58 protein-coding genes and 1 riboswitch are annotated in these 57,400 nt (G+C 48.5%); of the genes, 50 read left to right on the plus strand and 8 right to left on the minus strand.

Going from position 1 to position 57,400, the window contains the following annotated elements:
• Positions 1-212: 212 nt before the first annotated feature.
• The 5 genes from J7I83_RS09570 to J7I83_RS09590 form a co-directional block, all read right to left on the minus strand.
• Positions 213-1,565 carry a YjiH family protein gene (locus J7I83_RS09570; RefSeq protein WP_215100483.1) on the minus strand — a complete coding sequence of 451 codons (1,353 nt, stop codon included), beginning with the start codon at positions 1,563-1,565 and terminating at the stop codon, positions 213-215.
• A 156-nt stretch (positions 1,566-1,721) separates the two neighbouring features.
• Positions 1,722-2,411 carry a bacillithiol biosynthesis deacetylase BshB2 gene (gene bshB2 / locus J7I83_RS09575; protein ID WP_215100484.1) on the minus strand — a complete coding sequence of 230 codons (690 nt, stop codon included), beginning with the start codon at positions 2,409-2,411 and terminating at the stop codon, positions 1,722-1,724.
• Positions 2,412-2,425: 14 nt separating this feature from the next.
• On the minus strand, positions 2,426-2,776 hold the full coding sequence (locus J7I83_RS09580) for a YojF family protein (protein ID WP_142827081.1): 351 nt from the start codon (positions 2,774-2,776) through the stop codon (positions 2,426-2,428).
• A 165-nt stretch (positions 2,777-2,941) separates the two neighbouring features.
• Complete coding sequence (gene pdxK, locus J7I83_RS09585) at positions 2,942-3,775, minus strand: pyridoxine/pyridoxal/pyridoxamine kinase (RefSeq protein WP_215100485.1); 834 nt, start codon at positions 3,773-3,775, stop codon at positions 2,942-2,944.
• A 60-nt stretch (positions 3,776-3,835) separates the two neighbouring features.
• The gene (locus tag J7I83_RS09590) at positions 3,836-4,090 is read right to left on the minus strand and encodes a hypothetical protein (protein WP_215100486.1); all 255 of its coding nucleotides are present in this window, start codon (positions 4,088-4,090) and stop codon (positions 3,836-3,838) included.
• 70 nt (positions 4,091-4,160) lie between these two features.
• Here J7I83_RS09590 and J7I83_RS09595 point away from each other — a divergent pair, with 70 nt between their 5' ends.
• Genes J7I83_RS09595 through J7I83_RS09610 form a run of 4 tightly spaced genes read left to right on the plus strand, consistent with a single transcriptional unit; the run spans position 4,161 to position 6,284 of the window.
• Positions 4,161-4,880, plus strand: a complete 720-nt coding sequence (locus J7I83_RS09595) for a DUF4230 domain-containing protein (RefSeq protein ID WP_215100578.1) — start codon at positions 4,161-4,163, stop codon at positions 4,878-4,880.
• A 4-nt stretch (positions 4,881-4,884) separates the two neighbouring features.
• The gene (locus tag J7I83_RS09600) at positions 4,885-5,559 is read left to right on the plus strand and encodes a uracil-DNA glycosylase (RefSeq protein ID WP_215100487.1); all 675 of its coding nucleotides are present in this window, start codon (positions 4,885-4,887) and stop codon (positions 5,557-5,559) included.
• A 59-nt stretch (positions 5,560-5,618) separates the two neighbouring features.
• Complete coding sequence (locus J7I83_RS09605; protein WP_215100488.1) at positions 5,619-5,885, plus strand: YwdI family protein; 267 nt, start codon at positions 5,619-5,621, stop codon at positions 5,883-5,885.
• 21 nt (positions 5,886-5,906) lie between these two features.
• Positions 5,907-6,284 (plus strand): DUF423 domain-containing protein, encoded by a 378-nt coding sequence (locus tag J7I83_RS09610; RefSeq protein WP_215100489.1) that lies wholly within the window; start codon positions 5,907-5,909, stop codon positions 6,282-6,284.
• A 285-nt stretch (positions 6,285-6,569) separates the two neighbouring features.
• Here the strand turns inward: J7I83_RS09610 and hemQ are convergent, their stop codons facing one another.
• Complete coding sequence (gene hemQ / locus J7I83_RS09615) at positions 6,570-7,319, minus strand: hydrogen peroxide-dependent heme synthase (protein ID WP_215100490.1); 750 nt, start codon at positions 7,317-7,319, stop codon at positions 6,570-6,572.
• Between the two features lie 175 nt (positions 7,320-7,494).
• Here hemQ and lipL point away from each other — a divergent pair, with 175 nt between their 5' ends.
• Genes lipL through J7I83_RS09630 form a run of 3 tightly spaced genes read left to right on the plus strand, consistent with a single transcriptional unit; the run spans position 7,495 to position 10,170 of the window.
• Positions 7,495-8,316: an octanoyl-[GcvH]:protein N-octanoyltransferase gene (lipL, locus tag J7I83_RS09620; RefSeq protein ID WP_215100491.1), complete on the plus strand. Its 822-nt coding sequence runs from the start codon at positions 7,495-7,497 to the stop codon at positions 8,314-8,316.
• Between the two features lie 54 nt (positions 8,317-8,370).
• The gene (locus tag J7I83_RS09625) at positions 8,371-9,675 is read left to right on the plus strand and encodes an HD domain-containing protein (protein WP_215100492.1); all 1,305 of its coding nucleotides are present in this window, start codon (positions 8,371-8,373) and stop codon (positions 9,673-9,675) included.
• On the plus strand, positions 9,676-10,170 hold the full coding sequence (locus J7I83_RS09630; RefSeq protein WP_215100493.1) for a YwgA family protein: 495 nt from the start codon (positions 9,676-9,678) through the stop codon (positions 10,168-10,170).
• Between the two features lie 244 nt (positions 10,171-10,414).
• On the opposite strand, the gene J7I83_RS09635 is transcribed toward J7I83_RS09630, so the two are convergent.
• Positions 10,415-10,600, minus strand: coding sequence for a 2-hydroxymuconate tautomerase (locus J7I83_RS09635; RefSeq protein WP_038704761.1), 186 nt, complete (start codon positions 10,598-10,600; stop codon positions 10,415-10,417).
• Between the two features lie 61 nt (positions 10,601-10,661).
• Between J7I83_RS09635 and J7I83_RS09640 the strand changes: the two genes are divergently transcribed.
• From J7I83_RS09640 to J7I83_RS09775, 28 genes are all read left to right on the plus strand, one after another.
• Entirely contained in the window at positions 10,662-11,180 is a 519-nt protein-coding gene (locus tag J7I83_RS09640) for a YwhD family protein (RefSeq protein ID WP_215100494.1), read from the plus strand.
• Positions 11,181-11,732: 552 nt separating this feature from the next.
• On the plus strand, positions 11,733-12,566 hold the full coding sequence (gene speE / locus J7I83_RS09645) for a spermidine synthase (protein WP_215100495.1): 834 nt from the start codon (positions 11,733-11,735) through the stop codon (positions 12,564-12,566).
• A 3-nt stretch (positions 12,567-12,569) separates the two neighbouring features.
• Positions 12,570-13,442, plus strand: coding sequence for an agmatinase (gene speB / locus J7I83_RS09650; protein ID WP_215100496.1), 873 nt, complete (start codon positions 12,570-12,572; stop codon positions 13,440-13,442).
• Between the two features lie 544 nt (positions 13,443-13,986).
• On the plus strand, positions 13,987-14,484 hold the full coding sequence (locus tag J7I83_RS09655) for an antibiotic biosynthesis monooxygenase family protein (protein ID WP_215100579.1): 498 nt from the start codon (positions 13,987-13,989) through the stop codon (positions 14,482-14,484).
• A 168-nt stretch (positions 14,485-14,652) separates the two neighbouring features.
• Entirely contained in the window at positions 14,653-15,060 is a 408-nt protein-coding gene (locus J7I83_RS09660; protein WP_215100497.1) for a YwiB family protein, read from the plus strand.
• Positions 15,060-16,721 carry an arginine--tRNA ligase gene (argS, locus tag J7I83_RS09665; protein ID WP_215100498.1) on the plus strand — a complete coding sequence of 554 codons (1,662 nt, stop codon included), beginning with the start codon at positions 15,060-15,062 and terminating at the stop codon, positions 16,719-16,721. The genes J7I83_RS09660 and argS overlap by 1 nt, the downstream gene beginning before the upstream one ends.
• 46 nt (positions 16,722-16,767) lie before the next feature.
• Positions 16,768-16,954: riboswitch (cobalamin riboswitch) on the plus strand.
• A gap of 339 nt (positions 16,955-17,293) precedes the next feature.
• Entirely contained in the window at positions 17,294-18,271 is a 978-nt protein-coding gene (locus J7I83_RS09670; protein ID WP_215100499.1) for an ABC transporter substrate-binding protein, read from the plus strand.
• Positions 18,264-19,256 carry a FecCD family ABC transporter permease gene (locus tag J7I83_RS09675; protein WP_215100500.1) on the plus strand — a complete coding sequence of 331 codons (993 nt, stop codon included), beginning with the start codon at positions 18,264-18,266 and terminating at the stop codon, positions 19,254-19,256. The genes J7I83_RS09670 and J7I83_RS09675 overlap by 8 nt, the downstream gene beginning before the upstream one ends.
• A gap of 2 nt (positions 19,257-19,258) precedes the next feature.
• Positions 19,259-20,725 (plus strand): adenosylcobinamide amidohydrolase, encoded by a 1,467-nt coding sequence (locus J7I83_RS09680; protein WP_215100501.1) that lies wholly within the window; start codon positions 19,259-19,261, stop codon positions 20,723-20,725.
• Positions 20,722-21,675: an adenosylcobinamide-phosphate synthase CbiB gene (gene cbiB / locus J7I83_RS09685; protein WP_215100502.1), complete on the plus strand. Its 954-nt coding sequence runs from the start codon at positions 20,722-20,724 to the stop codon at positions 21,673-21,675. Before J7I83_RS09680 ends, cbiB begins: the two co-directional genes overlap by 4 nt.
• The gene (cobD, locus tag J7I83_RS09690; RefSeq protein WP_215100503.1) at positions 21,662-22,741 is read left to right on the plus strand and encodes a threonine-phosphate decarboxylase CobD; all 1,080 of its coding nucleotides are present in this window, start codon (positions 21,662-21,664) and stop codon (positions 22,739-22,741) included. Before cbiB ends, cobD begins: the two co-directional genes overlap by 14 nt.
• Complete coding sequence (locus J7I83_RS09695) at positions 22,723-23,271, plus strand: bifunctional adenosylcobinamide kinase/adenosylcobinamide-phosphate guanylyltransferase (protein WP_215100504.1); 549 nt, start codon at positions 22,723-22,725, stop codon at positions 23,269-23,271. The genes cobD and J7I83_RS09695 overlap by 19 nt, the downstream gene beginning before the upstream one ends.
• Positions 23,272-23,275: 4 nt before the next feature.
• Positions 23,276-24,733 carry a cobyric acid synthase gene (locus tag J7I83_RS09700; RefSeq protein WP_215100505.1) on the plus strand — a complete coding sequence of 486 codons (1,458 nt, stop codon included), beginning with the start codon at positions 23,276-23,278 and terminating at the stop codon, positions 24,731-24,733.
• Positions 24,730-25,500 (plus strand): adenosylcobinamide-GDP ribazoletransferase, encoded by a 771-nt coding sequence (gene cobS / locus J7I83_RS09705; RefSeq protein WP_215100506.1) that lies wholly within the window; start codon positions 24,730-24,732, stop codon positions 25,498-25,500. The genes J7I83_RS09700 and cobS overlap by 4 nt, the downstream gene beginning before the upstream one ends.
• Positions 25,473-26,057: a histidine phosphatase family protein gene (locus J7I83_RS09710; protein WP_215100507.1), complete on the plus strand. Its 585-nt coding sequence runs from the start codon at positions 25,473-25,475 to the stop codon at positions 26,055-26,057. The genes cobS and J7I83_RS09710 overlap by 28 nt, the downstream gene beginning before the upstream one ends.
• Positions 26,009-26,401 (plus strand): bifunctional adenosylcobinamide kinase/adenosylcobinamide-phosphate guanylyltransferase, encoded by a 393-nt coding sequence (locus tag J7I83_RS09715; RefSeq protein ID WP_215100508.1) that lies wholly within the window; start codon positions 26,009-26,011, stop codon positions 26,399-26,401. Before J7I83_RS09710 ends, J7I83_RS09715 begins: the two co-directional genes overlap by 49 nt.
• Before the next feature lie 292 nt (positions 26,402-26,693).
• Positions 26,694-27,284 (plus strand): cob(I)yrinic acid a,c-diamide adenosyltransferase, encoded by a 591-nt coding sequence (locus J7I83_RS09720; RefSeq protein ID WP_215100509.1) that lies wholly within the window; start codon positions 26,694-26,696, stop codon positions 27,282-27,284.
• Position 27,285: 1 nt separating this feature from the next.
• Positions 27,286-27,768, plus strand: a complete 483-nt coding sequence (locus J7I83_RS09725) for an ECF transporter S component (protein WP_215100510.1) — start codon at positions 27,286-27,288, stop codon at positions 27,766-27,768.
• Entirely contained in the window at positions 27,758-28,438 is a 681-nt protein-coding gene (locus tag J7I83_RS09730; protein WP_215100511.1) for an alpha-ribazole-5-phosphate synthase, read from the plus strand. The genes J7I83_RS09725 and J7I83_RS09730 overlap by 11 nt, the downstream gene beginning before the upstream one ends.
• A gap of 682 nt (positions 28,439-29,120) precedes the next feature.
• Entirely contained in the window at positions 29,121-31,256 is a 2,136-nt protein-coding gene (locus J7I83_RS09735) for a (Fe-S)-binding protein (RefSeq protein WP_215100512.1), read from the plus strand.
• Positions 31,257-31,503: 247 nt separating this feature from the next.
• Entirely contained in the window at positions 31,504-32,697 is a 1,194-nt protein-coding gene (locus tag J7I83_RS09740) for an acetyl-CoA C-acetyltransferase (protein WP_215100513.1), read from the plus strand.
• A 2-nt stretch (positions 32,698-32,699) separates the two neighbouring features.
• A complete protein-coding gene (locus J7I83_RS09745) occupies positions 32,700-33,551 on the plus strand; it encodes a 3-hydroxybutyryl-CoA dehydrogenase (RefSeq protein WP_215100514.1) in 852 nt (283 codons plus the stop codon).
• A gap of 18 nt (positions 33,552-33,569) precedes the next feature.
• The gene (locus tag J7I83_RS09750; RefSeq protein ID WP_215100515.1) at positions 33,570-34,706 is read left to right on the plus strand and encodes an acyl-CoA dehydrogenase; all 1,137 of its coding nucleotides are present in this window, start codon (positions 33,570-33,572) and stop codon (positions 34,704-34,706) included.
• Between the two features lie 15 nt (positions 34,707-34,721).
• On the plus strand, positions 34,722-35,861 hold the full coding sequence (locus tag J7I83_RS09755) for an acyl-CoA dehydrogenase (protein WP_215100516.1): 1,140 nt from the start codon (positions 34,722-34,724) through the stop codon (positions 35,859-35,861).
• 15 nt (positions 35,862-35,876) lie between these two features.
• Positions 35,877-36,518, plus strand: a complete 642-nt coding sequence (locus tag J7I83_RS09760; protein ID WP_215100517.1) for a TetR/AcrR family transcriptional regulator — start codon at positions 35,877-35,879, stop codon at positions 36,516-36,518.
• Between the two features lie 5 nt (positions 36,519-36,523).
• Positions 36,524-39,775: a fused isobutyryl-CoA mutase/GTPase IcmF gene (gene icmF / locus J7I83_RS09765; RefSeq protein WP_215100518.1), complete on the plus strand. Its 3,252-nt coding sequence runs from the start codon at positions 36,524-36,526 to the stop codon at positions 39,773-39,775.
• Positions 39,776-40,710: 935 nt separating this feature from the next.
• Complete coding sequence (gene rpoE / locus J7I83_RS09770; RefSeq protein WP_215100519.1) at positions 40,711-41,277, plus strand: DNA-directed RNA polymerase subunit delta; 567 nt, start codon at positions 40,711-40,713, stop codon at positions 41,275-41,277.
• Positions 41,278-41,435: 158 nt separating this feature from the next.
• Entirely contained in the window at positions 41,436-43,034 is a 1,599-nt protein-coding gene (locus tag J7I83_RS09775) for a CTP synthase (RefSeq protein WP_215100520.1), read from the plus strand.
• 56 nt (positions 43,035-43,090) lie between these two features.
• Here J7I83_RS09775 and J7I83_RS09780 read toward each other — a convergent pair whose 3' ends face one another.
• Positions 43,091-43,576 (minus strand): DUF2529 family protein, encoded by a 486-nt coding sequence (locus tag J7I83_RS09780; protein ID WP_215100521.1) that lies wholly within the window; start codon positions 43,574-43,576, stop codon positions 43,091-43,093.
• Positions 43,577-43,624: 48 nt separating this feature from the next.
• Here J7I83_RS09780 and J7I83_RS09785 point away from each other — a divergent pair, with 48 nt between their 5' ends.
• The 15 genes from J7I83_RS09785 to glyA all read left to right on the plus strand — a co-directional run bounded on the left by J7I83_RS09785 (position 43,625) and on the right by glyA (position 57,207).
• The gene (locus J7I83_RS09785) at positions 43,625-43,984 is read left to right on the plus strand and encodes a response regulator (protein ID WP_215100522.1); all 360 of its coding nucleotides are present in this window, start codon (positions 43,625-43,627) and stop codon (positions 43,982-43,984) included.
• An 84-nt stretch (positions 43,985-44,068) separates the two neighbouring features.
• Positions 44,069-44,929, plus strand: coding sequence for a class II fructose-bisphosphate aldolase (locus tag J7I83_RS09790; RefSeq protein WP_215100523.1), 861 nt, complete (start codon positions 44,069-44,071; stop codon positions 44,927-44,929).
• Between the two features lie 75 nt (positions 44,930-45,004).
• On the plus strand, positions 45,005-45,667 hold the full coding sequence (fsa, locus tag J7I83_RS09795; RefSeq protein WP_215100524.1) for a fructose-6-phosphate aldolase: 663 nt from the start codon (positions 45,005-45,007) through the stop codon (positions 45,665-45,667).
• A 160-nt stretch (positions 45,668-45,827) separates the two neighbouring features.
• Positions 45,828-47,126, plus strand: coding sequence for a UDP-N-acetylglucosamine 1-carboxyvinyltransferase (locus J7I83_RS09800; RefSeq protein ID WP_215100525.1), 1,299 nt, complete (start codon positions 45,828-45,830; stop codon positions 47,124-47,126).
• Positions 47,127-47,201: 75 nt separating this feature from the next.
• A complete protein-coding gene (glpX, locus tag J7I83_RS09805) occupies positions 47,202-48,167 on the plus strand; it encodes a class II fructose-bisphosphatase (protein ID WP_215100526.1) in 966 nt (321 codons plus the stop codon).
• A gap of 131 nt (positions 48,168-48,298) precedes the next feature.
• Positions 48,299-49,582, plus strand: a complete 1,284-nt coding sequence (gene rho, locus J7I83_RS09810) for a transcription termination factor Rho (RefSeq protein WP_215100527.1) — start codon at positions 48,299-48,301, stop codon at positions 49,580-49,582.
• A 149-nt stretch (positions 49,583-49,731) separates the two neighbouring features.
• Positions 49,732-49,947, plus strand: a complete 216-nt coding sequence (gene rpmE / locus J7I83_RS09815; protein ID WP_215100528.1) for a 50S ribosomal protein L31 — start codon at positions 49,732-49,734, stop codon at positions 49,945-49,947.
• A gap of 327 nt (positions 49,948-50,274) precedes the next feature.
• Positions 50,275-50,865: a thymidine kinase gene (locus tag J7I83_RS09820; RefSeq protein WP_215100529.1), complete on the plus strand. Its 591-nt coding sequence runs from the start codon at positions 50,275-50,277 to the stop codon at positions 50,863-50,865.
• A 475-nt stretch (positions 50,866-51,340) separates the two neighbouring features.
• The gene (gene prfA / locus J7I83_RS09825) at positions 51,341-52,420 is read left to right on the plus strand and encodes a peptide chain release factor 1 (protein ID WP_215100530.1); all 1,080 of its coding nucleotides are present in this window, start codon (positions 51,341-51,343) and stop codon (positions 52,418-52,420) included.
• Positions 52,407-53,264, plus strand: coding sequence for a peptide chain release factor N(5)-glutamine methyltransferase (gene prmC / locus J7I83_RS09830; protein WP_215100531.1), 858 nt, complete (start codon positions 52,407-52,409; stop codon positions 53,262-53,264). Before prfA ends, prmC begins: the two co-directional genes overlap by 14 nt.
• Before the next feature lie 89 nt (positions 53,265-53,353).
• Entirely contained in the window at positions 53,354-54,346 is a 993-nt protein-coding gene (locus J7I83_RS09835) for an L-threonylcarbamoyladenylate synthase (protein ID WP_215100532.1), read from the plus strand.
• A 23-nt stretch (positions 54,347-54,369) separates the two neighbouring features.
• On the plus strand, positions 54,370-54,798 hold the full coding sequence (locus J7I83_RS09840) for a low molecular weight protein arginine phosphatase (RefSeq protein ID WP_215100533.1): 429 nt from the start codon (positions 54,370-54,372) through the stop codon (positions 54,796-54,798).
• Positions 54,799-54,950: 152 nt separating this feature from the next.
• Entirely contained in the window at positions 54,951-55,388 is a 438-nt protein-coding gene (gene rpiB / locus J7I83_RS09845) for a ribose 5-phosphate isomerase B (protein ID WP_065537361.1), read from the plus strand.
• Between the two features lie 12 nt (positions 55,389-55,400).
• Entirely contained in the window at positions 55,401-55,985 is a 585-nt protein-coding gene (locus J7I83_RS09850; protein WP_215100534.1) for a TIGR01440 family protein, read from the plus strand.
• Positions 55,972-57,207 (plus strand): serine hydroxymethyltransferase, encoded by a 1,236-nt coding sequence (gene glyA, locus J7I83_RS09855; RefSeq protein ID WP_215100535.1) that lies wholly within the window; start codon positions 55,972-55,974, stop codon positions 57,205-57,207. The genes J7I83_RS09850 and glyA overlap by 14 nt, the downstream gene beginning before the upstream one ends.
• Positions 57,208-57,400: the final 193 nt, after the last annotated feature.

The following is a 57,400-nucleotide window of genomic DNA, read 5'->3' on the forward strand; positions in this document are numbered from 1 at the left end:
CTTGCAAGGTGCCATGGCGATTTTCACTGTGAACCTGAAACGAATTCTTCGATTACTGGATGAGCGCAGGCAAGCTGCGGAACAATAAAGGTGATAAAAAAGAGTCAGAAGGCAGGGAAATCCTGCCTTCTGACTCTTTTTTTAGTCTCCGCTGATTTAAAGGGAGGGTTTTTCAGTGGCCTCGCAAATGCGGATGGCGTTTTTTGATTTGATTAAAATAAAAGATGTGCGACACCGACAACAATCGGCAAAGCGATGATAGTACGAAGCAGGAAAATAATGATCAGGTCAAAAATGTTAACAGGGATCTTAGACCCGAGCAATAGTCCACCGACTTCGGACATATAGATCAATTGTGTTACGGACATGGTAGCGACGACAAAGCGTGTCATCTCAGACTCGATTCCTGCGCCAAGGATAGCCGGCAGGAACATGTCAGCGAAACCAACGACCATTAATTGGGCAGCTTCAGCTGCTTCTGGAACGCCAAGCAATCTTAAGTACGGTTCAAATGGCAAGCCGAGTATGGTGAACACAGAAGTGTACTCAGCCAAAATCAAGGCAACAGTACCAAACGCCATAACTACCGGTGCTACACCGATCCACATATCCAGTACGTTTTTGAAGCCGTCTTTGAAGAATTTACTGACAGAGCGATTATCTTCGGCCTTAGTTAACGCGTTTTCAATGCCGTGGGTAGCGACATTATAGCCTTTTGGAACATCCTCTGTCTGAGATTCCTGAGGTGAACCATCCATGAAAGTGGTTGGTTTTTTCGATAGCGGATAAATGCGCGGCATGATGAGTGCAAGGATAATGCCGGCAAAGATTACAGTAGCATAGTAGGGCAGGAAGTAGTTGCCAAGACCGATTTCCTGAATGACAACAATAGCGAAAGTGATGGAAACCACTGAAAAGGTGGTTCCGATAATAGCTGCTTCACGCTGCGTGTATTTATTCGCCTCGTATTGTTTGCTTGTCAATAAGACCCCGATGGTGCCGTCTCCAACCCATGAGGCCAAAGCGTCAATGGATGAACGGCCAGGCAAACGAAACAACGGACGCATGATTTTCACCATCATGGTTCCGAAAAATTCCAATAAGCCAAAATTCATCAAGAGTGGAAGGAAAAGTCCAGCAAACAAGAAGATTGTGAAAAGGAAAGACAGTAAACCGTCTCCAGCGAGGAGCAGTCCACCGGTATTTTCATTCCAGATCGGCTCAGGGCCGACTTGGAACAAGACCATGATTGCGAAAACTGCGCCAAGAATCCGGACGATGGTCCAGAAGAGATTGACATTGAAGAGCTTGTCGATAAATGAAACATATTCTGTTTCGTTGACTTTTTTCGTGATGAAAAGCAATGAACCCAAAGCGGCCACAATTAAAATGCCCATCATAATCCACGGTACGATAGATTCAATGGATCCGGCCAAGAGGTTGGCAAGAACTGCAATGGTTACCATCCAGCCATCTTCAGTTGGAATTGGCACTAGGAACAGCAGGATTCCCAATAAAGAAGGAATCAAGAACAATAACCAAGTTGAAGCAGAAAACTTTTTCATAAATAATTCCCCCTTTTCTTCGTGTATGAATACACATGATACTAACTGATTATACAGCGGTTTTCCCCTATGAAAACGCTTTATAGCCAATGTTTATATTATCTGAAAACGTCCATAAAAAATACCCCCAACTTAGAAAAAAGTTGAGGGAGAGTTTTAAAAGGATTTTTCGAAATCTTCGTTCCAACGGTAATTGTAGAAACGTTCTTTTGTCAGCCAGTTTTCCGTTTCTGTATCGCCCTGCTGCAGCTTGTGTTCCATTTCTTCAAGCATCCAGGCAGTTTGAGAGATATGGGCTTTCATGGAATTCATTTTTTGGTCGCGGACCTCCCTAATATCGTAAACGACATCAGGCTGTCCGAGCATCTCCAAGGTGTTGTTCGCAAAAGCGACGCAATGAAGTGTCGGACGATCTTTCATCCGGCGGACAGCGCGGACTACTGCACGGGCAGTCGCTTCATGGTCTGGATGGACAGCGAAATCCGGATAGAAGGTGACGATCTTCGAAGGATTCAGCTCTTCGATCAAATCGGTCATCAGTCCGACCATCTTCTCGTCGTCTTCAAATTCGATGGTTTTGTCACGCAGCCCCATCATCCGAAGGTCGGTCAGCCCCATTGCATCAGCAGAAGCCTGAAGTTCCTTTTTGCGGATCACCGGCAGTGATTCTCTTGTGGCAAATGGCGGGTTGCCCAGATTACGGCCCATTTCGCCAAGTGTCAGACAAGCATATGTAACTGGGTTGCCTTGCTTGATATGTGTGGTGATCGTTCCAGAAACCCCAAACGCTTCATCGTCGGGGTGAGGGAAGACGACCAGCACATGGCGTTCTTGTGGAATTGTCATAGTGAGTCCCTCCCTTAATAACTGAACGGTGTTTCGCTGATCTGCAGCGCCACCGCCAATTTTCCAGTGCCGTCGTGTCCTGCAAGCAGCAGCCGGCCCTGATCGTCCAATTCGTAATGGGTGATGCCTTGTGCATAAACCCAGCCGTGCGGCAGCTTCAGTCCGACACGATGTGGGCTGTCGCCAACCACTTTTCCAAGTTCATAATTGATGACAACGTTACGGATAAAAGCGCCGGCGTTGAAAAAGCCTTCGTTAAAATGTGTCGCATACGAGCCGTTTGTCGTTTCCAAATGAAGGTAGACATCTCTGCCTGCGAATGCGTCCAGCTCAACCTGCAGTTTTTTTACTTCAACTAGTTCCATGATGTTCCTCCTATAGAATCGGTATTCTAACAGTATAGGGAATTATGCGAGAGAATGCGATTAGGTTGCTTTGGGAGGGAGGTGATCTCTTACCAATTGACACAAAAAAGGCCGCCGCAGAAAGCCATTTTCATGACTTTTCGCGACAGCTTCTTTGGATGCATTTTACAATTCAGTTACTTCAACTTCTGATTTGGTGAATTTCGATGCGGCACCGTGCATAACCGGTCCAACATACTCATTCAGCTTCCAGCCGTGCTGGATCGCTGTTGCCACAAAAATCTTGGCGTTGAGTACAGCGTCTTTGACCGATTGGCCGTTTGCCAGGTTGGCCGTAATCGCAGCTGCGAATGTGCAGCCTGCGCCATGATTGTAAGTGGTATCGGTTTTCTCGGATGTCAGCAAATAATGCGTTTTGCCGTCGTACAGCAAGTCGGCTGCTTTTTCGTGCTTGAGCTGCTTGCCGCCTTTGACAACAACAAATTCAGCGCCGTGTGCATGGATTTTTTCAGCAGCCCGCTGCATGTCTTCAACCGTCTGCAAAGTGCCTTGTCCTGATAATTGGCCCGCTTCCACAAGGTTTGGTGTCACGACTTTAGCGTTCGGCAATAAATACTTGATCATGGCATCGACGTTTTCAGGGAACAAGACTTCGTTTTCGCCTTTGCACGCCATTACCGGATCGATGACCACGTCTTTGATTCCGGACTCGGCAATTGCTTTGCCAGCCATTTCAATGATGTCGACAGTCGGCAGCATGCCAGTTTTCAAAGCATCAATGCCAGTGGAGAACGCTGTCGTTAATTGTGCATCGAGCGTATCCAGCGCGATGGGGTGAATGCCGTGGCTCCAGCCATTTTCAGGATCCATGGTTACGATGACCGTCAATGCGTTCATGCCGTAAGTGCCATGCTCCTGGAAAGTTTTTAGGTCTGCCTGTATGCCTGCTCCGCCGGAAGTGTCTGATCCAGCGATTGTTAAGGTTTTTTTAAGTGTCATTGATGTATCTCCTTTGGGTGGATTATGTCATTGTTCCCATTTTAACAAAAACTCGAACATTTACAACGGATTGTGCTTATTCGGCGCAATCAGCAGAACGGTCGTCGCGACGCAGATAAGCAGAAATATGGTGGTGAAAATCCCCATTAACAGAAAGCCGCTTTTGAAAAGACCAATCGCAATAAGTAATGTTAGAATAGAAACAACAGCTACAATTAGGCCAAGACAGCCCAATCCAGCGCGCTTTGCGCTTTCTGGAGCGCTTGTGCCTTTAGTTTTTGAAACACTGGTGATTTTTTCGCGCCAATCGGCCATCCTGATCGCTCCTTTAGGCAATCGTACCATGAAGCCAGGATGAATAGAATATATGAAAGTAGGGATTTCCTTGGCAAAAGATCCAAAATTGACGGAGATCGAACGTTTACTGGAGGAAATGAAAGAGCAGGGGAATACGAAAGAATCCGGCTTTTGGAGGAGCACCAAGTTGATGATGAGCGTCTGGCGCAATACTTTTCTGGTGCTGATTGCGGTTTTGTTGCTGTTGCTTGTGGCTTTGCCATTGGGCGCTTTTTGGATGATCCAAGGCAATACATTCACGGAAAGCAAAGGCGCTTTTTTAGAAAGGGTTCAGGATTTGAACGAACTGTCCACAGCGGAAGCTTTTTCGAAAGTCATCATCGAACGCGAAGACAATGCGGTATTTGGCCAGGAAATCGGCCTTGATCTGCCCGGCACAAAACGGCAATTGCTGGTCGTCATTCCAGGATCGGTCCGTGCTGGCATCGATTTCTCCAAAGTATCTGAGGACGACATCGTCCTCGATGAAGAAGCCAGAACGGCAACGCTGACCTTGCCGCCGGCAGAATTTCTCGGAGGGCCGGAATTGTTCATGGACCAAGTGGAGGTTTATTCGTATGAAGGGCTGTTCCGCAGCGGGGCTGATATTTCTGAAGCCTATGAACTGGCGGAAGAGGCCAAAAAATTGATGCTTGAGGAAACGGCAGGCCAAGGAGTGCTGCAGACGGCAGAAACTAATGCGGCACGTTCGGTTCAGGAGATGTTCGGCCTGGTCGATTATGATGTCACAGTGGAGTTCGAGGAGTGATGATATGAAGAAACAGATTTTCCACAACGATTGGCAGGATGTTATAGGCGAAGAGTTCGACAAGCCGTATTATGTAGAGCTGCGCGAGTTTCTAAAAGAAGAATACGCGGCGAAAACCATCTATCCCGCAATGGAAAACATCTGGTCGGCTTTTGAGCATACCGCCTATCAGGATGTTAAAGTCGTGATTCTGGGGCAGGACCCGTATCACGGACCAAACCAGGCGCATGGGTTAAGCTTCTCCGTTCAGCCGGGAGTGCCGCATCCGCCAAGCCTGCGCAATATGTTCAAAGAATTGAAGGAAGACATTGGTTGTGATAAACCGGCAGATGGCACGTTGACGAAATGGGCCGGCCAGGGCGTGCTGATGATGAACACCGTCTTGACGGTAAGAGCGGGTGAAGCACATTCACATCGCAATAGGGGATGGGAGACGTTTACCGATAAAGTAATCCAGAAACTGTCCGAGCGCGAGGAGCCGATCATTTTTATTTTATGGGGCAAGCCCGCCCAAACGAAAAAAAGGCTCATCGACCTCGACAAGCATGACGTGCTTGAAGCTCCTCATCCGAGCCCGCTCAGTGCGGGCCGCGGATTTTTCGGCAGCCGGCCGTATTCAAAAGTGAACAGTCTGTTACAAAGCCGAGGGCAGAAGCCCATCGATTTCTGTTTGGACTGACCGGCGATAGATTGCCGTGGTAAACTGGAATTAATTCAAAACGGAGAGGGGGCTGTTACATGGCCATCGATACCATGCGTATTTTAACCGAAATCGACAAGCACACGACGCGTGCGAGGAGTGGCGACCCTGCCAAGGTGCGTGACTCTGTCGCGGCAATCCGCGCCTTATGCGATTTGCTGCTTGAGGATGACCAACCGGCAATCGACAAGCAAGCACCGCGTGCTATGCCGCTTGCTTCCCCTCAGCCGCAGACGCAGCCAGTAACTGCTGTTAACAAGCTGAAAGAAGAAGATGCAAATGGCGATTCGCTGTTTGAATTTTAAAAGGAAAGAGGAAGCCGAATTATGAAGTTTTTCTTAATTGCCGGAGCGGTTAACGCTCTCCTGTCTGTCGCATTTGGGGCGTTCGGGGCACATCTATTGGAAGGCCGCGTTGCGGACAAGTATTTGGAGACATGGCAAACCGCCGTTCAATATCAGATGTTCCATGCAGTCGGCTTGATGGTCATCGCCATTCTGATGAGTTCGTCTCTTCTTGGAAATCTGGGATCGTTGAACTGGGCAGGTTATTTGATGCTTGCCGGGATCGTCATTTTCTCGGGAAGCTTATACGTCCTGAGTTTAACAGGCATCAGCGTTCTCGGTGCCATCACGCCAATCGGCGGCGTTGCATTTATCGCCGCCTGGGTAATGGTCATCATAGCTGCAGTGAAAGCATTATAATAATAGGAGAGAGGGCAGTCCGTTTTACGCGGATTGCCCTCTTTTTTTGGTTGCGGAAAGTAAATTGGGCGATTTGGAAAGTAATTCTCCTGATTTGGAAAGTATTTGTGCGGAAACGGAAAGTATTTTATTTGAAACAGAAAGTATATCCAAATAACTGGGAAATTTCAGCTGAAAACCGGCGTCGATTCTTCAGCGAGGTGAGGTTCGAGACCTTTGAGGTGCGCTCCCCATAGAAATCAAACAAAAAAGCCGCCCAAAAGGCGGCTTCCAGCATGACATTTATTAAACTTCCAGAAACTTAACGGTTCTTTCGGCATCCAGGCGTGTGCCCACGTAGAATGAACCGAATTCTGCATAACGCGCGCTGACTTCATCAAAGCGCATTTCGTAGATCAATTTCTTGAATTGAAGAACGTCGTCTGCGAACAAAGTGACGCCCCATTCATAGTCGTCAAAGCCGACAGATCCAGAAATGATCTGTTTGACTTTGCCGGCGTAGCTGCGGCCGATCTTGCCGTGGGACAGCATCAACTCTTTGCGTTTGTCCATCGGAAGCATGTACCAGTTGTCGTTGCCTTCGCGGCGTTTGTCCATCGGATAGAAGCAGATGTACTGTGAACGCTGAAGCTCAGGGTACAAGCGCGAACGGATATGCGGGTTTTGGTAAGGATCTTCATCGGATTGTCCAGCCAGGTAGTTGGAAAGCTCGACCACTGAAACATACGAATAAGTAGGAACCGTATAAGCGATCAATGTCAGCTTATTGTATTCCGTTTCAAGTTCATTCAACTCGTCCATAGTTTCACGCAGCATCATCAGCATCAAGTCGGCTTTTTGGCCAACAATTGAATACAAAGCATGTGCGCCGGTTTTATTTTCATCGGCTTGGTTCACTTTTTCCATAAATGCCTGGAATTCATCGATCGCGAATTGGCGTTCTTCTTCCGTCAGCATTTTCCACGTTACCCAGTCCATTGAACGGAAATCGTGAAGGACGTACCAGCCGTCTAATGTAATTGCTGCTTCATTCATTGCTCAAACACTCCTTTTAATGTAAATCTCTCACCACCCAGTTTATCACAACGCCCCTCCAACTGCCTTGAAAACTAATGGGTGTCACCAATTTGACATGACACACACGGGTTTTCAGGAGATGCCGAAAAGGGTAAACTGAAGACAAGGAATTGCAGGAAGAGGAGAAATGGGCATGCCGTTATTTTTTGAAGAAATATCCTGGCGTTTCTGGGACCAGTCCCTGAGCGCCAAAAACCGTTCCGCGCTTGAGTCATTTGCAGCGGACGATACTTTATGCGAATTGGTGGGATCCGGAAAAAGCGCACCCACCGTCCGCACTTGGGTGCATGATGACACCGTTGTTCTAGGCATCCAGGATCACCGGCTGCCATATATCGATGAGGGCATGGACACGCTGAGAGCACATGGTTTTGCGCCGATTGTCCGAAATTCAGGCGGATTGGCAGTTGTACTGGACGCTGGTGTCTTGAATATTTCACTGGTGCTGTCGGAAAAGGACAGCGCCATCGACATTTCGGCAGGCTATGACGTGATGCTCGATTTGGTGCGGGAGCTGTTTCCGGAAGCAGTTATCGAAGCATACGAAATCGTCGGCTCTTATTGCCCGGGATCTTATGATCTGAGCATTGGCGGCCGGAAATTCGCCGGCATCTCGCAGCGCCGGATTCGCCGCGGCATTGCGGTCCAGGTTTATTTATGCGTCGAAGGAAGCGGTTCGGAACGTGCGGAAGTCATTCGTGATTTTTACAAAGCCGGACTGCAAGGGGAAGAAACTAAATTCACTTATCCGGAAATAAAGCCGGAAACGATGGCGTCGCTCAGCGAGCTGCTGGAAAGGCAGATTACTGTCCAGGAAGTGGTGCTGGATCTCCATGCCATGATGGGCACGCCGGCACCGATGCCGTTGCAGCCGGGCGAAACGGAATTGTACGGATTTTATCTGGAGCGGGTGGTTGAACGCAACCGCAAAATGCTGGGACGCCCTCTTGAATAGAAGAGCGGCGCTGGTGTAGAATAGCTGTTACATGAAAATTCTGGAGGTGCGCGAGTGAGCTACGCAACACAAAAATTAGCTGAGGAAAAAGTTTTCAAAGATCCGGTTCACCGGTATATCCATGTGCGCGACCAAGTGATTTGGGATTTGATCAATTCGCGTGAAGTTCAGCGTTTGCGCAGAATCAAGCAATTGGGCACCTCATATTTAGTCTTCCACGGCGCGGAACACAGCCGTTTTAACCACTCGCTTGGCGTTTACGAAATCGTCCGCAGAATTTCAGATGATATTTTCCATGGCCGTCCGGAATGGGATGAAAGCGAGCGCCTCGTCGTTTTGTGTGCAGCGCTTCTTCATGATTTGGGGCATGGCCCCTTTTCGCATTCATTCGAAAAAGTTTTTTCTGTCGATCATGAGGAATTCACGCGGGAAATTCTGCTGGGAAACACTGAGGTCAATGAAATCCTGTTGAAGGTGTCGGCAGATTTCCCGACAAAAGTGGCGGAAGTCATTGCTAAAACGTATTCGAATAAACAAGTCGTTTCGCTGATTTCCAGCCAGATCGATGCTGACCGCATGGATTACCTACAGCGTGATGCCTACTATACCGGGGTTTCCTACGGCCATTTTGACATGGAACGGATTCTCCGGGTCATGCGTCCGCTTGATGACCAGGTTGTCATCAAGTCGAGCGGCATGCATGCCGTCGAGGATTACATCATGAGCCGCTACCAGATGTACTGGCAGGTGTATTTCCACCCGGTTGCCCGAAGCGCCGAAGTGATTTTGCGCAAAATTCTCCAGCGTGCAAAAGAATTGAGCGAAAGCGGCTATAAATTCGCGCAGCCACCGACCCATTTTCTGTCATTTTTCGACCGCAGCTTTACGCTGAAAGAATATTTGGCACTAGATGAAGGCGTTTTAATGACCTATTTCCAATTATGGATGGATGAACGCGACCCGATTTTGTCGGACTTGTGTGACCGGTTCGTCAACCGGCGGCTGTTCCATTATGTTGATTTTGACCCGGGCAAAGATTATAAGAAGCTGGGCGAATTGGCACAATTGTTCCATTCTGCCGGCATTGACCCGGAGTATTATTTGATTGACGATTCAACCTCTGATCTGCCTTACGATTTTTACCGTCCGGGTGAGGAAGAAGAGCGTCTGCCTATCCATTTGCTGATGCCAAACGGCGACATCAAGGAATTATCGCGCTTGTCCCAGATTGTGGACGCCATCTCAGGCAAACGCAGAACCGATTATAAATTGTATTTTCCAGCTGAGTTGTTGATTGATGGCAAGAAAAAAGCCATCAAGCAGCAGATTTTGGAGATGCTTCGAGAAGGAGGGCTCTAGTTGCTCCAGGAACACGCAAAAATTGTGGACTTTATTGCCGCCGCGGAAGGTGTAACCGGCCGCAAGAAATTACAGAAAATGATTTATATAATGAAGAAGATGGATATGCCATTTCAGGAAAAATACGAGTTCCATATTTATGGTCCGTATTCTGAGGAATTGACTGCCCGTGTGGAGGAATTATGCGATATGGGGTTTTTGTCAGAAGCATTGGAAGACAAAGGCTCTTACGTTCAATATAAGTATAAGGTGACGGAAGAAGGCATGGAGTTCCGCAAGGTTTTGGAAAAATCCGTTTTGGAGAACCCCTTGACCGCGGAAAAGCTGAATGCCAAAAGCGGCCGATTCCTGGAATTGACCGCCACACTCCTGTACTTTGACAACTTGAACCGCCAGGAAACCATCGACAAGCTGCATGTGGTCAAAGGAAAGCTGAACTTCACGGCAGAGGAAATAGATGAGGCTTTTGCTTTTATTGAAGAATTGAGCGCATAGGAAAAGCGGGAATGAAAAAAAGCTCCTATAACAGGAGCATTTGAGGTTGAGCTTTTCTTAGTGGCTAGCTGCAATGGCCAACTCCTCGAGTCATAAGCCACACTAGCTGTGCGGCTGGAAAAACGCCGCTTCGCCAGTGCGTCTTATGCTTGTCGGAGGTCCGCAGGATGCGGATCACGTAAGCGTTGCGACAGGAAGTCGCGCTTTTAGCTTACGTTCCTTTAGCCGGCCATTTCCGCTTTTTTTACTGATCGCTAAAAAGTTTGCCTTTTGTGCCGTAATCGGTTTTCTTCATGTCTTCGATAAAGACGGTGACATTTTCGATGGGTGCTCCTGTTGTTTCAGAAACAGCTTCGGATACCTTTTCGACAAGTGCGCGTTTTTGGTCTTCTGTGCGGCCTTCGAGCATTTTTACAGTTACGTATGGCATAATGGGTACAGCTCCTTTTCTTGAGAATACTATCATCATAGCAGAACGGAGGATTCAGACAATGGCGAACGAAGAAAAACCAAAACAAAAAGTAGGCTTTACCATTATAAAAAATGATCCGACGGCTGGCCATAAAGGCTACGGCATCGGTTCTTTATCCTTGGAAAATGTCTCTCCGCTATTCATCGACGTGGAAGAGCAGGAAGCGTTCATTGATATCGGCGCCATGCACGCCCGCAGCGAAGTAGAGCGCGGCATCAAGTTCACCACCAACCGGGAAGATTCTGCGGGCGGCAAAGATTACTGGCTCGTGTGGATCACCATCGATTTCAATCCGGAAGGCCCATACTATGCAGGAGTTGCAGCGTGTGAAATGGTTGTCAACCGTGAAAAACGCCGTGGCTACAAAATTTTAGCCGACCATGTCAACCGCATGGATAAATCAATGAAGCGCAAAATTCTTGTCGACCACATGGATGAACCATCAAAACGGGTGCTCGCAGAATACTTGGATACCCATAATCCGGAAATGTGGCAGCGCAGTGCAGAACAGCTTCATCATGACCTTGGCCGCAAGTAAGAGAAATCCACTTGTACAATAAATGATGCAGCTGACAAAGCGGAATATCTATTAAAAATGCAGGTTTTTGAACAGAATGTGACATTTCAATTTGCGTCCAATGGATGGTTGAAGTTGTTTATAAAAGGCAGTACACTAGAACTATAGCTTTTCAATAGAAAGCTAGGACACCTGATAGCGAGCAAGTGCCGTGAGCCATTGCGATAAAGAGAAACTTCAATCGGTGGGGATTTATCCCCGCTGATTGTTAGTTGATCCAATCGGACTTTTACGGTCAGTGCTCTCACTTGCGTAAGTGGGAGTCTTACTGACCGTGAAAGCGCGATAAAACCCAAGCCCAATGCCTCATGTCTCTTTCTCCGCACCATCAGGCTTTAAAAAGGTTTTCTGTGAAGGGAAAAAGATTCCCTGTACAGAAAACCTTTTTATTTGGAGTGTAGCGGCACTTCCAGCGGGTAAAGAGGAAGAGGAAAAAAATATTGCACTTTTATTGAAAACACTTATACTTTTTTAAGTGGATTTTATTCAGATTGAAAGGGAGTTTGATTATAGATGGCAGGATTTTGGTATACAGAAAAACAAACAGAGAATTTTGGGATTACAATGAAAATCAACAAAACGCTTCACACGGAGCAAACGGATTTTCAATACTTGGAAATGGCGGAAACAGCGGAATGGGGCAATATGCTGTTCTTGGACGGCATGGTCATGACTTCTGAAAAAGACGAATTTGTCTATCATGAAATGGTTGCGCACGTTCCATTGTTCACGCACCCGAACCCGGAAAACGTATTGGTCGTTGGCGGGGGAGATGGCGGCGTTATCCGTGAGATCCTGAAACACCCGTCTGTCAAAAAAGCGACGCTTGTGGACATTGACGGCAAAGTGATCGAGTACTCGAAAAAATTCCTGCCAAGCATCGCGTCAGGCCTGGAAGATTCACGCGTGGAAGTGATCGTCGGAGACGGCTTTATGCACATTGCAGAATCTGCAAACGAGTTTGACGTCATCATGGTGGATTCAACTGAACCGGTCGGACCGGCAGTAAACCTATTCTCGAAAGGCTTCTACGCAGGCATTTCAAAAGCCTTGAAAGAAGACGGCATTTTTGTAGCGCAGTCTGATAACCCTTGGTTTAAAGCGGATTTGATCAAACAGGTGCAAAGCGACGTTAAAGAGATTTTCCCGATCACCAAGCTGTACTTGGCGAACATCCCGACGTATCCAAGCGGCCTGTGGGCATTCACGATCGGTTCGAAAAAATACAACCCGCTGGAAGTGCCGGCTGAACGTTTCCACGAAATCGACACGAAATACTATACACCTGAGCTGCATAACGCTGCTTTTGTCTTGCCGAAATTCGTGAAAGATCTGACAGGCGAATAACCGATGAGATTTGACGAGACTTACTCAGGAAAAGTATTCATTAAAAGCCATCCGAATTACGAAGAATCAAAAGCCGTTCTTTACGGCATGCCAATGGACTGGACGGTCAGCTACCGTCCGGGATCGCGTTTCGGCCCGAACAAAATCCGTGAAGTGTCCATCGGACTTGAAGAATACAGTCCATACCTTGACCGTGAACTCGGAGACGTGAAGTTTTTTGATGCGGGCGATATTCCATTGCCATTCGGCAATCCGGAAAAAAGCCTGATTGAAATCGAAACCTATGTCCACACGCTGTTGGCTGACAATAAAATCCCAATGGGCATGGGCGGCGAGCATTTGGTGTCCTTGCCGGTCATGAAAGCAGTCGCCAGCAAATACGACGATTTGGCGATCATCCATTTTGATGCACACACCGACCTTCGTGAAAACTATGAAGGCGAGGAATATTCCCATTCAACGCCGATCCGCAAAATTGCGGACCAGATCGGACCGAAGAATGTTTATTCATTCGGCATCCGCTCTGGGATGAAAGAAGAATTTGAATGGGCAAAAGAACAAGGCATGCATCTTTCGAAATTTGAAGTGCTTGAGCCGTTGAAAAAAGTGTTGCCGACTCTTGAAGGGCGCAATGTCTACGTGACAATCGATATGGATGTTCTGGATCCTGCACATGCACCGGGCACGGGCACAGTCGATGCAGGCGGCATCACGTCCCGCGAACTGCTAGCTTCAATCCATGCGATCGCAGCATCAGGCGTCAACGTTGTCGGTTTCGACCTTGTCGAACTTGCACCTGTCTACGACCATTCCGACCAAACCGCCAACACAGCCAGCAAGCTGATGCGCGAAATGATTTTAGGTTGGGTGAAATAAGAAAAGCGGAAACGGCCGTTCAGCTCCGACAGGCATAAGATGCACTGGCGAAGCGGCATGTTTTCAGCCGCACAGCCGGAGTGGCTTATGACCCGAGGAGCTGGCCGTTGGAGCTGGACAATAAGAAAAGCGGAAACGGCTGCTCAGGGCTTACGCCGAAATTTCTGTGTAGTTTTAACCAAAAATATATTGAATTAATAAACTTTCGTTGCCAACAACCCGTATTACCACGGCTAGTATGTTAGTGAAAAAGTACAAGCTCATATTTTATTAAGTAAATCTCTTAGCGCCGGCGCGTCCACGGGCTAGACGAAGCGATAAGACAGGTGCTCTTCCCTGGCTTATCGCGGGAGCCATGCCCAAAGCGACCGAAGCGATGTACGAATTGACAATTCTCATATTCAACCCATATAGTTTATCTTTTAAACCGGTCTGAGAAATCTTCAGATCGGTTTTTGGCATTTCAAAGAGCGTGCTCTGAATAGATTCTTTAGATTAAAAGCGATAAGATAAAATGGACGAACTAGTGGAAGAGGTGCTGACAATGGAATTGTATAAATGGACGGGCCACCGCGACCAGGCGGTAACACTGATGGCAAACCTGGCTAACGCAAGGTTGATTTATCTGGTCAACGACGACGAAGCCGTGCTGCTCTATGAAACAGAGGGCGGCCCAGGCCTGCAGGAAGCGGAAGCCTATGAAGTGCTGAATGCGGTAGGGGATATCAACGACGGCTACTATGCAGTGTTCAACAATATTCCAGTGACAGAAGAAGGCCGTGAGCTGTTCGAGTCGCGCTTCCAGAACCGGGCGGGAATGGTTGAGAAAGAGCCTGGCTTTGCGGCGATCCGCGTGTTGCGTCCGATAGATTCGGATACCTATGCCATCCTGACTATTTGGAAAGACGAGCAATCGTTCAAGGATTGGCAGGAATCGCAGGCTTACGGCCACGCACACGCTAAGCGCGGCACAGCGGAAGGCATCGACAAACGTCCGAATATTTTTCCGCGCCCTTCTTTTGTGACGACCTATACAAGATGAACAAACACGCTTTACCACGAGCGACATGCAAAGACCACATGGATTTGGCCAAGGCCGAAACATGTGGTCTTTTGTTTAATCTGCAGTTCCTGCCAATCCTTCATTGAAAAAAACAGGCGAGTCAAGCTATAATATAAAGGTTATCAAAGGACGGGGAGGCGGAGAGCCATGCAAAAGACAGTGACAATCAAACTGACGACGACGATCCGCCAGCCGGATATGGAAGAGCAAGTGATGGTGCTGGAATCTTATGGAACGTTGACGGAAAAAAACAAGATGCGTTATCTGCAATATGCGGAGCAGCAGGACGAGCTTGAAATCCGGACGACAGTCAAACTTCAGGAAGATGAAGCAGTGATCATGAGAAGCGGCGGCCTGCAGATGCGGCTACCTTTTTTATTACATACAGAACAAACCGGCAATCTGACAAATGAACAGGGGTCATTCATGCTGACGACGAAAGCGCATGAGCTGTCGGTCAGCGATACGCGATTCATGGTTCGCTACGATCTCAAATTGGGCTTGGATCATGTCGGCGAGTACGAAATGGAAATACAGTTTATGGAGGCTAAATGATGAATGCAGTAGAAAAAGTTCAACATGCGATTAAAACAGCATTTGCGCAAGCGATTGAAAAAGCGGAATTGACGACCGAACCGGTTGAGGTCCGCCTGGAATCACCAAAAGACAAAGCGAACGGCGATTATGCTACGAATATCGCCATGCAATTGACGCGCTTGGCGAAAAAGCCGCCCCGCGCAATTGCGGAAGCGATCGTAGAGAACCTTGACAAAGATGCAGCGAACATCCAAACAGTTGAAATCGCCGGGCCTGGATTCATCAACATCACCATCAAAAAAGATTATTTGCTGGATGTCATCAAAACTGTGCTGGAGCAAGGCGCTGATTACGGCCGTTCAACAGCGGGCGGCGGCGAACGCGTCCAGGTGGAATTTGTATCAGCCAACCCGACAGGCGATCTGCATTTGGGCCATGCCCGCGGATCTTCAGTCGGCGATTCGCTGTGCAATGTATTGGACCTTGCAGGGTACGAAGTGTCTCGCGAATATTACATCAACGATGCCGGCAATCAAATCAACAATTTGGCATTGTCGATCGAAGCGCGTTATTTTGAATCGCTCGGCAAAGGCGACAGCATGCCGGAAAACGGCTACCGCGGGCAGGACATCAAAGATATCGCAGACGATCTGGTCAAAGAACATGGCGATAAATTCGTCAGTTTGACCCACGAAGAGCGCTTTGAAGCCTTCCGCCAGCACGGCTTGAAAGTCGAATTGGCCAAACTGCAGCAGGACTTGGAAGATTTTCGCGTGAAATTCGACGTCTGGTACCCGGAATCGTCTCTTTACAATAACGGCAAGATTGACGATGCCTTGGCTAAACTGCGCGCAAATGGCCATGTCTATGAAGAAGACGGTGCGACTTGGTTCCGTTCAACGACTTTCGGTGACGACAAGGACCGCGTCCTGATCAAGAACGACGGCACATACACATACTTAATGCCCGATGTCGCTTATCACGAAGATAAATTGCAGCGTGGATTCGACAAGCTCATCAATGTTTGGGGTGCCGATCACCATGGCTATATCCCGCGCATGAAAGCAGCAATCGAGGCACTCGGCTATGACCGCGATACGCTTGAGGTCAGCATCATCCAAATGGTGCAATTGTATAAAGACGGCGAAAAAATGAAGATGAGCAAACGTACCGGTAAAGCGGTGACGATGCGCGAACTGGTTGACTTGGTTGGCTTGGATGCAGTACGTTACTTTTTTGCTATGCGTTCAGGCGATTCTCATATGGACTTCGATCTGGATTTGGCTGTTTCACAATCCAATGAAAACCCGGTCTACTATTCGCAATACGCTCACGCTCGTATTTCTTCAATTCTGCGTCAGGCAGAAGAACAGGGCTTGACGGCTTCAGAAGACCATTTGGATTTATTGACAACTGAAAAGGAAATCGATGTCCTGAAGAAAATCGGGGATTTCCCGCAAGTGATTGCAGATGCGGCCAAGCAGCGCGCACCTCACCGAATCACTGCATACATCCATGAATTGGCATCTCATTTCCACAGCTTCTATAACGCCAATAAAGTATTGGACGCGTCCAATGTTGAATTGACAGGTGCCCGCCTGGCGTTGATTACGTCCGTGAAAACGACTTTAGCCAACGCATTGAAAACAGTCGGCGTCGCAGCTCCTGAAAAAATGTAAGAGACAAGCAATCATTTACGTGTATAATGAAGACAAGAAACAGAATATGATAACAATTCATAAAGGTGCTTATGTCTAAGAACATGAGTTAAAAGGGAAGCCGGTTCAACTCCGGCGCGGTCCCGCCACTGTATGTGTGAGGAATCTGCAAAATGCCACTGAAGCAATGCTTTGGGAAGGTGCAGAAACCGGCGATCACAAGCCAGGAGACCTGCCTCTATGAGAACACACCCAAACGCCTGCGAGGAAAGGCTGGATGCGCATGCTTTTTTATGTCGTCCTTTCAATCCCCCGCAGAGTGCTGCGGGGGATTTTTTGTTAAAAGTGATTTCTTATAGAGATTCAGAGGCTTCCTTAGCAAAAAAATAACTTTGTATTACCAAGATGACTTTTTAGAAGAAAGGCGAAAGGCGGCGACTCCTGCTGGAAAGCGGAGTGATGAGACCCCGCAGGAGCTTGCGACGAGGAGGCTCAGCGCTTCGCCCGCGGAAAGCGTCCGCCTGTAGCGATTTCTTCGGTCGTTCACTTGTTATAACCAGATAAACAGTAAAAATATCAAGGGGGATTTATTTATGAAGAAGATTTGGAAGTTTGGTGCAACAGCAGGATTGGCCGCAGTTTTAATGGCGGGTTGCGGAGAAACAGCAGCGCCTGAAGAAGAACAGGACGTCGAAACGCCAGCAGAACCGCCGACAGAAGTGGCGGACGTTGAATATCCAGTGACCTTGACGGATGCGGTCGGGGATGAGGTTGTCATTGAGGAAGAACCAGAAGCCATCGTCTCGATGATGCCGTCAAATACAGAAATCGCCTATGAATTAGGATTGGGTGACAAAATGGTTGGGGTTTCGGATTTTGATAATTATCCGGAAGAAGCCACAGAAGTCGAGAAAATCGGCGGCCAGGAATTCAATGTGGAAAAAATCATCAGCCTTCAGCCGGACCTTGTGCTCGCACATGAATCCGGACTGGGTGTTGGCGAGGCAGGACTGCAGCAATTGCGTGATGCGGGCCTTGATGTGTTCGTCGTCAATAATGCAGTCAGCTTTGAAGAAGTCTATGATTCCATCACAGTAATCGCGCAAGCGACAGGCGCCATGGAAGAGGCGGAAAGTATCGTTTCGGAAATGGAGTTCCAAGTGGCTGAAATCGAAGAACTGGCAAGTACGATCGAAGAGCCAAAAACTGTCTTCCTGGAAGTCGGCAGCCAGCCGGATATCTATACGACAGGAAGCGGAACGTTTATGGATGAAATGCTGACGCTCATCAATGCTGAAAATGTCGCAGGCGATATGGAAGGCTGGGTCAGCATGGATCCGGAAGCCATCGTTGCTGCTAATCCGGATGTCATCATTACAACAGAAGGCAGCTATGTCGAGGATGCCGTTGATCAAATCAAATCACGCAGCGGCTTTGCAGAAGTGACTGCTGTCAAAGAAGAGGCAGTCTACAACCTGGATTCGGATATGCTCACCCGTTCAGGCCCACGCTTGTCGGAAGGGCTGATGGAAATGGCGAAGGTTGTTTATCCTGACGTGTTCAATGAGTAAAAGTGTTCTGGCATACAGCGTCTCACTGCTGATTTTAGCAGGAGCCGTTTTGCTTGGTGTGACGGTCGGAACGGTATCGATATCACCGGTCGTGCTGTGGAATCCTTCGGCGGATGAGGCGGCAGCTAATATCTTATGGAATATCCGCATGCCGCGTGTCATTTTGGCAGGGCTTGTCGGTGCGGCGCTGGCGATTGCCGGTGCTGCGTTCCAAGGGCTTCTGAAAAATCCATTGGCCGATCCTTACACCCTGGGAGTGTCTTCCGGTGCCTCCGTCGGCGCTGTGATGACGCTCTTTTTTGGTATTTCCATCCCGTTTCTGGGGCCATTTACGTTGCCGGTCATGAGCATGATCGGCGCATTGCTGACGATGCTTGCCGTCATGAGCTTTGCCAAGCTGGTGGATCGTTCCATGAAAATGGAAACTGTTATTTTGACCGGAATCATCTTCAGCTCGTTTCTCGGTTCTATTATTTCCCTGATGATTGCGTTAACTGGCGAAGAGCTGCGCCAGATCATCGGCTGGCTGCTGGGCAGTGTGTCGATGCGCGGCTGGCCATATGTACGGATGGCCTTGCCGTTCGTATTGATCGGTTCGTTCGTCTTGTGGCTGAAAAGACGTGAATTGAACGCCATGCTGTTCGGCGAAGAACGTGCGCAGCATCTGGGAGTGGACGTCAAAAAAAGCAAAATGGCCATCTTGATCGGCGGTTCGGTATTGACGGGAGCAGCTGTGTCGGTTTCCGGCACGATCGGATTTGTCGGCTTAGTGGTTCCGCATATGACCCGTCTGCTTTGGGGATCGGACCATCGCCACGTTTTGCCTCTGTCGTTCATTAACGGAGCGGCACTGTTGATCGTCTGTGATTTGGTGTCACGAACCATCATTTCACCGACCGAATTGCCGATTGGCGTTATTACTGCATTTATCGGGGCGCCGGTATTTGCCTTCATCTTTTTCCGACAACGCAAAGGAGGGGCTTGACCATGCTTGAAATCAATGGACTAACAGGTGGCTACGGCGAAAAAAACATCGTCAAGGATGTGTCGTTCACTGTCAATAAAGGCTCTATTCTCGGTATTCTGGGGCCGAATGGCAGCGGCAAATCGACCTTGATGAAACTGATCAGTGGTGTGCTGCCAGCCTCAGCTGGAGAAGTTCAGATTGATGGCAAATCGATCGCTGATTTTCCGGCAAAAGAACTGGCCAGAAAAATGGCGGTATTGCCTCAATTGCACGCCCACGCTTTTGCCCATACGGTCCGCGAAACAGTATCGCTTGGCAGGTATCCACATCAGGACGGCTGGTTTTCTTCCTGGTCGGAAGAAGATGAGCATGCCGTCGTGGAAGCGATGCGTTTGATGGATATCAGCCATTATGAAAAAACTCAAATCGACCGGATGTCGGGTGGTGAACAACAGCGCGTCTTTGTGGCACAAGCTTTGGCGCAGGATGCAGGCATTCTGCTGCTGGATGAGCCAACCAACCACCTGGACATCAACCATCAAAAGGAATTGCTCGATACCATCAAAAAGCAGGCCATTGAAAAAGATTTGACGATTGTCTCCATTTTCCACGACATCAACCTGGCGTCCATGTATTGCGACCAGTTGCTGCTGCTGGATCAGGGTGGCGTTGTCCGGATCGGTGAACCACATGAAGTGGTTCGGGAGCATGATATCGAAATGGTCTACAACACGCGTGTCAGCAACCATCCGCATCCGGAATTGCCGAAACCGCAGATTACTTTATTGCCGGGAGTTGAACGGGAATCCTTCGTGACCCGTATCCGCGCCGAGGAGTTTCAGGTTTCAGAAGGAATGGTGCTGTACCAGAGCCCGATTCCATTGAAGACCGTTTCTTCAGCTGTGGTCAATGCAGGCTCGGGTTGGTTCCGCAATTTCATGAACCGTCACGTGGATGCTTTTTATAACATCAATGACAGCGTCAAGGAAATGTCAGAGTTTATTGAACAAAGCGGCCTCAAAACGACAGATACAGTGGGAATGATGACAGCGGTCCAAACCCAAGACGCCATCGTCAAAGAATACGAAGGTCCTTTCGGATCTGTGGTCATCGCTGTGACGGCAGGCGTTGGAAACGGTGTGGACGTCTCGAAAGCCGTTGAGCGCACGCTGCGCGTCGGCACCATCAATACATGGATCATGGTCAACGGCATTTTGTCGGACGAAGCCTTTATTCAGGCGATGATTACCGCGACCGAAGCCAAAACGAAAGCGCTTCACCAAGAGCAGGTCAAAGATCCATTAACCGGAACGATTGCCACCGGAACCTCCACCGACAGCTGTCTGGTAGCGGCAACGCAGCAGGGAGAACATCTGCCATACGCAGGTCCAATCACCGAACTTGGAAAACTGATCGGTGTCGGTGTTTTTGAGTGCACCGTTGAAGCGCTTAAAATGTATCAAATGGCGAAAGTAAGAAGCCTATGATTTCGCATCTCGCCGCAATTGCCATGGGCTTGGCCATCGACCGAATTGTTGGAGATCCGCCAAATTGGCCGCATCCGGTTCGCTGGATCGGCAGCGCAATCCGCAGGCTGACCAAACGTTGGAATTATGGGCCGAACGTTTTCCGAAATGGCTTTTTGCTGCTCGGGACCATGGCCCTTCTGGTGTTTCTGGTCGTTTACGCGATTGTCGCGCTGGCTTATTCAGTGAATATCTTCGCAGGAATTGCCGTTGAAGCCTTGCTGATCGCTTCAGGCCTCGCCCAGAAGAGCCTGAAGGATGCAGCGCTGGATGTTTACGAGCCGCTTGTGGATGGAAACATGGCACTGGCACGTGAAAAGCTGTCCTGGATCGTCGGCAGGGATACAGCGGATTTGGATGAAAGTAGAATCACAAGAGGTGTCGTCGAAACGGTTTCGGAAAACACCAGTGATGGAGTGACGGCGCCGTTGTTCTGGGCTTTCCTGCTCGGCGCGCCGGGGTTGTGGCTGTATAAAGCCGTCAATACGCTCGATTCGATGGTCGGCTACCGGAATGAAGAATTCGAGAAGTTTGGCTTTGCATCAGCAAAAGCGGACGATGTCCTGAACTTTATTCCGAGCCGCCTGACCGGTGTTCTGATTTTGCTGATGACGGAAAACAAGCGATCACTAACCTTGCGTCAGCGTTTTGCGGAATGGCTGCGGGATGCGCCAAAGCATCCGAGTCCGAACAGCGGTTGGCTTGAAGCGGCAACTGCCGTGCAATTGGGCGTAGAGCTCGGTGGGCTGAACCGTTACCGAGGAATCGAGTCGCATCGAGCACGTATGGGAACGCCGGTTTATCCGCTCGAAGCCCATCACATCAATGAAACCATCAGCCATATGCAAACGGTCACCATTGGCTTTTTCATTTTATTCGCTTTAGGAGGGATCTTGTTTGGAGTTGCCTAATCACGGAGCCAATCCGCTGCGTCTGTACAAACAGGCTGGAATCAGCCCACCACAACAGATTTTGGATTTTAGTGAAAACGTCCATCCATTTGGGCCACCAGCATTTCTGGCTGAACGATGGCCCGAAATGCTGGCATTAATCGCTTCTTATCCGGATCCGGACGGAGAACCGTTCCGCACCGCGGCTGCAGAATTTCACCATGTTGCGGTCAGCCAAGTGGCTGTCGGGAACGGTGCGGCTGAGGTATTTACCTGGCTGGCCAGAAGATACCGCAGCCAACAGGTGGTACTGGTCGAGCCAGCGTTTTCCGAATACCGCCAAACGCTGGAAGCGGAAAATGTCAGGATTCGAGAGATTCAACTGCAACCGGAAAGTGGCTGGCAATTGACGGACCAAAACGTTAGGGACGCAATTCGTGGGTATGCAGCGCTGTATATCTGCAACCCGCATAATCCCACCGGCGTTTTACTGGATACCGAAACACTGCAGAGAATGGCGCAGGCTTGCCTGGAACATGAGTGTGAACTCGTCATTGATGAAGCTTTTATCGATTTTATTGGTGAGGCAGCATCCTTTATGCCGCTTTTAGAAGAGTTTCCGAATGTCATCATTGTCCGTTCGATGACCAAAATGTACGCCATTCCTGGACTGCGCCTCGGCTATGTGGTGAGCCAAGCCGAAACGATTGGACAACTGAAACAGGGAGCAGCGCATTGGAACGTCAATGGCTTATCCGCCTCCATCGGCGCTGATCTTTTAAAAGAAACGGCTTACCGCAGTAAAATCATCCAAGCCGCATCGCAAGAACGCCAGAAAATGCAGCAGTTTTTGGAAGCGAATCACTGCCGGACAAGCGATTCTGCGGTCAATTTTCTGTCGTTTCAGCTGCCCGATCCGAATAGCTCCCGTGCATTTTTTACAGACCTTCTGAAAGACGGAATTGTCCTGAGGCATACCGAGTCGTTTCGGGGCATGGATGGCAAATGGTTCCGGGTCGGCATGAAGTCAACGGAAAATATGGAAAAACTCCGGGAGGCGATTACAGGATGGCTCGAGGCCAATTAATTTTTATCAGCGGCGGAGTCCGCAGCGGAAAAAGTGCTTATGCGGAATCGATTGTCTGCGCTGCTGGCAACAGCCGAAAAGTCTATTTGGCCAGTGGACAGGCCCGAGATGAAGAAATGAAAGAGCGCATTGAACGCCACCGGCAGGATCGCCAGGAAGATGGCTGGCATACAATTGAACAAGCCTATCGTATGGAGAGTGTATTAGGGGAGCTGCAGCCAAACGACCTGGTACTATGGGATTGTGTGACGACCTGGCTCGCCAATGAACTTTACGAAGGCTGGGAAACAGGTAAGATGTGCTCCGAAATACCGGGTTGCATGGAAGCGAAATGGCGCAGTTTGCAAAAAGCGATTTTTTGGATGCTGGAGACAGTGGAGTTATTGACGGTCGTCTCGAACGAAGTGCTGGACGACTTCGTGCGCGACGAACTTTATCAAAGCTGGCTCGGACGCATCCACATATGGCTCGTGCAGCAAGCCCATCAGGCCATCGAGATGGAAAACGGCCTGGCCTTCAGAAGGAAGTGAGAAAATGCGCGGAATAATGATTCAAGGTACGGCTTCAGATGTCGGAAAAAGCATGATCTGTACAGCTTTTTGCCGGATCTTTTCCGATCAGGGACTAGAAGTGGCGCCTTTTAAATCACAGAACATGTCGAATAATTCTTATGTAACAGTAAGGGGCGAAGAGATTGGCCGTGCGCAGGGCGTTCAGGCGGAAGCTGCGCGGACGTTGGCTACAGTCGACATGAATCCGATTCTGCTGAAGCCTGAAAGCGGCATGAAATCACAGGTGGTCCTATTCGGCAAAAAACTTGAAACGATGGACGGCATGGATTACCGGACCCAGTTTTATGAAAAAGGGTTGGCGGCAATAGATCAGGCATTGGCGAATTTGGCGCATGATTTTACCCATCTGGTGATTGAAGGAGCCGGCAGCCCGGCAGAAGTCAATTTGAATGACCGGGAACTGGTTAATATGGCTGTCGCAAAACGCGCGGATGTGCCGGTTATTTTGGTTGCCGATATTGAACGCGGCGGCGTGTTCGCATCGATTGTCGGAACGCTCGCCTTGATGCCGGAGCTGGAGCGGGTCAAAGGGTTGATCATCAATAAATTCCGAGGCGATGCCCGGCTTTTTGAAGATGGCGTCCGTTTTCTGGAATCCTATACCGGCATTCCGGTGCTCGGGGTCATTCCCCATCTGCCGAGCCACGAAATCGAGCAGGAAGATTCGCTTGGTATACAGGCCATACAGCGGATATCCAGAGTTAGAGATGCCATTGAACTGGTCATCTGCCGGCATCCCTTTCTATCGAATTTCACGGATGTCGAACCGTTTCTGAAAGAACCGGATGTAACCATACGCTGGGCAGAGACGGTGATTGACATCGGAAAGCCTGATATTCTTTTGCTGCCGGGCACGAAAAGCACCGTTGCGGATCTGCGTTATTGGAAGGAACAGGGTCTTGGAAGCAAACTCCAAGAGTTGAAGGAGAATGCTTGGATTGTCGGCTTATGCGGAGGATACCAGATGTTTGCTGAAACCTTATCGGATCCGGAAGGCCATGACGGCATCGCAGCCGAAAATGAAGCCGGATTTGGCTTGGTGCCGAACATGCATGTTAATTTTGAGAAACAAAAAATTGTCCAACGAACCAGTGGCACAGTGAAATTTTCGGATGGGGAAGTAAGTGTGAACGGCTACGAAATCCATCACGGCACAGTAACTGGATCCGATTATCCACTCATAGAAAGCGGAAGTTTTGGAGAAGGCTATTTCCATGAACAGCTTTTGGGTACACATCTGCACGGGTTTTTCCGTGATCCCCATTGCCGTGCTGCATTCCTGGCACCAATCCGAAAGCAAAAGAATTTGCCGGAACCATTGCCCGAAACAGTGGCCGATCCTTTTGACCGCTGGGCCAAGCATGTGAAAGAACACCTGGATTGGCAAAAAGTCGAACAGATCATGGAGGCGGACCAATGAACCGGCAATTGGGAACAGGATTTTTATTGGCGCTTCAATTTTTCTCGGTGATTCCCGTGAAAAAGCAATTGCCGATGGAAAAATCCCATATCACCGCTATGTATGCCATGCTGCCATTACTGGGCCTGCTGTTTGGCAGTGTGCTGGCAGGATCGGTATGGCTGCTGCGGGAAACGACTGACCTTAGTCCATTGCTGATCGGCTTTGCAGTCGTGGCCATCGGTATGGTGCTGAGCGGCGGCTTGCATATGGACGGACTGGCGGATGCGGCAGATGCTTATTTTTCCTATCAGGACCGGGAGAAACGTTTGGCTATCATGGGAGACCCGCGGATTGGGGCGTTCGGGACCATGGTGTTGCTGCTGGCGATTGTCGGGAAAATGATTATCATCGCCGAGTCTATTCAGGCTGTTTCGCTGGTGCTGATTTTCGTTGTTCCGGTGTTGTCGAGAATCGGTTTGTTGGCACTGTTCAGCTCGACGCCTTCAGCAAAGCAGGACGGACTGGCGGCATTTTTTCAGCAGTTGGCAGATCATCGGAAACTTCAGCTTACAGCTGTTTGCTTGATGGCGATCCTTTTGGCTGCGGTGGTTTGGAACACAACTGTCTGGACTGCACTGATTCTGCTGGCGCTGCTGCTCGTTTCATTTTGGCTTTACCGTGCTTGGTGTTTGCGGAATTTTCGCGGAGTGACCGGTGATCTGTTCGGTGCTTATGTGGAAGGAGTGGAGATTTTATTATGGATCAGTTTTTTGTTCTTCGTTTAATTCGGCACGCCCCCACACGAGGCAATCAACAAAAGCGCTATATCGGCTGGACCGATGAAGCAATTCTGCCGTTTGACGCAGAGCCGGACCTGCTGCTGAAAACTGTCGTGGGCAGCGATTTAAAGCGCTGCCGGCAGACGGCGGCTGTGCTGTTTCCGAATGCGGTCTACAGGGCAAATCGCGAATTGCGGGAATGTCATTTTGGGCAATGGGAAACGAAAACCTATGAAGAGCTGAAGGACATTGGGCTTTACCAAAGCTGGATAGACGATCCTTGGGGGATCAGGCCGCCTGGCGGTGAAAGCCTCGCTGACATGGCAGAGCGGGTCGAACGCGGCATACGGAAACTGCCGGACGATAGGGAAGTTACGTTGGTGCTCCACGGAGGGCCGATCCGCTACCTGATGGCAGAGGCCTTGGGTGAAAAGTTTCAAGATCAAATTGCGCTGCACGGCGGTTGCCACACCTTAACTTGGGAAAGCCGCCAAGCGTTTGAGGAGCGTGCATTATGCACATCGTTTTCGGTGGAGCCTTTAACGGCAAACGGCAATATGTGAAAGAGCAACTAGAAGACCAAGAAGTCGACTGGAATGAAGGCCAGCTGCCTGAACAAAAAGCTGCGGAAGCGCTGGTCGTCATCGGCGGTTTGGAGCATTGGGTGAGGCGGCAGCTCGAACAAGGGTTTTTGGAACAACAATTGATGGAACAAGTGAAAAAGGCCATTGATTGCGGACAAGCGCAGCAAACCTGGATTTTAACGGATCTGAATCGCGGCATCGTGCCGACCGAACGGATTGAGCGTGAAATGCGTGACGTTCTCGGCCGACTATATCAGTGTCTATTTGCCGAAGCCGGGAGCATTACACGGATTTGGTATGGCATTCCACAAAAGATCAAGTGAAAGTTGGATACATTGAACTAACAAACATTTATTGCAGAATATTTGTTAGTAAATGAGCGAAGAAATATAGCTTGCTATAGTAATAGCGATATTAGCGCCGGCGCGTCCACGGGCTAGGCGAAGCGATAAGACAGGTGTTCTTCCTGGCTTATCGTGAGAGCCATGCCCAAAGCGGCCGAAGCGTTTTAAAACATGTTGTTTCTTAAATTCAACTCATATAATTGAACCATACATACTTTGAAAGACGGCGGATTTATTGTCTGCCAAAACAGGAGAAAAGGAGCGGATAGGGATGAAGATTTACACGAAAACAGGAGACAAAGGGCAAACGAGTTTGATCGGAGCACGCACGGACAAAGATGCGCCGCGCGTAGAAGCTTACGGTACTATTGACGAAGTGAATTCATTTATCGGCAAGGCGATGACTGAATTGGCGCCCGAGACATATGCAGATTTGTTGAGAGACTTGGAAGCCATCCAAAACGAATTATTCGACTGCGGCGGCGATTTGGCCGATGTCCGAAAAGAACCTAATTACAAAATGACGGAAACGCCTGTCGAGATTCTGGAAAAACGCATTGATGAATTGATGGAAGAACCGCCATTGCTCGAACGTTTTATTCTGCCGGGAGGTTCTCCCGCAGCTGCGACGCTGCACATCGCACGCACCATTACGCGGCGTGCGGAACGCCAAACGGTCACTTTGATGAAATCAGGGGAAGATTTCCCGCTGGTTGTCCAGCGCTATTTAAACCGTCTATCCGATTATTTGTTCGCAGCATCACGTGTCGTCAATTCACGTGCCGGTGTGCCGGACAACGAATACGTGCGCAGCGCCAAAGTGTTCAAGAACGGCGGCCGCAGCAAAAAGTCGGTGGAATAGGATGACGACAAGAAAACTGGCGCTTGCCGCTTTATTCATCAGCTTGTCCGCCATCGGGGGCATGATTAAGATTCCTCTCGGCATTGCGTCCATCGCGCTCGATTCGACGCCTGCACTGGTTGCCGTGCTGTTCTTTTCGGCGCCGCTGGCGGGTACCATTGCGGCATTGGGCCATTTGATTTCAGCATTGTTCGGCGGTATGCCGCTCGGACCGTTTCATCTGATCATCGCAGTCGAGATGTGGGCAGTGGTGTGGCTCTTTGCGAAACTGCACCAAGCTGGCAAAACTTGGCTGAAATGGCTGGCATTTATCATCGGCAACGGAGTGGTGGCGGCAGTGCCGTTTTATTTCCTGTTGTCGCCGGCATTTTTCTATGTATCGGTACCGGCCCTGTTGATTGCCGCTTCCATCAATGCCGCGGTTGCTGCCCTGCTGATGCCTTACGTATTAAGATTCCGTGGAGGGTCGTTCCATGCGCCATGAGATAGTGCTTGACGGCTTTGTCATCACTTCGGATAATTCAGCGGCCATCGGTGAAAAACCGCAGGATGCGGTCTACGCTTCCGATGTGGTGACCGCTAAGTTTGCGGCACGGGTCGCGCTGCTCGAACAATGGGCAGCGGGCAGTGAACCGCAGGCCGTGCTGCTTCATAATTTCAGCGGAGCCGATCAATGGGCTGCCTATATGGCCGGCCTCACCGAGCTTTTCGCTGAAGCGGGGAGCGTGTTGCCGCCGATTTCAGGAAGCACGGAAACCAATATGCCAACGCTGCAATCAGGCATCGCCGTGACGATGATCGGCAAAAAGAATCGGAACCTGGCACCTGCTGAATCCCTGCGCTGGTTCGTCTATGGCGTTCCGCTGATCGGGGAAAAAGTGCTGGCCAGGGCGGATCAAACCGCTGATTTGGGCCTGATCCAAAAAGCATTTGGATCAGCATTGGTCGAGCGTATTTGGCCAGTCGGTTCGAAAGGAATTGCACAGGAAGTTGCGCTGTTGATGGGACGGCCCGTGAAAGTTTCCGCGGCTATTGACATGAACAGCTCCGGCGGGCCGGCCACCTGTGTCCTCGTCGGTGTGCAACCGAAAAATGCTGAACGTGCCCAGCGTTATTTCGGAGAAAATCTTTTTTTGATGAAGTTCAGGCTGTAGACAAAGTCTTTCCGGAATGAATAACGGTGCATAATCCCAACCGCACTAGCCACTTTGCTTTCCGTGGGCTCAGCTTCGCTGCTCCCACAGGAGTCTTCGTGGCCAGCCCGGTTGGGAGCATACGCTTAAATGAAAGAGAAAAACTTGCTAGTCGGTTCCAAGATGAAAATAGTCCCAAAAAATCTAGTAATCCCTTCACTCAAGGATCCGGAGCGCAAGGCGGCGACTCCTGCGGAATAGCGAAGTGCCGAAATCCACTCGGGCGATAGTCCGAGTTAGTTCGGCGCGAGCCCGCGGAAAGCGTCCGCCTGGAGCGCAGGATCCGGTATAAATACCATGAAATGTGTAATCATTCTGTAAAAGACATAAATATTCTTTTGTCTACAAGCTCGACATCATCCATCGTTGGATGATGTTTTTTTTTGCCTATAAAGCTTTTCCTAGTTCCATGGACAGAATAGCGAACCCGCTGTTTGTTCGGCTTTATTCAGCAGACGCTCGACTGATTTTTCGCAATCTGACAAGAGCAGATTGCCTTTATTTTAGAATCTCTCCTAAATATAGGTTGACTGAATGCTCATTCATATTTTAATATAGAACATAGTATCGACAAGCTGTTTCTGTTCACGTAAACTTTGGGTAAGTAATTTTTAGAATTTACACACATAAGGGGGATATCGCGATGGAGCCATTGCTGATTGCAAATTGGGTTTTATTCATAGCTGTAACCGCTTACGCCATTTATCTCTTCCTCTATTTATTGAAGTCGAGATATGATTTTATCCAGCTCGGCAAAAAAGTCGAGTTTGAAGAAAATTTCAATGAGCGTTTGCGTAAAGTCATGGTCAATGTTTTTGGACAAAAGAAATTAATGAAAGACAAGAAGAGCGGGACCATTCACGTCATGTTCTTTTACGGCTTCTTGTTGGTTCAGGCAAGTGCCATTGATTTCATCCTCAAAGGCTTATCGCCGGATTCACATTTGCCGTTAGGCCCGCTTTATCCGGCCTTCACGTTCTTCCAGGAAATCGTCACATTGACGATTCTGGTTGCCGTAATCTGGGCGTTCTACAGACGCTATATCGAAAAGCTGGTTCGCTTGAAGCGCGGATGGAAATCAGGACTTGTCCTCATTTTCATTGGTGGACTGATGGTAACAGTGCTGATCGGCAACGGAATGAACATGATCTGGCACGGACACGAAGGGGTCTGGACAGAACCTGTCGCTTCGCTTGTCGCCGGGGCATTTGCCTGGTTGCCTGAAGCTGCAACTGTAACGATTTTTTACGTTATGTGGTGGGCGCATCTCTTGTTCCTACTGTCATTCCTGGTTTATGTACCACAATCCAAGCACGCTCACTTGATCTTCGGACCGGTCAATACCTGGTTCCACAGAGTTGATCATGTCGGGCGCTTAAAGCCGATCAACTTCGAAGAAATGGAAGACGAAGAAGATCCGGATGCTGTACCTTCGTTCGGCGTTGGGAAAATCACCGATTTCAATCAAGGACAGATGATCGATTTCTACGCTTGCGTGGAATGTGGCCGCTGCACGAATATGTGTCCGGCAACAGGGACAGGAAAAATGCTGTCTCCGATGGACCTGATTACGAAGCTCCGTGACAACCTGACCAACACAGGCGCAGTCATGACGCAGAAAAAACCATGGGTGCCGGCGATGGCATTCAGCAATACGCAAGGAAACCAACTGGCGATGGCTGCCGGTGCTGAAGGGATCAGCATCGATGAACTTTACAGCCCAAGCCTGATCGGAGACGTCATCACAGAAGAGGAAATCTGGGCATGCACGACGTGCCGTAACTGTGAAGACCAATGTCCGGTAATGAATGAGCACGTAGACAAAATTATCGACCTTCGCCGTTACCTGGTAATGACGGAAGGGAAAATGGACCCGGATGCTCAGCGCGCGATGACCAACATCGAACGCCAAGGAAATCCATGGGGCCTTAACCGCAAAGAAAAAGAAAACTGGAGAGATGCACGTCCAGATGTCCATATCCCGACAGTGAAAGAAATGAACAAAGCAGGCGAAGAATTTGAATTCCTTTTCTGGGTTGGTTCCATGGGTTCATTCGACAGCCGATCACAAAAAATCGCTTTGTCGTTTGCACGCCTGATGAATGAAGCCGGTGTGAAATTCGCAATTCTCGGCAATAAAGAAAAGAACTCGGGTGACACGCCGCGCCGTCTCGGAAACGAATTCCTGTTCCAGGAACTGGCAACGGGCAACATCAAAGAGTTCGAAAAAGCGGAAATCAAGAAAATCGTCACGATCGATCCGCACGCTTACAATATCTTTAAAAACGAATATCCGGATTTTGGTTTTGAAGCTGAAGTTTACCACCATACTGAAATGCTGTTCGAATTAGTCCAAGAGGGCCGGTTAAAGCCGCAGTTCCCGGTAAACGAACGGATCACATTCCACGATTCTTGTTACTTGGGCCGCTATAACGATGTTTATGACGCACCGCGCGAAATATTGAAAGCGATCGAAGGCGTGGAATTAGTCGAAATGGTCCGTAACCGACAGGACGGCATGTGCTGTGGAGCCGGCGGCGGACTGATGTGGATGGAAGAAGATGCAGGCCATCGCGTCAACGTTGCCCGTACCGAACAGGCACTCGAAGTCAGCCCGACCATGATTTCTTCCGGCTGTCCGTACTGTTTGACAATGTTGTCAGATGGCACGAAAGCGAAAGAAGTCGAAGAGCAGGTTGGAACTTATGACGTAGCGGAACTATTGGAAATGGCCGTGCTCGGCAATAAGGCACCAGAGCCTGAAGCGGTTGTCCAATAAATACAATCTGTCATGCACCAAACTTGCCAGCAAGAAATTATTGCTTATTAACAGATAATTGAGTAGAATAACAGCATAAGAAGAAAAAGAAAGGGAGTAGAGTGCTCCCTTTTCTTTTGCATTAAAACCGAGCGAGCGTTCAGTCAATCGTTTTAACCCTGCAAGAATCGAATTAGGCGTACCAATTATATTTTTTTCTAACAGTTGAAACCGTTTACAATAAAGCGCAAAGGGGAGAAAAATAATCATGGCAAAAACAGTCATCATTGATGGAGCACGCACAGCATTTGGGAAATTCGGAGGAAGTTTGAGCACATTAACGGCAAGTGAACTGGGAGCGGAAGCGATCAAAGCGGCGATGAGCCGCGCCGCTATCCAGCCGGAAGACGTCCAGGAAGTGATCATGGGCAACGTTTTGCAGGCAGGGCAAGGGCAGATTCCTTCTCGCCAGGCAGCGACAAAAGCGGGGATTCCTTACAACGTCAAATCTGAAACCATCAATAAAGTGTGCGCATCCGGCATGCGCAGTGTCTCCTTGGCAGACCAGATCATCCGCGTGGGTGATGAAGAAGTGATTGTTGCAGGCGGCATGGAATCCATGTCCAATGCGCCTTATTACTTGCCGAAAGCGCGCTGGGGATTGCGCATGGGAGACGCTCAAGTGGTTGACGGCATGGTCCACGATGGTTTGTCCTGCTCGTTCCATCCCGATAAGGTCCATATGGGCACTTACGGAAATTCGACCGCTGAAGATTTCAGCCTGACGCGCGAAGCGCAGGATGAATGGTCAGCCCGTTCGCATGAGCGCGCCATAAAAGCGAAAGATCTGTTTGCGGAAGAAATCGTCGCCATCGACATTCCGCAGCGCAAAGGAGATCCGATAACAGTTGATGTTGATGAATCTCCGCGTGCAAACTCCACAATAGATGCGCTGGCGAAATTAAAGCCGGCATTTGGCAAAGACGGTACGATTACTGCCGGAAATGCGCCTGGCATCAATGATGGTGCCGCAGCACTCGTGTTGATGAGCGAAGAACGTGCGCAAAGCGAAGGGAAAAATGTACTGGCACATATCTTGTCCCATACAGAAGTGGCAATCGAGCCGCATCGTTTCCCGGAAACACCTGGAATTGTCATCAACGAATTATTGAAGAAAACCGGCAAGTCGCTGGATGACATCGATTTGTTCGAAATTAATGAAGCCTTTGCGGCAGTCGCACTCGCGAGTTCAAAAATCGCCGGTTTAGACGCTGAAAAAGTCAATGTCAACGGTGGCTCTGTAGCACTTGGACACCCGATCGGGGCAAGTGGGGCACGCATCATCCTGACATTGGCCTACGAATTGAAACGCCGCGGAGGCGGCATCGGCATTGCAGCCATCTGCTCAGGTGGCGGACAAGGCGACGCCATCATGATTGAAGTTCCCAAGGAGGCAAAATAAGCATGTCGATTCAAAATGTAATGGTCATTGGCGCCGGACAAATGGGTTCCGGCATCGCACAGGTTTGTGCGCAAGCAGGATTAAATGTGAAATTGAATGATATGAAACAGGAAGCATATGAACGCGGGATCGAGACCATCACCAAAAATCTGTCCCGTAATGTTGAAAAAGGCCGCCTGACAGAAGATGAAAAAGCAGCGGTCCTTGGACGCATTACACCATCATTTGATTTAAAGGACGCACACGATGTCGACATCGTCATCGAAGCGGCTGTTGAAAACATGGCAATCAAGCACAGTATTTTTAAAACGCTGGACGAAGTGGCGCCGAAGCATGCGATTCTGGCAACAAACACGTCATCCCTGCCGATCACGGAAATCGCGGCAGTCACCAACCGTCCGGAACAAGTTATCGGCATGCATTTCATGAACCCGGTGCCGGTGATGAAACTGGTGGAAATTATCCGTGGTTTGGCGACTTCGGATAGAGTCTATAAAAAAGTGGAAGAAATGACTTTGCAATTGTCCAAAACGCCGGTGGAAGTAAACGACTTTCCGGGATTTGTGGCAAACCGCATCCTGATGCCGATGATCAATGAAGCGATTTTCACGCTTCAGGAAGGTGTCGCGACCAAAGAAGCGATCGACGACATCATGAAACTTGGCATGAACCATCCGATGGGGCCGCTCCAATTGGCTGATTTTATCGGACTTGATACTTGCCTGTACATCATGGAAGTGCTGCATGACGGATTCGGCGACAGCAAATACCGCCCGAGCCCGTTATTGCGCCAATACGTAAAAGCAGGCTGGCTAGGCAAGAAAACCGGACGCGGTTTCTATGAATACACATAAATATTAGGGGGAACCGCAATGGATTTGCACTTTACAGATGAACAGCTTATGATGCGCAACATGGTGCGGGATTTCGCAAAAGAGGAAATTATACCGTTTATCGAAAACATGGAAAACGGCGAATTTCCAACAGCAATTATAAAGAAAATGGGCAAACTGGGATTGATGGGAATCACCGCCCCTGAAAAATACGGCGGCTCGGAAATGGATTTTGTTTCCTATATCACAGCCATTCACGAACTCTCGAAAGTGAGCGGCGTGGTCGGTGTGATCTTGTCAGTCCATACGTCGGTCGGAACTAACCCGATCCTGAACTTCGGATCGCAGCAGCAGATCGAGAAATACGTGCCAAAGTTGGCAAGCGGCGAATATCTCGGGGCTTTCTGTTTGACGGAGCCCGCGGCAGGTTCTGATGCGGCAAGCCTCAAGACAAAAGCGGTCCTGGACGGCGATGACTATGTCCTGAACGGCTCGAAAGTCTTTATTACCAACGGCGGGGAAGCAGATACTTACATCGTTTTCGCTTCCACAAAACCTTCTGCAGGTTCCCGTGGGATCTCGGCTTTTATTGTTGAAAAAGGTACGCCTGGCTTGATTATCGGCAAAAACGAAAAGAAAATGGGCCTTTATGGTTCGAAGACGGTCCAATTGACCTTCGAAAACATGCGGGTGCCGGCTGAAAACCTATTGGGGACGGAAAACAAAGGCTTTAGCATCGCAATGGCGAATTTGAATGTCGGACGGATCGGCATCGCGGCACAAGCGCTCGGCATCGCTGAAGCGGCATATGAATATGCAGTGGCTTACGCCAAAGAGCGTGAGCAATTCGGCAAACCAATCGCTCAGCAACAGGGCATCGGCTTTAAGCTGGCGGATATGGCGACGCAGGTGGAAGCGGCAAAGCTGCTGGTCTACAACGCGGCGGACCTGTATTCAAGAGGCAAAGACTGCAATAAACAAGCGTCCATGGCGAAGCTCTTTGCTTCGAAAGCAGCAATGGATGTGACAATTGAAGCCATTCAGGTATTTGGCGGCTACGGCTATACGAAAGACTATCCGGTCGAACGCCTGTTCCGCGACGCTAAAGTGACGGAAATCTACGAGGGTACCAGCGAGATTCAACGCATCGTTATCAGCAAACAACTAATCAAGTAATTGGAGGAATGGAAAATGAATTTTCAACTGTCTGAAGAACACGAAATGATCCGCAAAATGGTAAGAGATTTCGCGAACAAAGAGGTGGCACCAACAGCGGAAGAGCGTGACGAAGAAGAGCGCTTTGACCGTGAAATCTTTGATAAGATGGCCGAACTTGGCCTTACCGGCATTCCGTGGCCGGAAGAATACGGCGGCATCGGGTCGGATTATTTGGCCTATTGCATCGCAGTGGAAGAATTGTCGCGCGTTTGTGGATCCACAGGTGTTACGTTGTCGGCGCATACATCACTTGCCGGATGGCCGGTCTATACATTCGGAACAGAAGAGCAAAAGCAAAAATATCTTCGTCCGATGGCTGAAGGCACAAAAATCGGTGCTTACGGATTAACGGAACCGTCTGCAGGATCTGACGCAGGATCCATGCGCACTTCTGCTAAAGAAGACGGTGACCATTATGTGCTGAACGGTTCGAAGATCTTCATCACCAATGGCGGCATTGCGGACATCTACGTTGTTTTCGCTGTAACAGATCCGGAATCGAAACATAAAGGCACGACTGCATTTATCATTGAAAAAGACTTTGAAGGTTTCTCGGTCGGCAAAAAAGAACGCAAGCTTGGCATTCGCTCAAGCCCGACAACGGAAATCATTTTCGATAACTGCCGTGTGCCGAAAGAAAACATCTTGGGTGAACTTGGGCAAGGCTTCAAAATCGCTATGCAGACGCTTGACGGCGGACGCAACGGCATCGCAGCTCAGGCTGTCGGAATTGCACAAGGGGCGCTTGACGCTTCCATTGATTATGCAAAAGAGCGCGAGCAATTCGGCAAGCCGATCATGGTCAACCAAGGGGTTTCATTCAAATTGGCGGATATGGCAACTTCAATCGAAGCGTCCCGTCTGTTGACTTATCAGGCAGCTTGGCTCGAGTCGAACAAGCTGTCCTACAGCAAAGAATCGGCGATGGCAAAATTGATGGCCGGCGATACAGCGATGAAAGTGACCGTGGAAGCGGTTCAAGTTTTCGGTGGCTATGGCTACACGAAGGATTATCCGGTTGAACGCTTTATGCGCGATGCGAAAATCACGCAAATTTATGAAGGCACGCAGGAAGTCCAGCGTCTGGTTATTTCCCGGATGGTTACGAAATAAGCGGAGGGTTGCCTTATGAACAAAAAGCGTGAGATTGAGTCTTCTGTGAAAGACGAAAGCCTGATTGAAAAGCGCCGCGAACAGATGATTCGCGGGGCCGTCACGCTTTTTAAAGAAAAAGGCTTTCACCGGACAACAACGCGGGAAATTGCAAAAGCAGCCGGCTTCAGCATCGGTACTTTGTACGAATACATCCGGACCAAGGAAGATGTGCTGTATCTTGTCTGTGACTCTATTTACGACGAGGTGCATATGCGTTTGGCCCGGCTGGATATCGAACAGGGCTCCATCAGTGTCCTGATTGCGGCGATTGAGCATTACTACACATTGATCGACGATATGCAGGATGAGTTCGTGGTCATGTACCAGGAATCCAAATCATTGCCAAAAGACGCCTTAAGCTATGTGCTGGATAAAGAACTTGTAATGGTGGCGATTTTCGAACGCTTGCTGACGCAATGCGTCGACAACAACGAGATCAAGATGACACCGAAAGAAGTGGTCTTGGCTTCCCATCATTTATTCGTCCAAGGGCAGATGTGGGCTTTCAGGCGGTGGGCGTTAAATGATTTCACCATTCAGGAGTTTATCGATATGCAAACCAAATTTCTTTTGCAGGGGATGGCAGGGGAAAATATCTCAATACAGGGGGCTTGACCATAATGGCTACAATTGAAGAAACGAAAACCTATCAACCGAAAAATCATATTCGCTTTGTTACAGCTTCCAGTCTATTTGACGGCCATGACGCGTCCATCAATATCATGCGCCGAATTCTGCAGTCGAGCGGCGCCGAAGTAATTCACTTGGGCCACAACCGCTCTGTTGAAGAAGTGGTCAATGCGGCAATCCAGGAAGATGTCCAGGGCATCTGCATTTCGTCTTACCAAGGCGGCCATATGGAATACTTCAAGTATATGCACGATTTGCTGCAGGAAAAAGGCGCTTCACAGATCCGCATTTACGGCGGAGGCGGAGGCGTAATTTTGCCGCGCGAAATCAAAGAACTTGAAGAATACGGCATTGCCGGCATTTTTTCGCCGGAAGACGGCCGCAAAAAAGGCCTGCAGGGCATGATTACGGAAATCGTTGAGGAATGTGATTTCTCGACAGTAAAGCCGGATCAGCCTATTGAAAACCTGTCAGCCGACGAACCGGTTGTACTGGCAAACATCATTACAGCGGCAGAAGAAGCCCATACACGCGATACCGATACCGATGATTTGCTGAGAGCAGTTCGGGAACAGACGAAAAATACGCCGGTCCTTGGCATCACCGGAACAGGCGGCGCCGGAAAAAGTTCATTGACTGATGAATTGATCCGCCGTTTCCTGTCTGAACTGCCGGACAAGAAAATCGCCATTCTTTCGATTGACCCGACCAAACAGAAAACCGGCGGCGCACTTCTGGGTGACCGGATCCGCATGAACGCCATCTTCAACAAGCGCGTCTTTATGAGAAGTTTGGCGACACGCGGTTCACGTTCGGAGCTGTCCGGTGCCATCGGGGACGTGTTGGATGTCGTGAAAGCGGCAGATTTTGACTTGATTGTTGTCGAAACCAGCGGAATTGGCCAGGGAGATGCAGAAATCGCTAATTTCTCGGACATCTCCATGTATGTCATGACCAGCGAATTCGGTGCGCCGTCACAGCTTGAGAAAATCGATATGATCGATTATGCCGATTTGATTGTCATCAATAAATTCGAACGCAGCGGTTCGCAGGATGCGCTTCGCCAAGTGCAGAAGCAGTATCAGCGCAGCCATCTGTTTTGGGAAAAAGATTTGGACGAAATGCCGGTCTACGGCACAATCGCCAGCCAGTTTAACGATAAAGGAACCAACTCCCTGTTCGCGGCATTGGTGGCAACGGTCAATGAAAAATGCGGAACCGACTGGGAGACGGATTACGATAAATTCGTCAAAACCCAAAAAGAGAACCTCATCATTCCAAACGACCGCCGTTATTATTTGCGCGAGCTGACGGATACGATCCGCGGGTACCACGCAAAAACGAAAGAACAATCCGCCTTTGCGCGCCGCGTGTTCCAATTGGAAGGCGCCATCGAAGCGGTTAAAGAAAAAGCGCCGGATGATGCATTGGTCGCTTCACTCGAATCGCTGGCTGACGGCGTGCGCGATGAACTGACTGCGGAATCCAAACGCATTCTTGCGAACTGGGATGCCTTGAAAGAGATGTATGCCGGAGACGAATTCGTCACATCGGTTCGCGACAAGGAAATCCGCACCATCCTGCGCACAGAAAGCCTGTCAGGCATTAAAGTGCCACGTGTGGTGTTGCCGAAATTTGTTGATTACGGCGAAATCCTGTCTTGGGTTTATTTGGAGAACGCTCCAGGTTCATTTCCTTACACAGCTGGTGTATTCCCGTTCAAACGCGCTGGGGAAGATCCAAAGCGCCAGTTTGCCGGCGAAGGAACGCCTGAACGCACCAACCGCCGCTTCCATTATTTATCGAAGGACGATGATGCAAAACGCTTGTCGACTGCCTTTGATTCAGTGACGCTTTACGGAGAAGATCCGGACCACCGCCCAGACATTTACGGAAAAGTCGGTGAGTCGGGCGTCTCGATCTGTACGCTGGACGATATGAAGAAGCTCTACGAAGGGTTTGACCTTTGTGCGCCATCGACTTCGGTTTCGATGACCATCAACGGGCCGGCTCCGATCATTTTGGCGATGTTCATGAACACGGCCATTGATCAGCAGGTCAAGCTGAATGAAGAAAAACTGGGCCGCACATTGACTGTCGAAGAATTCACTGAAGTCCGTGAAAGTACGCTGCAGGTAGTGCGCGGAACCGTACAAGCCGATATTTTGAAAGAAGACCAGGGTCAGAACACTTGCATCTTCTCGACTGAATTCGCGCTTCGTATGATGGGTGATATCCAGCAATACTTTATCGACCACAAAGTACGCAATTATTACTCGGTATCGATTTCAGGCTACCATATTGCCGAAGCAGGCGCGAACCCGATTTCACAATTGGCGTTCACGCTTTCCAACGGTTTCACATACGTGGAATATTACTTGAGCCGTGGCATGAACATCGATGACTTTGCACCGAACCTGTCGTTCTTCTTCTCGAATGGACTGGATCCGGAGTATACCGTTATCGGTCGTGTGGCACGCCGCATCTGGGCAGTCGTCATGCGCGATAAATACGGCGCCAACGAACGGAGCCAGAAGCTGAAATACCATGTGCAGACTTCAGGGCGCAGCCTGCACGCGCAGGAAATCGATTTTAACGATATCCGTACGACGCTGCAGGCCTTGATGGCGCTGCAGGACAATTGCAACTCGCTGCACACCAACGCTTACGATGAGGCTATCACCACACCAACCGAAGAATCAGTCCGCCGCGCGATGGCGATCCAAATGATCATCACCAAAGAGCATGGTCTGTCGAAAAACGAGAACCCGCTGCAAGGTGCGTTCATCATCGAGGAAATGACGCAATTGGTGGAAGATGCGGTTCTGACGGAATTTGACCGCATCAACGACCGCGGAGGCGTCCTGGGCGCGATGGAAACACAATACCAGCGAGGCAAAATCCAGGAAGAGTCCATGCATTACGAAATGAAAAAACACACAGGCGAATTGCCGATCATCGGTGTCAACACCTACCTGAACCCGAATCCGCAATCGGACGACGACATCAACGCGATGGAAATCGCCCGCGCCACAGTGGAAGAAAAAGAAACACAAATCAACAACCTGCGCGCCTTCCAAGAACGCAACGATTCAGCCGAAGCCCTGGAACGCCTCAAGCAGGCAGCCAAGACCGGCGGCAACATCTTTGAAGAGTTGATGGAAACCGTAAAAGTCGCAAGCCTCGGCCAAATCACCACAGCTTTATATGAAGTAGGCGGACAGTATCGACGGAATATGTAGGTAGAAAAGCGGATCCGCCCATGTAAAGCCCCGACAGGCTTAAGGCGACTTGGCGAAGCGGCGTGTTTTCAGCCGCACAGCCAAGTTGACTTAAGACCCCGAGGGGCTGGGCGGAGAAGCTGGACAATGGAAAAGTGAAAGTGCCTGTTCAGCTCTGACAGGCATAAGGCGAACCGGCAGAGTGGCGTTCTTTGCCACACAGCCGGATTGACTTATGACCCGAAGAGCTAGGCACTTGCAACTGGACAAAGAAAAGCGGATCCGCCCATGTAAAGCTGGATTGGGTAAGGAGAAGCTGATTAAAGGAAGATAAAAGACGCAAAAATCCATTAGAAGTTGGATTTTTGCGTCTTTTTTTGAGCGAAATGCAGGCTGGATTTAATTTGCAGTCGTTCAGACCGATTTACAGTCGTTCAAAGAAATTTACAGTCGCTCAGACCGATTTGCAGTCGTTCAAAGAAATTTGCAGTCGTTCAAAGAAATTTACGGTCGTTCAGCCGATAGGTCCTTAATTACCGCAGAAAATAGGCTGCTAAAAAGCACAATAAAGAAATTGAATCCAATAATTTATTTTACTAAAGAAAAAATTTCCAAAAAAGAAAAAGAACTCATCCCATAATACCCATTCAAAGACATGACCGGTCGATATCCCTCCACTTTTTCTGTATAATAAAAGAATACGCATCGCAGAAAACAAGAAGGATGGATACAATGCGCAAAGCTGTCCACTACATCGTCATCATAATCTGTGTCATACTGATTTTCTTCCTGTACAATAAAGCTTTGGGATCGATACCGTTTATGATTCTGGCGCTCTATTTGTTTTATTTTGGGTGGAAACAAATAGAACCGAGAAAAAAGAAAACACGGTAGCGGAGACTAGTTAGTTTGTATATAATGAATTAAGTTACGAAAGAAGAAGGGACGTGCACGGAATGAAAATTCGTGAATTATCTAAGGAAGAATTGATAGAAGAGTCATTTGTTGACTTGACATATGCAATGTTGGAAGAGACGCACGAAACAAAAACCTATGCGGAACTGGTTGCAGAAATCGAGAAATTGCTGAACCTATCTAAAGAGGATATGAAAGACCGCTTGGTTCAATTCTATACAGACTTGAATATTGATGGCCGCTTTTTGATCTTGGGCGAAAACCGCTGGGGCCTTCGCGAGTGGTATCCGGTTGAACAGATTGAAGAAGAATCGGCACCGACTGTTAAAGCACGCAAAAAGAAAGCCAAAGTGGCTGACGATGAAGGCTTCGACGATCTGGATGAATTATCATTGGAAGACGAATTGGAGTTTGAGGACTTCGGTGAAGATGACGATGATGACGATGACGACGAAGTGGTCAAGTCGCCGGTCGAAGCGGAAGTGATTGATTTTGACGCAGAGGACGACGATGACGACGTTGGTGTTTTGGTTGAAGACCTTGACGGCAACATCATTGATGATGAAGAAGACGACGATGACGATGATGAAGAAGATGACTTGAAGTAATCTGAACATTTTTTCACCTTGACTTATGAGGCTAGACTGGATAAGATTTTACTGGGCTCCTTAAAATAGGAGAGATGATTCGTACAGTTTACGCGCTCCCCCTGCATATGCAGCAGGTGGAGCGCTTTTTATTTTTACCATTCGAGGAGGAAGCAGGCATGACGAAGTATATATTTGTAACCGGTGGCGTTGTATCATCACTCGGTAAAGGGATTGTGGCCGCATCATTAGGGCGTTTATTGAAAAACAGAGGGTTGAATGTAACAATTCAAAAATTCGATCCGTACATCAATATCGACCCGGGAACAATGAGCCCGTATCAGCACGGAGAAGTTTTCGTGACAGATGATGGTGCAGAGACGGATTTGGATCTTGGCCATTACGAACGTTTTATCGATATCAATTTAAACAAATACTCGAACGTAACAACCGGGAAAGTCTATTCGACTGTTATCCAAAAAGAACGCCGCGGCGATTATCTGGGCGGAACGGTTCAAGTTATTCCACACATCACGAATGAAATCAAAGACCGTCTATTGCGCGCTGCCAAAACAGCAAAAGCGGACGTAGTCATCACAGAAATTGGCGGCACCGTTGGCGATATCGAATCATTGCCATTCCTCGAAGCGATCCGTCAAATGCGTTCCGATCTTGGGCGCGACGAAGTCATGTACGTCCACTGTACCTTGATTCCATACTTGGGTGCAGCTAAGGAAATGAAAACAAAACCGACGCAGCACAGTGTAAAAGAACTTCGCAGCCTTGGCATTCAGCCGAACCTGATCGTCGTGCGCACAGAACACCCAGTGCCACAGGACATGAAAGACAAAATTGCGTTGTTCTGCGACATTAAGCCGGAAGAAGTAATCGAATCACGCGATGTTGACGTGATTTACGAAATGCCGCTTCGCCTTCAGGAGCAGCATATGGACCAGATTGTCCTGGATCATTTCGGAATTGAAGCACCAGAAGCAAATATGACGGAATGGAAAGCGCTTGTTGAAAAAGTACAATCTCTTAAAAACAGTGTTCGCATCGGCCTTGTCGGAAAATATGTAGAATTGCAGGATGCCTATATTTCTGTAGTGGAATCATTGAAACATGCCGGTTTCGCATTCGATTCTGAAATTGAAGTGGATTGGATCAACGCTGAACACATTAACGCGGATAACGTAGCAGAGAAATTGAAAGACTGCGACGGCATCCTGGTTCCAGGTGGCTTTGGCGACCGTGGAGTGGAAGGGAAAATCGCAGCGACTCAATTTGCACGTGAAAACAACGTACCGTTCTTTGGTATTTGCTTGGGCATGCAGTTGGCTTCTGTCGAATTTGCACGCAACATCATGAACTTAGAAGGCGCACATTCTTCTGAACTGAACGCTAAGACGCCTTACCCGGTCATCGATCTATTGCCTGAACAAAAAGACATCGAAGACTTGGGTGGAACACTTCGCCTTGGCTTGTACCCTGCAAAACTTACAAAAGGTTCAAAAGCGCACGAAGCTTACGGCGAAGAGTTGGTTTACGAAAGACACCGCCACCGTTATGAATTCAACAACGAATACCGCGAAGCATTTGAGAATGCCGGATTCAAATTTACAGGCACCAGCCCGGATGGCCGCTTGGTGGAAATTATTGAAGTTGCCGACCACCCGTGGTTCGTGGCTTGCCAATTCCACCCGGAGTTCATTTCACGTCCGAACCGTCCGCAGCCATTGTTCCGTGAATTTGTAAAAGCATCCATCGCCAATAAGTAAACAAATGGCAAAAGCCTTCCCTTGAAAAAAGGGAAGGCTTTTGCGCATGGATTGTTCTATTCAGCCAGCAATTCGTCGATGCTCAGCCTGACAGCATAGTAAATATAGAGCGCGGCGATAGCATGCGGAACCAACGCAGGCATGCCATCGTCCTGTACCGGGAAGTCCGCTGGGCTATCCAACAGCAGAAAGGCATCGGCTAATTCACTTTGGTCCGATTGCGATGAAACAAACGCGAACGGGATGCCGGCATCGGACAATCTTCCAGCCAGCTCATCCCCTTCTTTATCGGGAGCCAGAATCCAGACGCGATCGGTGCTGGTGACGATGCTGGCAGGCGACCATTCCGCTGCAGCTGTTAAGGGTTTTTCGCTGTTGATGGCCACGGCGGTTACGGCCTTCATTTCCCCGGAGGCTGCGATAAAGATGGTGCCTTCCGCAATCGCGGCCTGCGCCAAAACGCCGGCGATGCTGTTGATGGCGTCTTGCTGCTGAGACAGGCGTTCAAACAAACGGTTCAACTGTGCAGTTAAAGAATTCATCATTTTCACCTCGTAAAAAAAGTATAGCAGATAAAGGAGTGGCTCTTCTTGAAAACCATTTTGATTGTAGACGATCAACCAGGCATCCGGCTGTTGCTAAAAGAAGTGTTCAGCAAAGAAGGATACCGGGCGATCTCAGCAGGAAGCGGAAAAGAAGCACTTGAAAGAGTGCAGGAAGCCTGTCCGGACCTGGTGTTATTGGATATGAAAATCCCGGGAATGGATGGCATCGAGATCCTGAAGCGCTTAAAGAAAAGCAACGCTGGTGTCCATGTCATCATGATGACCGCTTATGGCGAACTCGACCTCATCAAAGAATCGATGAACTGGGGAGCGGCGCGTTATTTCACCAAGCCGTTTGATGTCTTTGAAGTGCGTGACGCAGTCAAGCAACTGCTGGAAGAGTAAACAACGAAGAAGTGGCGTAAATACAGGGTTTTTGATATAGTATAAAAGATATTCGCTTTACACATTGTCGAGGAGGAATACTAAATGCCGTTAGTTTCAATGAAAGAAATGATGATAAAAGGAAAACAAGAAGGATATGCAATCGGTCAATTCAACTTAAACAACCTGGAGTTCACACAGGCAATACTTCAAGCTGCACAAGAAGAGAACTCTCCAGTCATTTGTGGAGTTTCTGAAGGTGCAGCCCGTTACATGGGTGGCTTCACAACAGTTGTTAATATTGTCAAAGGGTTGATGCATGACTATAAAATCACCGTTCCTGTAGCAATTCACTTGGATCACGGTTCAAGCTTTGAAAAATGCAAAGAAGCGATTGATGCCGGATTTACTTCGGTTATGATCGATGCCTCTCATCATCCTTTCGAAGAGAATATCGAAATCACGAAACAAGTAGTGGAATATGCACGCAAACATAATGTTTCCGTAGAAGCGGAATTAGGAACTGTCGGCGGACAGGAAGATGACATCATTGCAGATGGCGTCATTTATGCGGATCCGCAGGAATGCAAGAAAATGGTCGATGAAACAGGAATCGACTGCCTGGCACCAGCACTTGGTTCAGTTCACGGTCCTTATAAAGGCGAACCGAACCTAGGGTTTGCGGAAATGGAAGAAATTTCCCAGCTATGTGACGTGCCGCTTGTATTGCACGGTGGAACAGGAATCCCGACAAAAGATATTCAGCGCTCTGTTTCTCTTGGTACATCAAAGATTAACGTCAACACGGAAAGCCAGATTACATCGGCTCAAGCAGTCCGCGACAAATTGAACAGCGATCCGGATGTCTATGATCCCCGCAAATACTTGGGACCAGGCCGCGACGCAATCAAAAAGACTGTAATCGGCAAAATGCGTGAGTTCGGAAGTTCAGGAAAAGCAGAATAAGGTGACAAAAAAGATGGGAGAGAAGCGTTAAAATGACGCCTTCTCTTTTTCCCGTCATACAGGAGGAAAACAACTATGAAATTTTTCATCGATACAGCAAACTTTGACGAAATCAAAGAAGCACATGCCTGGGGTATTCTTTCAGGTGTTACAACCAATCCATCATTGGTCGCAAAAGAGAAAAATGTTTCATTCCACGACCGCTTGAAAGAAATCGCAGCGCTTGTTGACGGTTCGATCAGCGGAGAAGTTATTGCACTTGATGCAGAAGGCATGATCAAAGAAGGCCGCGAACTGGCTGATCTTGCTCCAAACATCACCGTGAAATTGCCAATGACGCCAGACGGCTTGAAAGCTTGTGCGGTTCTTGCATCAGAAGGCAAAAAAGTAAACGTTACTTTAATCTTCAGTGCCAACCAGGCATTGCTTGCAGCACGTGCCGGAGCGGCATACGTTTCTCCGTTCCTTGGGCGCCTTGACGATATCGGACACAATGGCATGGACTTGATTGCAACAATTGCAGAAATTTTTGCCATCCATGATATTTCTTCAGAAATCATTGCGGCTTCAATCCGTCACCCACAGCACGTAACAGAAGCTGCTTTGAATGGTGCACATATCGCCACTATGCCGATCAAAGTGATGCACCAAATGTTCAAGCACCCATTGACAGATCAGGGAATCGAAGCATTCCTTGCTGACTGGGAAAAACGTTCTGTAGAAGATGGTGTAAAATAAAAAACTTCAATCAGTGGATTGCCCGCCCAAAAAGCGGGGATTGTGCTGGCCGTTAAAGCGGCAAAATTGAAGTTGTGGCCGGCAGCCATCCTGGACGCCGAAACAATGTAACTTTTCAGGCCAATCGAGCTGAAGGAAAAGTGGAAAAAGGAGAAATTTAATGGATGTTTATAAAATAAAGGGCGGTAATCGCCTTTCCGGAACAATTAAAGTCAATGGTGCCAAAAACAGTGCTGTTGCTTTGATTCCTGCATCGATTTTGGCGAATTCGCCTGTATCGATCGAAGGTTTGCCGGGAATTTCCGATGTATGGACACTGAAAAACATTTTGGAAGAAATTGGTGGGGAAGTCTCCTTTGAAGATGGGACGATGAACATCGATCCATCGAAAATGATTGATATGCCTTTGCCGAACGGCAATGTGAAAAAATTGCGTGCTTCCTATTATATGATGGGCGCAATGCTCGGCCGCTTTAAGCACGCGGCAATCGGTTTGCCAGGCGGCTGTTTCTTAGGGCCTCGCCCAATCGATCAGCACATCAAAGGCTTTGAGGCGCTTGGTGCAAAAGTGACGAACGAACACGGCGCCATCTATTTGCGGGCCGATGAACTTCGCGGCGCTAAAATTTACCTGGATGTCGTCAGTGTTGGCGCAACCATCAACATCATGCTCGCCGCTGTTCTTGCAAAAGGCCAGACGACTATCGAAAATGCGGCAAAAGAGCCGGAAATTATTGATGTAGCGACCCTATTGACCAATATGGGCGCGAAAATCAAAGGAGCCGGCACAAATGTCATTCGAATTGATGGCGTGGAAGAATTGCACGGCACCAACCATACGATCATACCTGACCGGATTGAAGCCGGAACGTTCATGATCATGGCTGCTGCAGCAGGGGATGGCATCACAATCGATAACGTCATTCCATTCCATATGGAAGCATTAACTGCCAAACTACGTGAAATGGGCGTTGATGTGCAGGAAGGCGAAGAATCGATTTATATTCCTAAATCTAACAATCTGAAGGCGATAGATGTGAAGACCTTGGTGTATCCAGGATTTGCGACAGACCTTCAACAGCCATTTTCCGTGTTGATGACGCAGGCTCAAGGATCTTCCATGATCACTGATACCATCTACTCGGCACGCTTTAAGCATATTGACGAACTTCGCCGTATGAATGCAAGCGGCCGTGTTGAAGGAAGAGCGGCGATGATTACAGGTCCGACTCCGTTGACCTCGGCAACCGTTGTAGCATCCGATTTGCGTGCAGGAGCAGCATTGGTCATTGCTGGACTGCTGGCAGAAGGCGAAACTGAAATCCGTGAAATTTATCATATCGAACGAGGCTATTCGTCGATCATCGAAAAATTGCAGGGTCTTGGCGCTGACATCCGGAGAGAGACGATTGACCCGGTGGCAAGCGTGAAGTCTGACCTTAGCCAGGACGCAAACTGACTCTCTTTTAGCGTAAAAATATATGCTACAATAATGAAGACATAGAGTTAAAGCTGAACTGGAGGAACTTATAATATGGAACGAAGTCTATCGATGGAATTAGTGCGTATCACTGAGGCGGCAGCAATTGCTTCTTCAAAATGGATGGGCCGCGGCATGAAGGTCGAAGCGGATGAAGCAGCGACCACTGCAATGAGAACGGTATTTGATACCATTCCAATGCGTGGTGTAGTAGTCATCGGTGAAGGTGAGATGGATGAAGCGCCCATGCTGTATATCGGTGAAGAATTAGGAACGGGCAACGGTCCGGAAGTGGACGTTGCAGTAGATCCTTTAGAAGGAACAAATATTGTCGCCGCTGGCGGATGGAATGCTTTGGCAGTTCTTGCAATCGCGGACCGCGGCAATCTTCTGAATGCACCTGATATGTACATGGAAAAAATCGCGGTTGGGCCGGAATCAGTAGGCAAAATCGACATTAACGCACCAGTCATCGACAACCTTCGTGCAGTGGCAAAAGCCAAGAATAAGGACATCGAAGAAGTCGTGGCCACAATTATGGACCGCCCGCGCCATCAGGATATCATTGACCAGATCCGTGCAGCGGGAGCCCGCATCAAACTGATCGATGACGGTGATATAGCCGGTGCGATCAATACCGCATTTGATCAAACAGGTGTTGACATTCTTTTTGGAACTGGCGGAGCACCCGAGGGTGTCATTGCTGCAGTCGGCTTAAAATGCCTGGGCGGCGAAATCCAAGGGAAACTGGTTCCCCAGAACGAAGAAGAAGCGCAGCGCTGCATCGATATGGGCATTGATGTAAGTAAAGTGCTGATGATGAATGACCTCGTCAAAGGCGATGATGCCATTTTTGCGGCTACAGGCGTCACAGACGGCGAATTATTAAAAGGCGTCCAGCTCAAAGGTGGTTTCGCCGAAAGCCATACATTGGTTATGCGTGCGAAATCAGGAACCGTCCGCTTTATTGAAGGGCGTCACAGCCTGCAGAAAAAGCCGAATCTTGTAATGAACGATTAACGATCCTACTTCATAAAATGAGTCCGGCAAATTGCCGGACTTCTTCTTTAAGGTCTTCTCAATCATTCACTGCTGATCCTCCAACTTATCTACAAACCAAAAATAATACGAATAAGAGTGGTGTCCGATATATGGCAACGATAACAATCTCCGCATTGGAGAACATGACATTAAAAGAACTTTATAATTTAGCAAAAGAATATAAGTTGATCAATTACAGTAAGCTGACCAAAAAGGAACTGATTTTCGCGATTTTGAAAACGCGTGCAGAACAGGAAGGTTTCTTCTTCATGGAAGGCGTTTTGGAGATTATCCAATCGGAAGGCTTTGGTTTTCTGCGGCCGATCAATTATTCACCGAGTTCACAGGACATTTATATCTCCGCTTCTCAAATCCGCCGTTTTGATTTGAGAAATGGCGATAAAGTTTCTGGGAAAGTGCGTCCGCCAAAAGAAAATGAACGCTATTTCGGTTTGCTTCAAGTGGAAGCGGTAAACGGTGAAGATCCGGAAGTGGCGAAAGAACGCGTCCATTTCCCGGGGCTTACGCCGCTTTATCCGGACCGCCATATTCGTTTGGAAACGACGCCGGATCATTTGTCCACACGCATCATGGACCTGGTCGCACCAGTCGGCTTTGGCCAACGCGGTTTGATTGTTGCGCCACCGAAAGCCGGTAAAACCATGCTGCTGAAAGAAATTGCCAATTCAATCACCACCAACCATCCGGAAGCGGAATTGATTGTCCTGCTGATTGATGAGCGTCCCGAAGAAGTGACGGATATCGAGCGGTCGGTGGATGCAGATGTTGTATCATCGACATTCGATGAAGTGCCTGAAAACCATGTCAAAGTTGCTGAACTGGTCCTTGAGCGTGCGATGCGCCTCGTCGAGCATAAACGCGACGTCGTCATTTTGATGGACTCGATTACACGCTTGGCCCGAGCATATAATTTGGTTATTCCGCCGAGCGGCCGTACGCTATCAGGAGGAATCGATCCAGCAGCTTTCCATCGGCCTAAACGCTTTTTTGGAGCAGCACGTAATATCGAAGAAGGCGGCAGCTTGACTATTTTAGCCACTGCTCTAGTGGAAACGGGATCACGTATGGACGAAGTCATTTATGAGGAATTTAAAGGAACGGGCAACATGGAATTGCATCTTGACCGATCTTTGGCAGAACGCCGCATCTTCCCAGCACTTGATATTCGCCGTTCCGGAACACGCAAAGAGGAATTGCTGATCGAGCCGAAGCAGCTTGAAAAGCTTTGGTCCATTCGAAAAACCTTCTCGGATACGCATGATTTCGGTGAACGTTTCTTGAGGAAAATGAGCCAAACAGATACGAACGAAGAATTCTTTGAGCAATTGGCAACCGAGATGAAGACCCACCGAAGCAATAAGAAGATGATTTAATTGCTTGCAAAAGATAGGGCGATTTGATATGATTATGAGAGTGAAATAAAGCAAAGCTATTGCATATACGGTCTGAAGAACCGTGTAAGGCAATAGTAAAATAGATTAAACTCTGTTCCAGATGGTTCAGGGCGAGAGGAGAAAATAGTATGAAAACAGGTATTCATCCAGATTACAAACAAGCTACAGTAACTTGCTCATGTGGGAATTCTTTCACAACTGGTTCTGTAAAAGAAAAAATCAGCGTTGAGCTTTGCTCTGAATGTCATCCATTCTACACTGGACGTCAGAAATTCGCATCAGCAGATGGCCGCGTAGATCGTTTCAACAAAAAATACGGCCTAAAAGAAGAAATCAGCGAGTAATATTGGCTAAGCGCTGGACTGGAAGTGGAAGTTCTCAATTTGTGAATTTCCATCTTCCTGTTCCTTGCTTTCCGGTAGCAATTAAAATTATACCTGCCTAGCGCGCAAACGCCTGGCGGGTATTTTTTTTTCGTCTTTTATCCCAAAAAGCGCCTTACATATTCCGAAAAACAGCAAGCTGCAGTATTATTTTTGGTATGATAAAGAGAAACTTCACTTATGTGGAAGTGCCTTGTTCCCGCAAGTTGGAAAGCGAAAATCACTGCGCTCTGCTGGCCATAAAGCCTTAATAAAAAAACAACAAAGTGTTTGAAAGGGGTCTCACCTATGTACGTCATGAAACAAACTGGCTGGGTTGAATTGATCTGTGGCAGCATGTTTTCCGGGAAGTCGGAAGAACTGATCCGCCGCGTCCGCCGTTCCCAATTCGCTAAGCAAAAAATTGCTGTCTTTAAACCGAAAATCGATGACCGTTACAGCAAAGAAGCGGTCGTTTCGCATAATGGAGCAACTGTGATTGCCCTGCCAATTTCCCGGTCAACTGAAATGTGGGAATACATTACCGATGAATTCGATGTCATTGCCATAGATGAAGCTCAATTTTTTGATGAAGACATCATCGAAAATGTACAAAAACTTGCCAACCACGGTTTCCGTGTCATCGTTGCTGGACTCGATCAGGACTTCAGAGGCCGTCCATTCGGCCCGATGCCGGCATTGTTGGCAATTGCCGAGCAAGTGACAAAGCTTCAAGCAGTCTGCACGGTTTGCGGTTCCCCGGCAAGCCGGACACAGCGCCTGATCGACGGAAAACCGGCAGGATCGGATGACCCGACAATCCTGGTAGGCGCATCAGAAGCCTACGAGCCCCGCTGCCGCCATCACCACGAAGTACCGGCTGGTGTGACTGTTAAGTGAATAAAATATAAATAGCAGCCAGCATTGTTGAACCTAAAGAAATCGCTGTAGGCAGACGCTGTCGGGCCCACAGGATGTGGAGCATGCAACTAGCGTGCCAGGACGTCGCGATGCCAGTTGCCAAGGGCATGGCCTCTGTCGGACTCGTTTGCGACGAAGCTAGCGCAGTGATGCAGGAGCATATCTTTGCCCTTTGCTGCCTTCCGCTCTTTCTTTTAAGAGTTATATAAATGCTTTTATGAGAATGAATATTAAGTATAAAAATATAATAGACTTATCTCTATATATTATTAGTGAAGACTGTTGTTATTTTTAAGATATGAAGCAAACTAGCGGAGACTCCCGCGGAGTAGCGAAGTGCCGAAATCCACTCGGGCGATAAGCCCGAGTTAGTTCGGCGCTAGCCCGCAGGAAAGCGGAGCTGGTTTGCGGAATGTCAAATCTACAATAAAAACTAGAACTCGAGGTGACATCCATGTTTGATCGATTACAATCAGTGGAAGACAGGTATGACCGTTTAAATGAATTACTGAGTGACCCGGATATCATCAGCGATACCAATAAGCTGCGTGAGTATTCCAAAGAACAATCCGACCTGCAGGAAACGGTCGAAACTTACCGCGAATACAAAGATTTGACGACTCAATTAGAAGAAGCGAAAGCCATATTCGATGATAAGATAGATGCTGACATGCGCGAAATGGTCAAAGAAGAAGTCAATGAACTGGAAGGGCAAATTACTGTCGTCGAAGAGCGCCTTCACAAGCTATTGATTCCAAAAGATCCGAACGATGACAAAAACGTCATCATGGAAATCCGTGGAGCAGCGGGCGGAGATGAAGCGGCTTTATTCGCCGGTGACCTATACCGCATGTACACGCGTTTTGCTGAATCCAATGGCTGGAAAGTGCAAGTGATGGATTCAAGCCCGACCGGACTTGGCGGGTTCAAGGAAATCGTCTTTATGATCACAGGAAAAGGCGCTTATTCAAAAATGAAATATGAAAACGGTGCGCATCGCGTACAGCGGGTTCCGGAAACCGAGTCTGGCGGCCGAATCCACACCTCTACTGCTACGGTGGCTTGTTTGCCGGAAGTGGAAGAAGTTGAAATTGAAATACACGACAACGATATTCGGACAGATACTTATGCGTCTTCCGGCGCGGGTGGACAATCTGTCAACACGACGATGTCAGCCGTTCGCTTGACGCATCTTCCGACCAATACAGTAGTAACCTGTCAGGACGAAAAATCACAGATCAAAAACAAAGCGAGCGCAATGAAAGTATTGCGTGCACGCGTCTACGAGAAATTCCAGCAGGAAGCTCAGGCTGAATATGACGCAGTCCGCAAATCTGCAGTTGGAACGGGCGACCGTTCTGAACGGATCCGGACATATAATTTCCCTCAAAACCGCGTTACGGATCACCGGATCGGCTTAACGATCCAGAAACTGGACCAGATTTTGCAGGGGAAAATGGATGAAATCATCGATGCCCTGATTGTGGAAGAACAGTCTGCACGCATGGAAAGCCTGAACAATGACCAAGCTTAAGTATGTTTATGAGGCCCTCAAGAGGGCTTCTTCTTATTTAGAGGAGAACGGAAGGGAAGAAGGGGCTGCACGCATTCTTCTTCAGCATGAATTGGGCCTTTCGTATTCCGGTTTGATCTCCTCGATGCGCGATACGATCAGTGAACAGCAATTTGAAAAGTTCTGGAAAAATGTTGAGCAGCACGCCAAAGGAATTCCGGTTCAGCATTTGACCGGCAGTGAAGAATTCTATGGAAGAAACTTTCTAGTCAATCCGGACGTATTGATTCCAAGGCCGGAAACAGAAGAGTTAATAGAAGAAACGCTTGGGCTGATCAACCGCTATCTGACGAAAAAAGAGTTGGCCATTGCCGATATTGGAACAGGAAGCGGAATTATCGCCATCACCATGAAATGCGAATTGCCGGACGCGCAGGTTGTGGCGACGGACATTTCGCAGCCGGCGCTGGAAACGGCAACCCGAAATGCTGAGCGCTTGAATGCAGAAATCGACTTTCGTCTAGGAGACTTGAGTGAGCCGATCCGAGATGGGAAATGGGATGTTATTTTATCCAATCCGCCTTATATTGCTCACGCCGAAGCTCCTGGATTATCGGACAGCGTTCGCGACTTTGAACCGCATAGCGCATTGTTCGCAGAAAAGGAAGGCTTGGCTCTTTATGAAAAAATGGCGATGCAGCTTCCAGAGCTGCTCAACAAACCGGGGATTATCGGGTTCGAAATAGGTTATCAACAGGGACCGGCAGTCGAAAAAATGCTAAAAGACGCTTTTCCTGATTCCTTGGTCTATAGTAAAAAAGATATCAACAAAAACGACCGGATGGTTTTTGCCATTACACAGTAACTTATGCACAAATTACACACAATCTATGATAGTTTATCCACTGATTGTGGATAAGAGGTGGAAAACCCTTAAAAATAGGAGTTGTTCATGTGAAAACAAAAATTATTTCTGTGGATAAAAATGTGGATGAAGAAAATAATTATACACAGGCTGTGGAAATCCTTCGTGCAGGCGGAGTTGTCGCATTTCCGACTGAAACGGTATATGGATTGGGGGCGGACGCCACCAATCCGGAAGCAGTCGCTAAGATTTTTGAAGCAAAAGGCAGGCCAGCGGATAATCCACTGATTGTCCATGTCGATTCGAAAGAAACGGCTCTGGGCTATGTCCAGGAAGTTTCTCCGAAAGCGCTGCAATGCATGGATGCTTTTTGGCCGGGTGCATTAACCTTAATCATGCAGGCAAAATCGGGAACCTTTGCCAGCAATGTCACGGCAAACCTGGATACGGTCGGAATTCGCGTTCCGAACCATCCGGTGGCCTTGAATTTATTGCGGAAGCTGCAATTGCCTTTGGCTGCCCCAAGTGCCAACACCAGCGGCAAGCCCAGCCCGACATTGGCCGGGCATGTCTATCACGATATGGATGGCAGAATCCCTTTGATTTTGGATGGAGGGGCTACGGAAATCGGCATTGAGTCAACGGTCTTGGATATGACGAGCGAACCGCCGGTCATTCTGCGTCCGGGCAAGGTGTCGAAAGAACAGCTCGAGCAAGTGATTGGAACAGTTCGGTCGTCATCCCGAAACAAAAATAATATTCCGAAGTCACCGGGAATGAAGTATGTACATTATGCGCCCACTGCCCCTTTGTATTTGATTGAAAACGAAAAGGGTTTGATTGAAAAAGCGATCCAATACGTTCAGGAAAAAGGAAAGAGTGTAGCGGTTATCAGCAAAATCGAATATCCGACGGCTGACTATAATTTTCCGCTTTCCATGGAAAGCCTGTATGCCAGTTTGCGGAAATGCGATTCAACAGATGCCGACCTGATTTTGGCGTCGGTTGAAAGCGGCGTGCAGGATAACGATGCGTTGATGAACAGGCTCGAAAAAGCGGCGGATCATAAGTGGTTCAGCTGATCTATTGAGGGGGAGGGTGCAGCATGAAGATTCTTTTTGTTTGTACAGGCAATACATGCCGAAGCCCAATGGCTGAAGCTATCTTATCAGCCAGGAATCTGCCGGAAATAGAAGCGCGTTCCGCCGGCATATATGCCGGTATTGCGCCTCTTTCAAAAAATGCGCAAATGGTATTGGCCGAACAGCAAATTTCGTTCACGCATACGTCAAAGCCGCTCGACAGACAGGACATGCAATGGGCAGAATTAATTTTGACCATGACCCATTCGCATAAAATGGTGCTTTTGCAGGCTTTTCCTGAATTGGCGACCAAACTGTTTACGCTAAAAGAATTTGCAGATGGCTCAGCAGAGGATATCAGTGATCCATACGGCGGACCACTGGCGCTTTATGAGCAGACATTCCACGAACTCGAACTTTTAATTGACAAATTAATCGAAAAAACGACATAAGTCAAAAAGACAGAGGAGCCTCTCAGCGGTTTGTCTGTCTTTTTTGCGTAAAAATGTTAGAATTAATTAAAAGCGTGATGGACATTCGGCATAATTCGACAATAGCGCTTTTGCTGATCCATAAATTTGATTTCAAGAAAAGAGGGTATATCATGAGAGTGGCAATTTCATCAGATCACGGCGGCAACAACCTGCGCAAAGAAATCGTTAACCTAATGAACGAAATCGGTATCGAATATCAGGATTTTGGTCCCCACACAGATGATTCAGTGGATTATCCGGATTATGCAAAACCGGTTGCTGACCGCGTAGCGAGCGGCGAGTTTGATCGCGGAATTCTGATTTGTGGAACAGGCATCGGCATGTCCATTTCAGCCAATAAAGTCAAAGGCATCCGTTGTGCACTTGTGCATGATGTGTTCAGCGCAAAAGCGACGAGAGAACATAACGATTCCAATATTTTGGCAATGGGTGAGCGCGTCATTGGCCCAGGGCTTGCGCGTGAAATCGCCCAAACTTGGCTGACAGAAGAATTTGAAGGCGGCAGACACGAAAAACGCATCCAAAAAATCACAGACCTCGAAAAATAAGGAGGAGTCGGCATGCAAACATTATGGCAATTGCAACTTGAAGAGGTTTTGAGTGAATTAGAGCAGCAGATCAAATTCAGGAAGGGCCAAGTGTTTGTAGTCGGCTGCTCGACATCGGAAGTGGCAGGGAAACGGATCGGAACGGGCGGAGGGCTTGATATTGCAGAAAGCCTGTTTGAACCTTTAGAGAAATTTGCGGCACGCCATCACCTGTTTTTGGCTTTTCAAGGTTGTGAGCATATCAACCGTGCTTTGACGATAGAGCGGCGGGCAGCTGAAAAATATGGCTGGGAACCTGTCTCGGTAATTCCGGTCGCAAAAGCGGGTGGTTCGATGAGTGCCTATGCATTCAGCAATATGGCAGATCCGGTTGTGGTGGAAGAGATTCATGCCCACGCAGGGATTGATATTGGCCAAACAATGATCGGCATGCATTTGAAAAGAGTTGCCGTTCCATTGCGAACATCTGTTAAACTAGTAGGTGAAGCGGTTGTGGCAGCTGCAACGACGCGGCCGAAACTGATCGGTGGCGAACGTGCAAGCTACAATCGTGAGCTTGTTCAATCACGGGAGGGATATACAGATGGATTTGATTAAGGCGCAAGACCCAGCAGTATACGAAGCGATGAACGCAGAAAAAGAAAGACAGGAAGCGAATATCGAATTGATCGCCTCTGAAAACTTTGTCTCACAAGCTGTTATGGATGCACAGGGATCGGTATTGACGAACAAATACGCAGAAGGCTATCCGGGCAAACGCTATTACGGAGGCTGCGAATTTGTGGACGTCGTTGAAAATATCGCCCGCGACCGCCTGAAAGAAATTTTTGGTGCGGAGCATGCAAACGTTCAGCCACATTCTGGATCACAGGCCAATATGGCTGTCTATACAGCAGTTTTGGAAAAAGGCGATACCGTTCTTGGAATGAACTTGAACCATGGCGGACATTTGACGCATGGCAGCAAAGTGAATTTCAGCGGCATGCAGTACAATTTTGTTGAGTACGGTGTCACAGAAAAAGAGCAATTGATCGATTACGAAGCAGTACGCCAGGCAGCCTTGGAACACAAGCCGAAAATGGTCGTTGCTGGAGCAAGTGCTTATTCACGCCAATTGGATTTCGCTAAATTCCGTGAAATTGCTGATGAAGTCGGCGCGTACCTGATGGTCGACATGGCGCATATTGCTGGTCTTGTCGCAACCGGAGCCCATTCCAATCCTGTCCCTCATGCCCATTTTGTTACATCGACTACGCATAAGACACTTCGTGGACCACGCGGTGGCTTGATTCTCTGCAATGCGGAATTTGCGAAAAAAATCGATAAAACCATATTCCCGGGAATTCAAGGCGGCCCGCTTATGCACGTGATCGCAGCAAAAGCTATTGCATTCGGCGAAGCGCTGCAGCCGGAATTCAAAACCTATATTGAACAAGTCGTAAAAAACGCCAATGCACTTGCTGAAGGCTTGATCGCTGAAGGCGTCGACATCGTTTCAGGCGGCACAGACAACCATTTGCTGTTGCTCGACCTTCGCTCGTTGAAACTGACAGGGAAAGTCGCAGAACATGTATTGGATGAAGTCGGTATTACGACAAACAAAAATACCATTCCTTTTGATCCGGAAAGCCCATTTGTCACTTCGGGTATCCGTTTAGGAACTGCAGCCGTTACGTCCCGTGGCTTTAAAGAAGCGGAAATGAAGGAAATTGCTTCCATCATGGCAATGCTTCTGAAAAACCCGGAAGACGAATCCGTGAAAAAAGATGCTGCAGACCGTACAGCCCAATTGACAGCTGCGCATCCACTATATAAATAAATTCATACAGCTGCCAGGTGACACTGCTTGGCAGCTGTATTTTTTACCTGCAAAAGTTGAACTAGAGCCTTACGTTTTCCAAACGGTTAAAGAGGGAAAAGCTAAAGAGGCCACTTTATGCTCTTAGGTAAACAAAAGAAACACGCAAGCTTACTTTTGAATTTAATTCCAATGAATTCCTGAGCTTAACCCA

The sequence above is a fragment of the Planococcus sp. ISL-110 genome, from assembly GCF_018613575.1.
Taxonomy (GTDB): domain Bacteria; phylum Bacillota; class Bacilli; order Bacillales_A; family Planococcaceae; genus Planococcus.

What these genes read in the sequence shown, in the direction of transcription:
- J7I83_RS09570 (WP_215100483.1), bottom strand. Translation starts at nt 1,565, where the DNA reads ATGAAAAAGTTTTCTGCTTCAACTTGGTTATTGTTCTTGATTCCTTCT.
- bshB2 (WP_215100484.1), bottom strand. Translation starts at nt 2,411, where the DNA reads ATGACAATTCCACAAGAACGCCATGTGCTGGTCGTCTTCCCTCACCCC.
- J7I83_RS09580 (WP_142827081.1), bottom strand. Translation starts at nt 2,776, where the DNA reads ATGGAACTAGTTGAAGTAAAAAAACTGCAGGTTGAGCTGGACGCATTC.
- pdxK (WP_215100485.1), bottom strand. Translation starts at nt 3,775, where the DNA reads ATGACACTTAAAAAAACCTTAACAATCGCTGGATCAGACACTTCCGGC.
- J7I83_RS09590 (WP_215100486.1), bottom strand. Translation starts at nt 4,090, where the DNA reads ATGGCCGATTGGCGCGAAAAAATCACCAGTGTTTCAAAAACTAAAGGC.
- J7I83_RS09600 (WP_215100487.1), top strand. Translation starts at nt 4,885, where the DNA reads ATGAAGAAACAGATTTTCCACAACGATTGGCAGGATGTTATAGGCGAA.
- J7I83_RS09605 (WP_215100488.1), top strand. Translation starts at nt 5,619, where the DNA reads ATGGCCATCGATACCATGCGTATTTTAACCGAAATCGACAAGCACACG.
- J7I83_RS09610 (WP_215100489.1), top strand. Translation starts at nt 5,907, where the DNA reads ATGAAGTTTTTCTTAATTGCCGGAGCGGTTAACGCTCTCCTGTCTGTC.
- hemQ (WP_215100490.1), bottom strand. Translation starts at nt 7,319, where the DNA reads ATGAATGAAGCAGCAATTACATTAGACGGCTGGTACGTCCTTCACGAT.
- lipL (WP_215100491.1), top strand. Translation starts at nt 7,495, where the DNA reads ATGCCGTTATTTTTTGAAGAAATATCCTGGCGTTTCTGGGACCAGTCC.
- J7I83_RS09635 (WP_038704761.1), bottom strand. Translation starts at nt 10,600, where the DNA reads ATGCCATACGTAACTGTAAAAATGCTCGAAGGCCGCACAGAAGACCAA.
- J7I83_RS09640 (WP_215100494.1), top strand. Translation starts at nt 10,662, where the DNA reads ATGGCGAACGAAGAAAAACCAAAACAAAAAGTAGGCTTTACCATTATA.
- speE (WP_215100495.1), top strand. Translation starts at nt 11,733, where the DNA reads ATGGCAGGATTTTGGTATACAGAAAAACAAACAGAGAATTTTGGGATT.
- speB (WP_215100496.1), top strand. Translation starts at nt 12,570, where the DNA reads ATGAGATTTGACGAGACTTACTCAGGAAAAGTATTCATTAAAAGCCAT.
- J7I83_RS09655 (WP_215100579.1), top strand. Translation starts at nt 13,987, where the DNA reads ATGGAATTGTATAAATGGACGGGCCACCGCGACCAGGCGGTAACACTG.
- J7I83_RS09660 (WP_215100497.1), top strand. Translation starts at nt 14,653, where the DNA reads ATGCAAAAGACAGTGACAATCAAACTGACGACGACGATCCGCCAGCCG.
- argS (WP_215100498.1), top strand. Translation starts at nt 15,060, where the DNA reads ATGAATGCAGTAGAAAAAGTTCAACATGCGATTAAAACAGCATTTGCG.
- J7I83_RS09670 (WP_215100499.1), top strand. Translation starts at nt 17,294, where the DNA reads ATGAAGAAGATTTGGAAGTTTGGTGCAACAGCAGGATTGGCCGCAGTT.
- J7I83_RS09675 (WP_215100500.1), top strand. Translation starts at nt 18,264, where the DNA reads ATGAGTAAAAGTGTTCTGGCATACAGCGTCTCACTGCTGATTTTAGCA.
- J7I83_RS09680 (WP_215100501.1), top strand. Translation starts at nt 19,259, where the DNA reads ATGCTTGAAATCAATGGACTAACAGGTGGCTACGGCGAAAAAAACATC.
- cbiB (WP_215100502.1), top strand. Translation starts at nt 20,722, where the DNA reads ATGATTTCGCATCTCGCCGCAATTGCCATGGGCTTGGCCATCGACCGA.
- J7I83_RS09695 (WP_215100504.1), top strand. Translation starts at nt 22,723, where the DNA reads ATGGCTCGAGGCCAATTAATTTTTATCAGCGGCGGAGTCCGCAGCGGA.
- J7I83_RS09700 (WP_215100505.1), top strand. Translation starts at nt 23,276, where the DNA reads ATGCGCGGAATAATGATTCAAGGTACGGCTTCAGATGTCGGAAAAAGC.
- cobS (WP_215100506.1), top strand. Translation starts at nt 24,730, where the DNA reads ATGAACCGGCAATTGGGAACAGGATTTTTATTGGCGCTTCAATTTTTC.
- J7I83_RS09710 (WP_215100507.1), top strand. Translation starts at nt 25,473, where the DNA reads ATGGATCAGTTTTTTGTTCTTCGTTTAATTCGGCACGCCCCCACACGA.
- J7I83_RS09715 (WP_215100508.1), top strand. Translation starts at nt 26,009, where the DNA reads ATGCACATCGTTTTCGGTGGAGCCTTTAACGGCAAACGGCAATATGTG.
- J7I83_RS09720 (WP_215100509.1), top strand. Translation starts at nt 26,694, where the DNA reads ATGAAGATTTACACGAAAACAGGAGACAAAGGGCAAACGAGTTTGATC.
- J7I83_RS09725 (WP_215100510.1), top strand. Translation starts at nt 27,286, where the DNA reads ATGACGACAAGAAAACTGGCGCTTGCCGCTTTATTCATCAGCTTGTCC.
- J7I83_RS09730 (WP_215100511.1), top strand. Translation starts at nt 27,758, where the DNA reads ATGCGCCATGAGATAGTGCTTGACGGCTTTGTCATCACTTCGGATAAT.
- J7I83_RS09735 (WP_215100512.1), top strand. Translation starts at nt 29,121, where the DNA reads ATGGAGCCATTGCTGATTGCAAATTGGGTTTTATTCATAGCTGTAACC.
- J7I83_RS09740 (WP_215100513.1), top strand. Translation starts at nt 31,504, where the DNA reads ATGGCAAAAACAGTCATCATTGATGGAGCACGCACAGCATTTGGGAAA.
- J7I83_RS09745 (WP_215100514.1), top strand. Translation starts at nt 32,700, where the DNA reads ATGTCGATTCAAAATGTAATGGTCATTGGCGCCGGACAAATGGGTTCC.
- J7I83_RS09750 (WP_215100515.1), top strand. Translation starts at nt 33,570, where the DNA reads ATGGATTTGCACTTTACAGATGAACAGCTTATGATGCGCAACATGGTG.
- J7I83_RS09755 (WP_215100516.1), top strand. Translation starts at nt 34,722, where the DNA reads ATGAATTTTCAACTGTCTGAAGAACACGAAATGATCCGCAAAATGGTA.
- J7I83_RS09760 (WP_215100517.1), top strand. Translation starts at nt 35,877, where the DNA reads ATGAACAAAAAGCGTGAGATTGAGTCTTCTGTGAAAGACGAAAGCCTG.
- icmF (WP_215100518.1), top strand. Translation starts at nt 36,524, where the DNA reads ATGGCTACAATTGAAGAAACGAAAACCTATCAACCGAAAAATCATATT.
- rpoE (WP_215100519.1), top strand. Translation starts at nt 40,711, where the DNA reads ATGAAAATTCGTGAATTATCTAAGGAAGAATTGATAGAAGAGTCATTT.
- J7I83_RS09775 (WP_215100520.1), top strand. Translation starts at nt 41,436, where the DNA reads ATGACGAAGTATATATTTGTAACCGGTGGCGTTGTATCATCACTCGGT.
- J7I83_RS09780 (WP_215100521.1), bottom strand. Translation starts at nt 43,576, where the DNA reads ATGAATTCTTTAACTGCACAGTTGAACCGTTTGTTTGAACGCCTGTCT.
- J7I83_RS09790 (WP_215100523.1), top strand. Translation starts at nt 44,069, where the DNA reads ATGCCGTTAGTTTCAATGAAAGAAATGATGATAAAAGGAAAACAAGAA.
- fsa (WP_215100524.1), top strand. Translation starts at nt 45,005, where the DNA reads ATGAAATTTTTCATCGATACAGCAAACTTTGACGAAATCAAAGAAGCA.
- J7I83_RS09800 (WP_215100525.1), top strand. Translation starts at nt 45,828, where the DNA reads ATGGATGTTTATAAAATAAAGGGCGGTAATCGCCTTTCCGGAACAATT.
- glpX (WP_215100526.1), top strand. Translation starts at nt 47,202, where the DNA reads ATGGAACGAAGTCTATCGATGGAATTAGTGCGTATCACTGAGGCGGCA.
- rho (WP_215100527.1), top strand. Translation starts at nt 48,299, where the DNA reads ATGGCAACGATAACAATCTCCGCATTGGAGAACATGACATTAAAAGAA.
- rpmE (WP_215100528.1), top strand. Translation starts at nt 49,732, where the DNA reads ATGAAAACAGGTATTCATCCAGATTACAAACAAGCTACAGTAACTTGC.
- J7I83_RS09820 (WP_215100529.1), top strand. Translation starts at nt 50,275, where the DNA reads ATGTACGTCATGAAACAAACTGGCTGGGTTGAATTGATCTGTGGCAGC.
- prfA (WP_215100530.1), top strand. Translation starts at nt 51,341, where the DNA reads ATGTTTGATCGATTACAATCAGTGGAAGACAGGTATGACCGTTTAAAT.
- prmC (WP_215100531.1), top strand. Translation starts at nt 52,407, where the DNA reads ATGACCAAGCTTAAGTATGTTTATGAGGCCCTCAAGAGGGCTTCTTCT.
- J7I83_RS09840 (WP_215100533.1), top strand. Translation starts at nt 54,370, where the DNA reads ATGAAGATTCTTTTTGTTTGTACAGGCAATACATGCCGAAGCCCAATG.
- rpiB (WP_065537361.1), top strand. Translation starts at nt 54,951, where the DNA reads ATGAGAGTGGCAATTTCATCAGATCACGGCGGCAACAACCTGCGCAAA.
- J7I83_RS09850 (WP_215100534.1), top strand. Translation starts at nt 55,401, where the DNA reads ATGCAAACATTATGGCAATTGCAACTTGAAGAGGTTTTGAGTGAATTA.
- glyA (WP_215100535.1), top strand. Translation starts at nt 55,972, where the DNA reads ATGGATTTGATTAAGGCGCAAGACCCAGCAGTATACGAAGCGATGAAC.